The following is a 56533-nucleotide window of genomic DNA, read 5'->3' on the forward strand; positions in this document are numbered from 1 at the left end:
TGCAAAGCGCAGAAAGCCATGGCTTTCTTGGCGCATTGTTCTGCACCGACCGAACCGACAGGTGAGACCGTTGCTGGGCGTGCCCCACCGGGGCACAGCAACCGAGCCGACAGGCGAGACCCCTCTCTCGCGTTTTAATCAGAACCTCTTGGAAAAATCTGTGATTTTTCCAAGAGGTTTGAGCGTGGCGAAAAGCTTTTTCGACACGCTCAAATGTGTCATTTTACGGCAGTCCCTTGTGCTTTTTGAAGGCTTCAAGGCCGTTTACCCCCTACATCTTGCGCAAAAGTATGAATATATTGTGAACATTTCGTGATTTGGTTGCAATTCCCAGACAAGCGTGCTACAATGTAACCAAATTGTAACACTTGTTATGAAAGTGTCATTTCTTTGGCGAAGGGAGCGAAGCAGATGCGGAGAAGTATATGGAAAAGTCTTCTTACCTTTGTGTTGGTTCTGGCTCTTACTGTGGGAACGGTAGCGGCGCTCAGCATGGCGACTGCGGCAAAGGCGGAAACCGCTCCCGCCCGGTATTCCCAGCAGGTACGGGAAACACAGATGCCCCCGGCAAAGGAATTGTCCGCGGCGCTTCCTGAGGAAGCATCCTCTCCTGTTTCCGGTATGGCCGCTTTTGCGCTGGTTCTTGTGATTTCCGGTCTGGGCTTTTCGCTGTTTTTGGTTTCTTTGCGGAAGGGGCGTTCTGCCGCGGCGCATTCGGGGCGCCGTTACAGCCCCAGGGCTGATATGACGTTTTCAGATCCGGTTTCTACAAAACGAGTGTGATTTTTTGTGATCATTTGAATCGGGCTGGCTGAATGAGCCGGTCCGTTTTTTATTTCCGGGAAGGGGCTTCAAGCTGGGGAACTTCTTCCAAAAGCAACAGAGGCCAGGCTGGAAATCTTCCCTGGAAAAAATTTCCGATGAAAGGGAAAAGAAGCGGTTTTTCCTGTGTTCATGGGGCGTTTCAGGGGGTGGAATTTTTCACAGATCCCGGTACTTCGAGAAATTCACAGAAAATAACTTGAAATTTTCCCTTTTTCAAGGTATCATGGAACAGGAAAGAATTTTGTAGAATGCTCACCCCCTGAGAAATAGGAGGATCTTTGATGATGATTGTGAAAAAAAGAAATATGGTTCGATTTTTTTCTATATTGCTTGCCCTTATGCTTCTGGTCTCCGCCTTGCCGCTGCCTGCCTTTGCGGCGGACACATTGATTTATCAGGTGGGAGACCGGGCCTTTTTGGGGCTGAACCGGTTGACCGGCGCTTTGGAAAACGCGGTAAACATTACGGGAGAGCTGGTCATTCCGTCCTCTATTCAGGGTGTGCCAGTAACCTCTATCGCTGACGGCACCTTTTACGGCAGTGATAAAATGACCTCTGTTACGGTACCTTCTTCCGTTCAGTCTATCGGAGACAGAGCTTTCGGCGCCTGCACCTCCCTGCGTTCCGTAAAGCTGGGGGAAGGCCTCACCCGTTTGGGAAAAGATGCCTTCCGCTATTGCTATGCCCTGACAGATGTTTCTCTGCCGTCCACATTGCTTTCTATTGAAAGCTATACCTTTTCTTCCTGCCTGGCCCTGCGGTCCATCACGGTTCCCTCCGGAGTGACCAGCCTGGGAAGCTACAGCTTCTCCGAATGTAAGAATTTGTCGTCTATCACACTGCCTGATAATATCACCACGATCGGTGATTATGCTTTCGCCGGTTGCGCCGCGCTGAGCAGCATTACTCTTCCGTCCCGTCTGCACGCTCTTTCCACCGCTCTTTTTAATGGCTGTTCCTCTCTTTCCAATGTGGAGCTTTCCGGCGCGGTGGAATACGTGGGAAAATCCGCCTTTGGCGGCTGTACTTCTTTAGAGCGTCTGGTTTTGCCGGAGGGTGTGGAGAAAATTTATGAAGGCGCATTCGACGGCTGTAAAAACCTGAAGGCCATTTCCGTGCCTGATTCGGTCAATGGCATTGCCTTTGACTCCTTTGACGACTGCGAAAATCTGACCTTTTACGTGAACGCGGGCTCCTATGCCCAGGTATTTGCTTCCGCCAATAAGATCCCCTTTGTGCTGGGAGCCATGGAAAATCCAGCTCCGCCCGATGGGCCGGGAGAATATCCGCCCACGCCTTTCCGGGACGTGCAGAACCATTGGGCCAAGGCCTATATTGAGTGGGCCTATGCCAAAGGCTATTTTGCCGGAACCAGCACTACCACCTTTTCACCGGACGCCCCCGTGAACCGGGGCATGCTGGTTTCTCTGCTGTACCGGATCGAGGGCAGCCCCGCCGTAGGCAGCTCCAGCTTTACCGATGTACCGGCAAAGGCGTATTATGCCAATGCCGTGGCCTGGGGAGAAAGCGCGAAGGTGGTCAGCGGAGTGGGGGATGGAAAATTCGCTCCTTCTACAAATATCACCAGAGAGCAGTTGGCCGCCATGCTGTACCGCTATGCTCAGCATAAAGGCTACGATACCTCTGCCCAGGGGGATCTCAGCCAGTTTAAGGATGTTGACCGGATCAGCAATTTTGCCGGAACCGCCATGAACTGGGTAGTAGGCAGCGGGATTATGAGCGGAAAGGGAAACGCCACACTGGATCCCAGGGGCAAGGCCACCCGTGCGGAGGCTGCCGTCATGCTCCAAAAATTTGAAAGCCTGTATCAGAAATAATTTTTCCGTAAAAGTACGCCTTCGTTTTTTGAGAGGCTTGAGCGTGTCAAAATGGCTTTTTGGCACGCTCTTATTTTTTCCTAAAATCATGGATTTTTCCACTAGGCTGAGATGAAAGAGAGAAATTTCTCTTGGTCTCAGCTGTCACTTTTCTGTTCGGCAATGACAGGAGGAAGGCGGGCGGATTATAGTTTAGCGTATCAGTTGTTAGTTGTAAGATGTTAGTTGTTAGATGAGAGCCTCCTCACTGTCATTCTGAGCCGTAGGCGGAGAATCTCGTCCTTCATTCCCTGAATAGAAGAACGAGATTCTTCACTTCGTTCAGAATGACAGATGGGAAGTGAGCACCTCGCTGTCGGTCGGGTCGGGAACCAGTCTCCTGCACCAAACAGCTTCACGAGCAGGTGCAGCGTTACGCTGCAAATTCCAATTTATCTGCTTACTAATGGTCGGGTCAGAAAGCAATTCCCCGCACCAAGCAGCTTCACGAGTGCCAGCGGTGCAACCGCTCGTACTTTTCCTCCTTTTACTTTTATGACAGGAGAGCTTATCGACAGTTTGAAGCCTTCCTTTTTCTCGAAAGCTTATTTTATTTTCAAAAAAAGATTGACAAAATCAGTGAAATTCCGTATATTTATCTCATTGCGTTTGCATCTGAAAAACGGCCTGCCTCGGGAGGTGAGCAGGTTATAAAAGCGGTCTGGCTTTGCTGCCGTGGTCGTCCTTTTTCCGTCCTGAGGCGGAAACGGGAAAGACGCTATTTTATCCTTTGCGGGAGGCAGTCAGCAGAAATTACGGCCGGACCGGGTTATTTGTGTGCAGCAGGAGCTCAGCTTCCATACGAAGACTGCGTTTTCCTGCCGGAAAAGGTTATCTTTTCTCAAAGAATAATTGAAGACACGCAAAGCTGATTTCGGCGCGCACGCGCCACCGCAAAGGAGATGCATGAAGATGAAGGATACGATCATTTCTTTGAAGGACATCGCTGTCTCGTATGATGGCGAGCAGGTGCTGAAAAACTTTAACCTGGATATTCGGGATGGAGAATTCGTCACGCTGCTCGGCCCCTCCGGGTGCGGAAAAACTACCGTACTGCGAACGATCGGAGGCTTTATCACACCGGACACAGGCGAGGTCTTTTTTAGTGGGAAAAATATTACGGCCCTGCCGCCTTATAAGCGGGAGGTCAATACGATCTTCCAGAAATACGCTTTGTTCCCGCATTTGAACGTGTACGATAATATTGCCTTTGGTATGCGGCTGAAGAAGAAAAGCGAGCGGGAAGTAAAGGAAACCGTCCACAAAATGCTCACCATGGTAAACCTAAACGGCTATGCTCACAGAGGGGTAGGCCAGCTTTCCGGAGGGCAGCAGCAGCGGGTGGCCATTGCCCGGGCCTTGGCCAACGAGCCCAAGATCCTGCTGCTGGACGAACCGCTGGGGGCTCTGGACCTGAAGCTGCGCAAGGATATGCAGGTAGAGCTGAAAAAGATCCAGCAGCAAACGGGGATCACCTTCATTTTCGTCACCCACGATCAGGAAGAGGCCCTTTCCATGTCCGATACAGTGGTGGTGATGGACGGCGGCGTGATCCAGCAGATCGGCACACCCATCGATATCTATAACGAGCCGAAAAACGCCTTTGTGGCGGATTTTATCGGAGAATCCAATATTTTGGACGGCGTGATGCTGGAGGACTACCGGGTAAGGTTCGCCGGGCATGAATTTGCCTGTCTGGATCATGGCTTCGGCACCAAAACGCCGGTAGATGTGGTGATTCGCCCGGAGGATATCGATGTGGTGGAGGCTGCCTCCACCCATATTACCGGCGAAGTGACCGCCGTTACCTTTAAGGGCGTTCATTACGAGATCATTGTGGACGTGGCGGGTTTCAAATGGATGATCCAGTCTACAGACTGCCGCCAGGTGGGGGACAAGATCGGCCTGTCCCTGACGCCTGATGATATCCATGTTATGGCAAAATCGGAATATTCCGGCACCTTTGGCGATTATAGCACCTTCAGCGATGAGATGGAGGAGGATATCACTGCCTCTGAGGAAGCCGCCAGCGAGGAGGGAGAGGAATGAAGCGCTCCGGTTCCAAGCTCCTTTCCGCCCCTTACACCATCTGGATCACGATTTTTATTGTGATCCCCATGCTGCTGGTGGTTTGGTTTGCTTTCACTGACAAGTCTGGAAACTTTACACTGGAAAATATTCTCAGTGTGGGCCAGTACTCCAATGTATTTCTGCGCTCGATCTGGCTGGGGGCCGTGGCAACGGCGATCTCCTTGCTGCTGGGCTATCCGCTGGCCTACGGTATCGCCAAAATGAGCGAAAAGCGGCAAAGCGTTATGGTGATGCTGGTCATGCTTCCCATGTGGATGAATTTCCTGCTTCGCACCTATGCCTGGATGAGTCTCTTGGAGGATAACGGGCTGATAAATGCTCTGTTTACCAGCTTGGGTCTGCCCCGGCTTCACATGATAAACACTGCGGGCGCGGTGGTGCTGGGAATGGTCTATAACTATATCCCGTATATGATCCTGCCGCTGTACTCCGTTCTCACCAAGATCGACCCCAGTGTGATCGAGGCGGCCCAGGACCTGGGAGCCAGCGATAAAAAGGTATTTCTCAAGGTGATCGTCCCCATGAGCATGCCCGGGGTGATCTCCGGCGTGACCATGGTGTTCGTGCCGGCGGTCAGCACCTTTATCATTTCCAAAATGCTGGGCGGCGGGGCAAATCTTTTGATCGGCGACCTGATCGATATGCAGTTCCTGGGAAGCGCGTATAATCCCAATTTGGGCTCCGCCATTTCCCTGGTGCTGATGGTGATCATTTTGATCTGCATGGGCATTATGGATCAGTTTGACGATGGAGAATCCGCAGGGGGAGGTGTCATGCTGTGAAAAAAGCGATCACAAGGCTCTATACCTTTCTGATCTTTCTGTTCCTGTACGCGCCCATTCTGGTGCTGATGGTTTTTTCCTTCAATGATACCGAAACCTCCAGCCGCACGGTGTGGAGCGGTTTTTCCCTGCGCTGGTATCAAAAGCTGTTTGAGGATCGCTTGATTTTAGAGGCCCTCCGGAACACGCTGATCATCGCGGTGATCGCGGCGGCTGCTGCCACCGTTCTCGGCACAGTGGCGGCAGTAGGTATCAATTCCATGAAAAAGCTGCCCCGGCGGGTGATGATGAACATTACGAATTTCCCCATGGTGAATCCGGAGATCGTTACCGGCGTTTCCTTGATGCTGCTGTTTGTTTTTGCGGTGGGGCTGTTTGGCGGCAGGTCTCTGGGTATGGCTTCTCTGATCGCCGCCCATATCACCTTCTGCCTGCCCTATGTGATCCTTTCCGTGCTGCCGAAGCTGCGGCAGATGAACCCGAATTTGTATGAAGCGGCTCAAGACCTGGGCTGTCCGCCGGTGCGGGCCTTTTTCAAGGTGGTGCTGCCGGAGATTGCCCCCGGCATCGTTACCGGTATGATCATGGCCTTTACCCTGTCCATCGATGATTTTGTCATCAGCTATTTTACCAGCGGCACCACCCAGACGCTGCCAATTTACATTTACTCCATGACCAGAAAGCGGGTCAGCCCGGAAATCAACGCCCTGTCCACCGTGCTGTTTGCGGTGGTGATGGTGCTGCTCATCGTGGTCAATGTCCGGCAGTCAAAGGACAAAGGTGTGCCCGCGGCGGAGAAGGAGGAAAGCTTATGAAGCAGTTTTTTTCCTGTTTTTTTTCCCTGCTCCTGCTGCTGTACTGCGGCTTTGCTGCCTCTGCGGAGGAGCTTGATACCGATGTGATTTTGAATGTCTATAACTGGGGCGAGTATATCGCCAACGGCACGGACGGCTCCCTGGACGTAAACGCCGAATTCACCCGGCGCACGGGGATCCGAGTGAACTACACCACCTTTGACAGCAATGAATCCCTGTATTCCAAGCTGGCAGGCGGCGGGGCGGATTACGATGTGATCTTCCCTTCGGAATATATGGTCTCCAAGCTCATTCAGGAGGATAGGCTGGCGGAGCTGGATTTTGAGAATATTCCGAATTTTCAGTATATCGATGAGCAGTTTCGGGACCCCGCCTACGATCCCGGCAGCCGGCATTCCGTGCCCTATACCTGGGGCGTGGTGGGGATATTTTATAACAGGGACTATGTGGAAAAGGAAGTAACCGGCTGGGATATCCTGTGGGATACGGATTACGCGGGAAAGATCCTGATGTTTGATAACCCCCGGGACGCCTTTGCCATTGCCCAATTCCGGCTGGAGCAGTCTGTCAACAGCACCGATCCGGAGGAATGGGAGGCGGCCGCGGCGCTGCTGAAGGAACAGAAGCCTCTGGTACAGGGCTATTATATGGATCAGATTTTTGACAAAATGGAAAGCGGAGAAGCCTGGATCGCCCCGTATTATGCGGGAGACGCCGCCATTCTGGTGGATAACAGCGACAGCATCGATTTTGTTGTGCCGAAGGAGGGCACAAACTTCTTTGTGGACGCCGCCTGTGTTCCCGTTACCTCCAGCCACAAGCGGGAGGCGGAGGAATACATCAATTTCCTTTGTGATCCGGAAATTGCCGGGGCCAATATGGACTATGTAGGGTATTCCACCCCGGAAACCGCCGCCAAGGAATACATTGACCCGGAGATGGTAAACAGCCTCGTTCATTACCCCGACAGTGAGATCCTGAAAAACACGGAAGCGTTTGTCAATTTACCGGAAAACATCAGTAAGCTGGCGGACACCCTTTGGGCGGAAGTAAAAATGGGCGGCCCCGGAGAAGCGATTGTGCTGGTGCTGATCATTTTGGGCTTTTTAGCGGTATATCTTGCTATCATTTTCTATAAGCGGAGAAAGCGGAAGCGGGAACTGACTTGATTCCCCTGAAAAGCTTATTTGCTTTACACGCCTTGGAAGCAGCCGTTGCAAAACGTCAAATTTGCAACGGCTGCGCTGCACAGCAGCGCCGAAAGCGATAGCTTTCGGGCATAATGAGCAATGATGAATTAGCAATTATAAGGGCGAGGACAAAATAGTAGATTATAGTTTAGCATCTACTCTTGGCGCCCCTGAAAGGGGAGCGGTCACGGCGAAGCCGTGACCGAGGGGTTCTTGCCGGAAAGTTGGTAAAACGTAGGTTTTATATGATTTTCCAGCGAGCTGGAACCCTTCCACCACGCAAAGCATGGTCCCCCTCCCCTTTCAGGGGAGGCAAGGGGTTAGTGCTATTCGTTAGTCAGTTAAATTCCAATTTATCAAACCAATCTTTTGCCCTTAATTGCTCATTTCTCATTGCTCATTCCTCATTTTTGTTGGGCGGCGCACTGCTTTTACAGAGCCTATGAAGCGAACAGCTTTCCGTACAAGGCAAATTTTTTGATTTTTCACAAAGAAATTTTGCAAAACCCCTTTACTTTTCCTGTACGTATGCTATAATGCGCAAAGCCTGAAAACATTTTGTGAAAGCAAAATGGGCGGGGCTTCTTTGAAAATGGAGAAGATATGGAATTTTTGTCCGGAAGGCGGTGCTTTCGGATAGAAAAGCAATATTTGCGATTTTCAAAGAAGCCCTTATTTTATGATTCCTTTTGTGAAAAAGGAGGGGTTTTATGTTTCAGTTGAAATGGCTTTGGGCGAGAATGAAGGGCTTTCGGAAGCGCTACATTTTCGCGCTTTGCTCCACCGTGCTGCTTTCCATGCTGTCCCTGGGAAATTCGGTGATCACGGCAAGCATCATGGATCTGGTGTTTGATCCCTTGCAGGCCACCGGGGTGGTGACGGAGGAAATCAAATCCCAGCTTGTGGTGCTGGTGGCGGTGCTGATCGGATTTACACTGTTCCGAACCGGCTTTGGCTATTTCTCGGTGATGACCTATGAGGGCTGTTCCCAAAAGCTGATCTACGGACTTCGCCGGGATCTGTACAAAAACATGCAGGAGCAAGATCAGGCCTTTTACAGCCGGAACCGCACCGGTGACCTGATGACCCGTCTTACCGGCGATATGGACATGATCCGCTTTATGGTGGCTTGGGTCATTCGCCAGCTGATCGACTGCGCCTTTATGTTCCTCACTGCTTCTATCGTATTCCTTGTTACGGATTGGCTGTTTGCTTTGAGCATGCTGGCGGTAACGCCGATCATCTTTGGCTTGACCTACCTTTTCTCCAAGCGGGTGCACCCCTTGTATGTGGAGCTGCGGGAAAAGCTTTCCCGGCTGAACACCGCCGCCCAGGAGAATATTTCCGGAAACCGGGTAGTGAAGGCCTTTGCCCGGGAGGATTATGAGATCCGGCGCTTTGATGAGAAAAACCGGGAGTATAAGGAGGCCAACAAAAACGCTTCCCTGATGTGGCTGAAATTCAGCCCTTATATCGACACGCTGTCTCAGTCCCTTTCCATTGCCGTGCTGCTGGTGGGCGGCGGCTTTCTTATCAGCGGGCGCATTACCATCGGCACTTTTACACTATTTAACGCCCTGACCTGGACGCTGACAAATCCCATGCGAATGCTGGGAATGCACTTAAACGATCTGCAAAGGTTTTTTGCCAGCGCCGGAAAGATCATTGAGCTGTACTATGCGAAATCCACCATTGCCAGTCGTCAGGACGCCGTAAAGCCGAAGGAAAGGGTGAAGGGAGAGATCTGCTTCCGAAACGCGGGGCTGACTCTCCATGGAACCCAGGTGCTGCGGAATATTGACCTTTCCATCAAGCCCGGCGAAACCGTGGCCATCATGGGCCCCACCGGCGCGGGGAAAACTTCCCTCATTAGCCTGATCCCCCGGTTTTCTGATGTTTCCGAGGGAGAGGTCACGCTGGACGGCGTGCCGGTGAACCGGTATGATCTTCGCAGCCTTCGCTCCTCCATCGGTATCGCCACCCAGGAGGTATTCCTGTTCTCCGATACGGTGGACGGAAATATTGCCTATGGTAATACAAAGCTTTCGGAGGAAGAGGTAAAGCGGTACGCGAAAATGGCGGATGTGGACTTTGCCGAAAAGCTGCCGGAGGGCTTTGATACGGTGATCGGCGAGCGTGGCACCGGGCTTTCCGGCGGCCAGAAGCAGCGTATCGCTTTAGCGCGGGCCTTGGCAGTGCGGCCTTCTGTGCTGATTTTGGACGATACCACCAGCGCGGTGGACCTGGAAACGGAAAAGTATATTCAGGAGCAGCTGGCAAGCCTGGATTTCCCCTGTACGAAGGTTATAGTGGCCCAGCGGATCTCCACCACCAAACGGGCGGATAAAGTAGTGGTCATTGAAAACGGCGCCATTACCGAAATCGGCACTCATGCGGAGCTTTCTCAGAAGCCCGGCTACTATCGGGAGGTATTCCTGCTGCAAAACGGCAGCAGTGAAGAAGAAGCAGGGCTCGAAACAGGAAAGGGGGAATAACAGATGGCGAGAAACAGATTTGATGTGGATGAAAACCTCGAAACTCCGTTTAATATCAAGCACCTTCTGCGGGCGGGCTCCTACATTGGCCGCCACAAGAAGAAAATGATCCTGGCTCTGCTGTATTCTGCTATTTCCGCCGCCGCGGCGCTGTTAGGCCCGCTGCTCATTCAGCGGAGCATCAATGTGTCCGTTCCCAATCGGGATTACGGCGAGCTGGTGCTGCTGGCCTTCGTAATGCTCGGCGCGATTCTGGTTTCCGTCCTGTTTTCCAGGGTGCGCTCCAAATACATGATCGAGGTGGGGCAGGAGATCATTTACGATATCCGCAAGGATCTCTTTGAGCACCTGCAAAAGCTGCCCTTCCAGTTCTATGACGACAGGCCTCACGGCAAGATTCTGACCAGGGTGATAAACTATATCAACAGCGTATCAGACGCGCTTTCCAACGGCATTATCAATTTTGTGCTGGAGATCTTCAACCTGATCCTGATCGCCGTGTTCATGCTGCTGTGTGATGTTAGACTGTCGCTGGTGGTCATGGCTGGCGTTCCGCTGCTGGCGGTGGTGGTATTCCTGGTAAAGCCCGCCCAGCGCCGGGCCTGGCAGGACAATTCCAATAAGAATTCCAACCTGAACGCCTACCTCCATGAGAGCCTGGACGGCATGAAGATCACCCAGGCCTTTATCCGGGAAGAGGAAAACGCCGAAATTTATGACCGCTTGAATCAGAACTGCAAGCGCACCTGGATGAAGGCGCAGTATACCTCCAACTTGATCTGGCTTTCCGTGGACAACATCTCTACCTGGGTGGTGGGGGCCATGTACCTTACCGGGCTGATGATGCTGGGGCCCCAGGTGCAGATCGGTACGCTGATCGCCCTGGCCTCTTACGCCTGGCGGTTCTGGCAGCCGATTTTGAACCTTTCCAACCTTTACAATACCTTCATCAATGCCGTGGCCTATCTGGAGCGCATCTTTGAAATGATGGACGAACCCGTTACGGTAGACGACGCGCCCGATGCCGTGGAGCTGCCGCCTATCAGCGGTGCGGTAAAGTTTGACGATGTGACCTTCTCCTACGACGGTTCCATCAATGTGCTGGAGCATTTTGACCTGGAGGTGGCTCCCGGGGAATCCATTGCCCTGGTAGGCCCCACCGGCGCGGGAAAGACCACCGTGGTCAACCTGCTTTCCCGGTTTTACAATATCAACGAGGGCAAAGTACTGCTGGACGACCACGATATCGCGGGGGCAACACTGCATTCCCTGCGCTCCCAAATGGGCATCATGCTGCAGGACAGCTTCATCTTTTCCGGCACCATTATGGATAATATCCGCTATGGCAGGCTGGACGCTACAGACGAGGAGGTCATTGCCGCCGCCAAAACGGTGTGTGCCCATGAGTTTATTAGCCAGATGGAGGACGGCTACTACACCCAGGTAAACGAACGGGGTTCCCGGCTTTCCCAGGGCCAGAAGCAGCTGGTGGCCTTTGCGCGTACCCTGCTTTCCGACCCGCGCATTTTGGTGCTGGACGAAGCCACCTCTTCCATCGACGCAAAAACCGAGCGGCTTTTGCAGGAAGGCCTGCAGGCCCTGCTGAAAGGGCGCACCTCCTTTATCATCGCCCACCGGCTTTCCACCATTAAAAACTGCGACCGCATTCTCTATATTTCCGATAAGGGCATCGCGGAAATGGGAAGCCATGAAAAGCTTTTAGAGCAGAAGGGGAAATACTACCAGCTCTATACCGCCCAGGTAGAGGACTGACAGGAACTCGGTTTTTGAAAATTAATTCTCTGCTATGAAAACGCTCCCTGAACCAAAATTTGGTTCAGGGAGCGTTGGTGTTTCAATCAAAATAAATTGTAGTTTTACACACAGTTCCCTCCTGTCATTCTGAGGAACGAAGTGACGAAGAATCTCGTCCTTTATTGTCTGAGTAAAGAACTGAAGAACGAGATTCTTCACTTCGTTCAGAATGACAAAAGGAAGGCCAGCGGGTAACCGTAAAATTGTAGTTTGGCACACACTCTTGGCTTTCTCGCCTGTCGGCTCGGGTGCAATGCGCCAAGAAAGCTATAGCTTTCTGCGCTTTGCACCCGAGCCGACAGGCGAGAAAGGCAAGTGGTTAGTGCTATTCGTTAGTCAGTTAAATTCCACTTTATCGAACAGTTCCCCACTGTCATTCTGAGGAGCGCAGAAAGCGATAGCTTTCCTGACGAAAAATCTTGCTCTTTGCCCTTAATTCCTCATTGCCAATTCCCAATTCAGGCCTGCTACTGAAACTCCGTCATATTGGGCCAGTAGCGCATGGGCATGTTGCCCCGGCGGAGCTTGGGGTTTAGGCGCCCCTCAATGGCGATGGTTTTGTAAAAGCGCTTCCACAGGGCCCGGTACTTTTCCTCCTCCTCGTCCGGCGGGGGCAGGTCGATGCTGTCCGCCTGAAAAAATTCCCGGCTTCCGTTTTTGCGGTAGAGAAAGCCCAGCTTGTGGGTTTTGTCATAGATCACCAGGTTCTCTCCGGAGAATCTGTCGCAGAAATGAGAGGCAATGATAGGCAGCACGTTGTTATTGGGGGTGATCTCCGCCGCCAGAAATTCTCCCAGGTCGGAAAAGCGCAGGAATTCCACGTGATAGTGAGCTTCATTTTTCAAATACAGCAGCGCCTTGTTCATGGCGTGTACGTGATCGTTGGCGGCAAGCTTTGTGACCTTCGGGCCATGCTTGTAGCCCAGCAGCAGAAAGCGGAGCATGGTCAGCTCCTTTTCCTCCATGCAGGTCAGAAAAGCTCTGCGAAGTATGTGGTAGGCCTCCGGGGAGACCTTTTTCGGAATAGACCGTTCCACCCGGCTTGCCAGCTCCGGCACGGTATCGATGGCCTTGATAGGAAACAGGGTCTCCTGAGGCTCGTCCAGAGGTTGAATTCCCTGGGGAAGCCGCTTGTCCTGAAAGCATTCTGCCACACAGCAGAGAAAGCCGGGAAAGGTGCCGTCGTAGCGGTATACTAAATTTGACCTGTCAGACATTTTACATGATCCTCCTTGCTGGGTGAAAACAACGACAACTGCTCCGGCGGCGCCAAATCCCTCTGGGAAAAGCCCCGTTCACTGACGGCCCCGGCAATAACCGCCGGGTTGTCGGTGGGCAAGGGAGAAATGCTTTTGCCGTTGCAGACAATGAAGTATTTTGCCCGCTTCAGCACCACGCCCAGCTTTTTCAGGGCGTCGAAATCCAACTTGGCATAGCGCCGGGCGGAGCGGATCCGCTGGGCGCTTTTTACCCCAATGCCCGGCACCCGCAGCAGCATTTCATAGGGGGCGCGGTTGATCTCCATGGGGAAATGCTCCATATGATTTACCGCCCAGTTGCATTTGGGGTCCAGCAGGGGGTTGAAGTCGGGGTGCGCATCGTCCAGAATTTCTCCGGCCTGAAAGCCGTAAAAGCGCAGCAGCCAGTCTGCCTGGTAAAGCCGGTGCTCCCGCAGCAGAGGCGGAGGCGTGTCTCTGGCCGGAAGGTTCCGGTCGTTGACCATGGGCATATAGGCGGAGAAAAACACCCGCTTCAGGCTGTACTTCTTATACAGCCCCTCTGTAAGGGAAAGGATCTGCCGGTCTGTTTCCGGGGAGGCCCCGATGATCATTTGGGTGGATTGGCCCGCCGGTACAAATTTGGGGGCCGCCCGGTATTTTACCAGGTCGGTGGTATTTTCCCGAATGCCGTCCCGGATCTGCCCCATGGGGGCCAGAATTTTTTCCTTGCTTTTCTGCGGCGCCAGCAGGGAAAGGCTTTTCTGGGAGGGCAGCTCAATATTTACGCTCATGCGGTCGGCGTAAAAGCCCAGCTGCTCCGTGAGCCGGGGGTTTGCGCCGGGAATGGCCTTCACGTGTACATAGCCCCAGAAATTTTCCTCCTCCCGCAGCTTTTTCAAGGCTGTAAGCATCAGCTCGCAGGTATGATCCGGGTTTTTCACCACCGCCGAGCTGAGAAACAGCCCCTCGATGTAGTTCCGGCGGTAAAACTGAATGGTCAGGCTTACCAGTTCTTCCGGGGTAAAGGTGGCGCGGGGCCCATCGAGGGAATGGCGGTTGACGCAGTAGGCGCAGTCATAGGCACAGTCGTTGCTCATCAGCACCTTCAAAAGGGAAATGCACCTGCCGTCTGCGGCAAAGCTGTGGCAGATCCCGGCCTTTACCGCGTTTCCCAGCTTTCCCGGCTGGCCGGGCCGGTCTACCCCGCTGGAGGTGCAGGCCACGTCATATTTGGCGGCGTCTGTTAAAATTTCCAGCTTTTCCAGTAATTCCATGGTTTCGTTCCTCTTTCCGGTGTGGTGCAAGCAAAGGCTCAATCCGGGCAATAGGCGACGGCGTCCGCCTGAAACAGCAGAGCGCCCTCTCTTCCACCGCCGGGAGCGGCAAATTCCGTCTGGATTGATTTTCGGACAGGGTAATTTCCGTGAAACCGCTCCCGGATCACCCGCTCCATCACAGGGATATTCCACACGTCCCGGAACAGGCAGTCCATTTGAACCACGCTTTCCAGAGTCAGCCCGAAAAGCCTCAGGCGCTGTTCCATTTGGTCAAAGGCGCCGTTTATCTGTTCCTCAATGGTTCCTCCCATGTTGCCGACGCAATACCCTAAAAAGCAGAAATTCCCCGCTTTGATAATGCCGGAATGGGCCCATTCCTCATTGTGCTCTTTTCTGATGATCTCACTCATGTCTGTGACCTCCTTTGGTAGAACGCTTTTTCTCTTTGTCAGGGCGGATCGTCATCGCCCGGGAAACGCTTCCTTTGCCGAAGCGCTCCCGCAGGGAATCCACTGTGGTTTCCAGCCGCTCCAGCCGCTCGTTTCCGCCTGTGCTGTCAAAAAGACTGGTCTGTGCTTCCTGGGCGCTGAGGAGCTTTCCGGCCCGAATTCCCAAAAGCCGCACGGCCCAGCGCTTGTTTTCCCGGCGGTACAGGGCGAGAGCGGCCCGATAAAGGGAAGCGGAATCGCATACGGCGGGCTCGATGCGGCACTGCCGCTGGAATTCTTCAAAATCCTTGCTCTTTACGGTGATCTGTACCTCCCCGGCCTTTACGCCGTGAGCCCGAAGCCTTGAGGCCACCGTTTCCGCCAAGGAGAGAAAGGTTTCCCTGATCTCCTCTTCTGTAGAAATGTCATGGGGCAGGGTAACGCTGTTTCCGATGGACTTTGCAGGCTCTCCGCCGTCCGCGGGGCAAACCGGCGTTTGATCCAGCCCGTTGGCGTAGATCCACAGAGTTTCGCCGATCCTTCCCAGCATGCTCCGCATGGCGGAAAGCTCCATGCGGGCGATATCCCCTATGGTGCGAATGCCAAATTTCTTCAGGGTCTTTTCCGTGTGCGGGCCTACAAACAGCAGCGTCTCGCAAGGCAGCTTCCAAATGACGGATTCCATTTTGTCCCTGCCGAACACCGTAACGGCGTCCGGTTTTTTGTAATCGCTGCCCAGCTTGGCGAACACCTTGTTGAAGGAGACCCCGATGGAAACGGTAAGCCCCAGCTCCATTTTGATCCGCCGCCGAAGCTGCTGGGCGATCTCTTCTCCATCGCCGAACAGCCGCTCGCTGCCGTATACGTCCAGCCAGCATTCGTCCAGGCTGAAGCTTTCCACCAGGTCGGTGTACTCGCAGTAGATCTCCTTCGCCAGCCGGGAAAAATGGGAATAGCGCTCGTGGTGGGGCGGCACTAACCGCAGCTCCGGGCATTTTCTTTTCGCCTGCCAGATGGGCTCCGCCGTTTTTACACCGCACTGCTTTGCCAGCATGTTTTTTGCCAGAATGATCCCGTGCCTGCTTTCCCGGTCCCCGGCCACAGCCATGGGTACATTCCGGTACTGGGGCGCGTACAGAGTTTCCACGGAGGCGTAGAAATTATTCATATCCACATGCAGAATGCCGTTTTTCACAAGCCATACCTCCTGTAAACTCAAACATGCGTTCGCAACCCACACTTCTATTATAGAACGTGCGTTCGGAATGTCAAGAGGGAATTTTTGAAAAATAAAATTTTTCAGGCAGCGGGCGGAGGCGTGTTTTCGGTTCGGGAGCAAGAAGAGCGGTAAGCGGACTAGTTGTTAGTCGTTAGAGAAAGACAAGCCCCCTTTTTGTCATTCTGAGGAACAAAGTGACAAAGAATCTCGCCCTTGATCCCGGAAAAGGGCAAAGGACGAGATTCTTCACTTCGTTCAGAATGACAAAAGGAAAGAAAGTGGCTTGCTGCTAAATTATAGTTTAGCACTTACCCTGGCTTTCTGCTATTCGTTAGCCCTGCAAATTCCACTTTAGCGGACTCTTCCTTTGTCCTTAATTGCTCATTGCTAATTGCCCACTGCACTTTGCCCTTTCTAAACCACCCACGACTAGCGCCCTTCCAGCAGCTTTTCCATACAGGCCGTCAGGGTTTTTTCGCTGAGCGCGCCCAGGTAGGCGTCCACTACCATGCCCTCAGTGTCGATAAATACCGTGGCGGGAATGGAATAAGCGCCATAGGCTGTGGCGGCGTCTTGCTTTGTGTCAAAATAGACCGGAAAGGTGTAGCTGTTGTCCGCCATGAATTCCTTTACCACCTCTTCCGTGTCCCGGCCATCGGTCATATTCACCATCAGGAAGGTTATGTCCTCTCCGTAGGACTCGTAAATCTTTTGAAAGGCGGGCAGCTCCGATTTACACGGCCCGCACCAGGTGGCCCAGAAATTGATCACGATGGGTTTTCCGAAAAAGTTGGACAGCGATACGCTTTTTCCCTCGGGATCCAAAACCGTGAAGTCCGGCGCCGGGATCTTTTCGGGAGTGGAGCCTTCTGCGGAAGAGGAAGCCGGGGAGGACGCCTCTGAAGAGGCTCCGCCTGCAAAGCTTTGATCCGCTGTGTATCGCTCCGCCAGGCGGGGATAGAGAAATGCCGCGGCTGCCAGCAGAAGCACCAGCGCCGCCGCCAAAAAAATGGTCGTTTTTTTCTTCATGATACGATCCTTTCTTCTATTGGGGGGTGATCCCGGTTTTCAGTTCTCAGGAAAAAACAGCCAGCAGAGCATTCAGCCAGCCGAAGGCCATGGCAATGCCGATGAGGATCAGAAATCCACCGCACAGCAGGTTGACTACCCGCCCGTGCTTTTTGATAAATTGAAACGCGGTATTCAGCTTTTCCAGTAAAACGGCAGAAAGTAAAAACGGCAAGCCCAGCCCCAGGGAATACACCACCAGCAGCAGGGCACCCTTCGCCGCACCGCCGCTGGTAGAAGCCAACATCAGGGCCGAACCGAGGAAGGCCCCCACGCAGGGGGTAAGGCTTACGGAATAGATCACACCGAACAGAAAGGCGGAAAACACGCTTTTGATCTCCCTGCCGGAGCGCATGCCCTGAAAAAAGGGCAGCGGCAGGATCTCCAAGTAACTCAGTCCAAACAAAATTACGATGCAGCCGCAAACAATATTCACCGCTGTTTGATACTCCTTCAGAAAAGCTCCCAGTGTTCCGGCAAAGAGACCCAGCGCGGAGAAAACGATGGTAAACCCCAGAACAAAGGCCAGGGCACGGGGCAGTGTCCGGCGTTTTTCTCCTGTGCCGCCCGCAAAGTAGGAAAGGTACAGGGGCAATAGGGGCAGCATACAAGGCGATAGAAAGGAGATGACTCCTTCCAGAAAAGTGATAAGATACTGCATAAAAAGCTTCCTTTCGGTGGTTTCCAGAGAGGCTTCTTTCAGTATAAGGGAATATAGCCATATGGGTCAAGCCCTGTAGGCAAAGTTAAAACGTTTTTCTTTACTTTTTGAAGAGACAGTTTTACAATGAGAGAAAAAGGAGGGAAAGCCTGTGGAGATGAGGCCCATTGGCTGGGTGAAAAGCGATTTTCAAAGCAAATTCGGGATCCCCCGGCAAAGCGGACTGGTGGAGGAGCTTCAGGCCCGGGTGTTTTTTTCTCCGGAATACCGGATCAAAGAAGCCTTTCGGGGATTAGAGGGATTTTCTCACATTTGGCTTTTATGGGAATTTTCCCAAAGCGTGCGGGAAAGCTGGTCGCCCACGGTGCGTCCGCCCCGGCTGGGCGGCAATAAGCGCCTGGGCGTGTTTGCCACCCGGTCTCCCTTTCGGCCCAATCCCCTTGGCCTTTCCTGCGTGAAGCTGGAAAAGGTGGAGCTGGAAGGGGCCGAAGGCCCGATCCTGCATATTCGCGGGGCAGATCTGCTGGACGGTACGCCCGTTTTCGACGTGAAGCCCTACCTGCCCTATGCGGACTGCCGCCCCGAAGCGTCTGGCGGTTTCGCGCCGGACACCCCGGAAAACCGGCTTACGGTAGAGCTGCCGCCGGAGCTTGCGGAAAAAGTGCCCGCCGAAAAGCTCCCCGCGCTTTTCGGCGTACTGGCGGGAGATCCACGCCCCTCCTATCAAAACGACCCCCAGCGGGTTTACGGCATGGCCTTTGCCGGGCTGGAAGTGAAATTCCGGGTGGAAAACGCCACACTGTTTGTTTTGGACGTTCAGAAATAGAGAAAATAAGAGAAACCTCACAGGCTTCTGTGTGTTTCATAAAAAATTCTGAGAAAGGTTGTGGGAAAGATGAATTGGAAAAAGCAGGCACGTCAAAAAAAGAGGCGGCCTGCGGCCTGAGAAAAGCCGCGGCCTGCCGGAAGGAGAATTTATGGAACCGATCGTCATTCGAGAGTACGACCCTTCTCTGGAAAAGCTTTGGGTAGACCAATTTGTCCGCTACGCAAGGGAGGATCTGGGAGATACGCTGCCGGAGGAGATCCTGCGGGAAAAAATTGCCCGGGGCGTGATTTTGCGAAACCAGGAAGCCGGCATTTCCTCCATTGCCCTTGTACTGGTGGGGGACGCGGTGGCGGGCTTCGCTTTCTATCAGGTAGATTCCCCGGAGAGCGACTGGTGTAAGCGGCCCGGCTGGGGACTGATCCGGGAGTTCTGTGTGCTGCCGGAATTTCGCCGCCAGGGCTGCGGCACGGCGCTGGCACAGTATGTGGAACAAAAGCTGTTTGAAAAAACAGACCGCTTATATCTTACCGCCCACGACGAAGCCGCGATCTGTTTTTGGACCGCCTGCGGATACCGTGATACGGGAGAGGATTTTACAAACGGCCATCGCCTGATGGAAAAAGAGAAATAGGAATTTCCGAAAGTTCAAAAGATGGGTCACTCTTGGAGTGCCCCATCTTCTATTTTGAGAACAGTTCCCAGAAATTTCGTAGGGGAAATGGAAAAGCGCTCGTAAATATGAAGCAGCGCTTCTGTGGTCACTTCGGAGGAAACGACTCCCTGTTCCACCTGCTTGTAGCACTCCACACTGATCTCCAGGATCTCCGCCATGGATTCCTCGGAAAGCCGATAGTAGCTTCGCAGTGTCGCCACGTTACCACAAAAATTTTTCAAAGCCTGAGATGCTTCTTTGCTTTTCATAAATAGAAAACTGCTCCTTATAGCGAATTTCCTCTATTATACAACCGGCAGGCAGCTTATGGTATGCCGGATTCCCGGTTTTGCAAAAAATTTTCCGTGCGGAAAAAGGGGCATTTTGCAGAACTATGGAGAAGAAAGGAGAGAAAAGGGGCTGCTGTAAAATAATGCGTTCTGCAGCGGCCCCTGATCTCAGACGCTTTTCTTAGATGCTGGACAGTGGCATGCAATGAGGAATTAGCAATGATAGGCGAAAACAAAGAAATAAATGATAGTTTATGGAACAGTTCCCCCTTGTCATCCTGAGGAGCATAGTGACGAAGGATCTCGTCCTTAATTTCTAGGGGAAGGTCAAAGGGCGAGATTCTTCACTTCGTTCAGAATGACAGGTGGAGAGCGAATGGATAACCGCTAAATTCCAATTCATCGAGTTCTCTCCCTGCCCATAAATTTCTCATTGCTCATTACTAATTCTCCGCCGCTCTGCCGCGGTTTCTTACTTTTTGTGTTTTTCGGTTGTACGGGGAATGCTTTTATGCTATACTAAACGTCAGATGCTGAATACTAAAAAAACAGGATTGTTTAGAGTATCTTCCGGGAGGATAGGAGTATGGCAAGCGGCTATTATCAGCCTTGCGCGGAGTTGGACAGGTGCAATGAGCTGATCGAAACATATTTTTTGAAAAAACGGTATCGGGAATGCTTTGAGGGTCATCTTCCCCTGGCGGAACAGGGATATCCTCTGGCGGAATGCCAGGTGGGATATTTTTATTACGAGGGTCTCGGGGTGGAAAAGGATCTCGAAAAAGCCTTCTATTGGACAGAACGCGCGGCAGAGCACGGAGACTGGGACGCTCAGTGCAATCTGGCCGAATTTTATGAAGATGGTATCGGCACGGAGAAAAACCTGGAAAAGGCGAAGGAATGGTACCGAAAGGCCGCAGAGCAGGGCCATGATATGGCGCTGGCGAAGTGTAAAGAGCTGGGAATTACACTGTAATTGCCGGCGGGAAGGCGGAGTGGACAACCTATGGGGGAGCAAAGCTTAAAAACAAGACTCACGGCTTATACAGGGGAATTTATGGCGGCGCTGCTGCTGATCCAGCCCCTTTTGGACGTGCTGTCTTATTTTATGCAGGAGCACGGCTCCACTGTGGTGACTACCGCCCTGCGCACGGCGCTTCTTCTTGTGGTGAGCTTTTACGGCTTTGTCATTTCCAACAGAAAGCAGCTGTATGCCGCCTGTTATGCTTTGATCGGGGGCTTTTGGCTTTTGCATATGCTGAACTGTTTCCGCACAGGCTATCTTCAGCCAGTGGGAGACGCGGCGGAATATTTGAAGCTGGTACAGTTCCCTTTGTGGACGCTTTCTTTCGTCACCTTTTTTCGGGAAAAAGAGGGGCTGGACGCCCGGGCGCTGGGGATCCTCACAGCGAATTTTGCCATCATTCTGCTGGTGATCGGCCTTTCCTACGTGACCGGTTTTCCCGTATACACCTATGATTTCCCGGAGCGTGAGATCCAGATCGGTGTTCTGGGCTGGTTCGGCGTGGCAAATGCCCAAAGCGCGATCCTCAGCCTGCTGGTGCCCGCTGTGCTGCTATGGGGGCTTCGCACGGAAAAGCTGTGGGTGTTCTGCCTGTGCGGCGTATCGGGGTTCGGCCTGCTGTATTTTACCGGGACCCGCCTGACCTTTTACACGGCGGTGCTGGCAGCTTCCGCGTTCCTTGTTTTGATTTTCCTGTGCAGAAGACCCTGGGTGTTCGCTTTGCCCCTTTTGACGGCGCTGATTTTGCTGCTGGCGTTCCGGGGCGCTTCTCCCATGGAGGCGCGGCAGAAGGTTTCCGGCACCTCTTTTTCCGTATATCAGGAAAAGATCGACGCCGTCATGGGAGAGGATAAGGATTTCGTTTACAAAAAGGGTGAGGAAATTCCTCCGGCGGTTTTGGAAAAGATAGAAACAGTGTACCGGGAGATCTACGGAAAGCAGGGCGTTTACAAGGAGGTTCTGCTGGAGGACCTGCTGGATCGGTTTGGGCTGCCGAAGGTTTTGGAGAAATTTGAGTATACGATCAGTGCGAAAACCTTGAACAACAGCCGTATCAGAAAGCTGAAGGCCATGGAGCTGGTGTGGGAGGAGCAGGACTTTCTTACCCACCTTTTGGGCATGGAATACGAAAAAGCCCAGATCGGCGGGCACAATTACGACCCGGAAAACGATTTTCCCGCCTTGCTTTACAATACGGGATATTTGGGCTCTGCTCTCTATCTTTGTTTTGTGCTGGGGCTTCTTTTCTATGGGCTGCGGGAATTTCTGCGCAGGTTCCCTTCTCTGCTCACCCCGGAATTTGCCACCGCCGCTATGATGCTGGTGCTGGCGCTGGGAAGCGCGCAGCTTTCCGGGCAGGTCCTGCGCAAGCCCAATGTTACCGTATATGCTTCTCTGGCGGCTGCCATGCTGTATGTGCAGGCCCGGGAAGCGCCTTCTCAGACCCGATTGCGGCCCGGCTATAAACGGAACCCCGCGGTGTATTTGAAAAAGATAGGATAAACCGGATCGCCCCTGTCTGGAGCTTCTGAGGAAAAACATGCCGGAGTTTCCGGCCAAGGAGCATGGAGAAAAGAGATATGATAAAATCGCTGCGAACTGCCATTGAAAACAAAATGTCCGCCGTGGTGCTGGCGCTGCTTGTGATCCAGCCGGTAATGGACGTGCTCTCTTATTTCCTGGGGGAAATGGGGAGCAACGCCCTTTCTACCGCTTTGCGCTTCCTGTTGCTGGCAGCGGTGGCGTTTCTGGGTTTCTTTGTCAGCAGCAAAAAGAAGATCTACTTTTTATTTTACGGAGCGGTAGCCCTGTTCTGGATCGCCCATATGCTGAACTGCCGCCGGATCGGCTACCAGTCCTTTGTGGCGGATATGGCGAATTTTCTGCGTATTTTGAATTTCCCCATCTTTACCCTTTCCTTCGTCACCTTTTTTCAAAAGGGAAAGGAGATCCAGAAAAGCATTTATCTGGGCTTTGCCGTCAATCTGGGAGAGGTCCTGCTGTTTACGGCCCTTCCCTGGGTTTTGGGCCGCCCGGTTTACACCTACGGCGTTTTGCAGGTTGGGGTGCTGGGCTGGTTCAGCGTTCCCAGCGCTCAGAGTGCCATTATTGTTTTACTGGTTCCCCTGGCGCTTTTATGGGCGTACCGCACCGGGAAATATCCCGTGTTTTTGGGGGTCATGCTTCTCAGCTTTGGCCTGATGTTCGTCACGGGAACAAAGCTCACCTTCTATTCCATTTTCATCATCGCGGGGGCCTTTGGGTTCCTGTTTGCCCTGAATTTGAAAAAGAAATCGCTGAAATATGCTGCTCCTTTACTGCTTCTTCTGGTGCTGGTGTTCCTGTTCCGCCATCACTCGCCCATGGCCCTGCGGGAGCAGATGTCCGCCTATGCCCGGAATAATTACGGCGCTCTGGTGGCGGAAAGCCTGGAAAACAGCGGCGCGGACGCGGAACTGATCCGAACGATCCAGAACGGCTTTGACGCGGCAAATACCTCAGAGGAGAAGCTGGAGCAGATCCGCCGAAGCCTGATCGGCGTGTATACGGATAAAGAGGTGTACGGCGTTTTCCTGAAAAACCTCCACGATCGTTTTGGCGTGTACAATGTGATGGCGGCCTATGGGTACACCACAGAGCCCTCTATTTTGTCGGATTCCCGTATGCGAAAGTCCATTTTTGCCAAGTTGGTGTGGGAGGAAAAGGATTTCGCTACCCGGCTTTTGGGCTTTGAATACAGCGATATGCTGATGGGCGGGGAAATTTACGACCTGGAAAATGATTTCCCGGCAGTGTACTATTTTTGTGGCTATTTGGGCTTTGGCCTGTACCTGCTGTTTTTTGCCTACCTGGCCTTTATTATCCTGAGGGCCTTTTTCCGGGATATCGCTGCCTGTATTGCGGAGCGAAAGGGAAAGCCCGGAAACCCCGTGCTCAAGGGGGCGGGCTCCTTCTGGCAGGGAGTGCAGCGTTTCCTTACTATAGAAATGGGAGCGGTGGGCATGACCTTTTTACTTGCCATTATCGCCGCCCAGATCTCCGGCAATGTACTCCGCCGCCCCAATGTGACGGTGTATTTTGCCGCCGCCTCAGCCTGTGTGTACCATCTTACGGTGGATCTGCGGCGAAAGGAAGAGCCCCACGACCTAATCGGGGGGTTCTAGATACTAGATGCTAGACGCTGGATTGCACCGGAAAACCGAGCAGCGCTCGGTTTTCCGGTGCAATGCTACATGATGGGGAATTAGCAATTAGTAATTAGCAATGAATGGCAAGTCTCCCTCTTTCCGTCATCCTGTTCTTTCTCTGTCATCCTGCTTTTTTCTGTCATCCTGAGCAAAAGCAAAGCAAGCTTTGCTAACGCGAAGGATCTCGTCCTTCAGCTCTTTACTCAGGAATTGAGGTTGAGATATTCACCAAGAAAGCAGGGCGAGCCCCGCTTTTTGCTTAGTAAGACAGCAGAGGCTGCCTTTTTCTCTGACCTTACTAATTGCTCATTCCTAATTTCTAATTTCTTAATTGCCCTCGCGCCTTTTCTAACAACTAACAACTAAAGACCGAGATCCTTCGCTTCGCTCAGGATGACAAAGAGAGGGCCTTTTCTCTTTCTAAACAACTAACGACTAATAACTAACAACTAAAAGCCCAGAGCCTGTAATTCAGTACAGGCTCCGGGCTTTTAGAGAGTATATGAGTGATGAAAAAAGAGTTGTACGCAATTTGGTTTCACTTAGGCTACAAAGAAGCCGTTCTGGAAGGGAGAGAGCCCGCCCTTTACTACAGCATAGTTTGCCATGTAACCGGCGCTGCCGTTTAAGAAGCGATCAAACCGGGAGGGCTGTGCTTTGCGGGTGCTTTTCTCATTACGCTTGTTCAGGGTTTTAGAGGTGTAATTGGTTTTCATAAAGAAAGTCTCCTTTTCGATGAAGTTTTGTTTTTTGAAGTAATTTCCTGTTTAGGCTACAAAGAAGCCGTTCTGGAAGGGAGAGAGCCCACCCTTTACTACAGCGTAGTTTGCCATGTAATCGGCGCTGCCGTTTAAGAAGCGATCAAAACGGGAAGGCTTGTGAGCAGCTTTCTGACTGCCCGTGGTCTTGTGAATAGTTCTGGAGGTGTAAGTGTTGTTTGTGTTTTTCATGAAAACTACTCCTTTGCTGTAAGATACGCCTGTCATACTGTTTGATAGGCGGTTTGCTTTTTGCTATGGCTCTATTATATGCCGTGTTTATAAATTTGTCAAGCGTTTTTATAAAGATTTTTGAAAAAATTTTTGGAAGTTCATAAATCTATAAAATTCCAGGAAATTAGCGGGATTCAGCGAGGCGGATCATATGAAAAGGAGGGCGATAGATAAAAAAATTTAGAAAAAGCTTTAGAAAAAACAAAAAAAGGAAGAGGAAATCACCTCTTCCTTTATAAATATATTTAGAGCCTTGCGTTCTACTGAAACAGAACGCAGGATATGGTGCTTGGGAGCGCTCCTTCCGGAAAATGTGCCTTATTCCGCGTTTAAGTCCTTTACGCTGTCCCGAATCACCAGCTCAGCGGGAAGCTCGTATTTCAGCAGGGTAGAAGAAAAGCCCGACCGCCGCAGCTTACGAAGATCCTGAAGAAGCAGAATGCAGGTGCGGCCCATCAGCTGGCTGGAATTTTTTACGGTAGTCAGCCTGGGAGAAACCATTTTGGAAATGGGGTTATTGTCAAAGCCTGTTACAGAAATGTCTTCCGGTACGCGGTATCCCAGCTGCCGTAAAGCGTTTACGGTACGCATGGCCTGCCGGTCGTTTTCGCATACCAAGGCGGTGGGCAGGTGCTCCGCCTGGGAAAAAGCCTGCACCAGCTTCTGATGATCGTACAGATCGTCGTCTACTCCGGCCCGGAAGAAAAATTCCCGGTGCTCTTCCAGATCCAGCTCGGCAAGAGAGCAGCGAAAGCACTGGCGGCGGTCCTTTTGCCAGCCGAATTCCCAGCCGCTGGAAATATAGCCGATCTCCTTGTGGCCACAGCTTTTCAGATAGCTTACAATATTGTACATGCTTTGGCGGTTATCGACCCGAACACTGTTGACAGGCAGCGCGGGATCGTAAACATCGATGAACACCGCGGGCACTTCTATTTCCTGGATCTCCCGCAAAATCTCTTCGGTGATCCGATGGGTCTGTACCACCGCGCCCACAATGCTCCCGCTGCGCCGGAACAACTCCGCCGGGCTTGTGCCGTTTTGGCACTTCATGTGAAATACCACCAAATTCAAATGATTGTCCCTGGCCTCCGCCTCGGCGCCCTCCAGAATACCGGGGAAAAAGGAAAAATCGTCCTCCTCATCATCGCAGTCCAAATAAGAAAGAAAGGCGATGGATTTGCAGCCGCTTTCGGCAGAAGCGATGGCAGGAGCTTCCCCCTCCCGGCAGGATTCGCACATCATGCTTTCACAGTCCAGCTCCCGTATCTTTTTCAGCAAAGACTGGCGCAGAGAATCGCTGATCCCGGGCTTGTTATTCAGCACCAATGAAATGGTGGCGGGCGATACACCCAGCTTTTTCGCAAGATCCTTGGCTTTCACAGGCAACACCTCAAAAATACGCAAAGACTGTTTTATAAAGTTTATAAACTTATTATATCAGATTCCCCGAAAAATGCAAGAGGCGATTTTGCGCAAGGAAGGGAGAGAGCTTTGCGCAGGCCTCCGCCCGGTAAAAGGGAGGCTTCTCCTCCAGTTCTCCAAGGATCTCCCGAAGCCGCCGGGCGGTTTCCTGATCCGCGATAAAGGGCTGTATCTCCTTTTTGGGCATATCCCGGACGGCGGTCAGAAGGGGAGACACTAAAAAATAGCTGTACCGGCAGAATTCCGGCGCATAGAAGGTGTGCAGGCGGTTGGGATTGATCACCGCCAGCTCGCCGGCCTTGATTGGAATCTTCAGGGTATCCGATACGGCGATCCCGCTGCCCTCCGTGCAGAAAAGCAGCTCCGTGGCCTCGTGCCAGTGCAAAAAAGCGCTTTCTTCATTGTGCTCCAGCACGGCTGAGGAAAAAAAGACGGGAAGCTCGGAATCGTCGTAAACGTCCGCGTCATATTCATAGAAATTCATCAAAGCACCTCCTTGTGCAAAATCGGACAAGCTTTCTGCAAGACTCTTGCTTTACTTCACAGGAATATCCAAGGTAAAATGAAGCCAGAGAGGAGTGAAAAAATATGTTCCAATTTCCAATCGGCGTCTTGCTGGATTCCTTCCGTACCGACCCGGAAACCGCCATGAAGTGAGCCTCCCGGCTGGGGCTGAAGGGAATACAGGTGTATGCCACATGGGGTGAAATGGCCCCCGAAAACATGACTTCCGCTCGCAGAAAGGAATTTCTTTCCATGGCGGATTCCTACGGCCTGAAGATCTCCGCCCTGTGCGGCGACCTGGGGCACGGCTTTTTTAATCCGGAAACGAATCCGGAGGCTATTGAACGCTCCAAAAGAATTTTGGAGCTGGCAAAGGAGCTAGGCTCCAATGCCGGAACAATCCTCTGATTTTTCCGGCTGCATTGCCCGAATGCGGGAACTTTCCCGGGGGAAGGACACCATTACCGGGCATTGGGAGATCGCGGGAATCTTATCGGAGCAGGCTCTTCCCACCTATCCATTGGGCTTTCCGGAAGAATTTTGCCGGGAGTTTTCCCGGCAGATCGGGCGGGGGCTGCTGTGTAACCGGCCCTATTCCGGCACTCAGGTGCTTTGCGATTATGGCGAGCGCCATTTGCAAAGCGGAGACCTGATCCTTTACACCTCCGCAGACAGCGTGTGCCAGCTTGCCGCCTATGAAGAGCTGGTTCCGGTGGAACAGCTTTATGAATACTGCGAGATCGCCAGAAGCATGCTAAAGGTGGGCAGGGTGATCGCCCGTCCCTTCCGCGGGAAAGCCCCCGCGTTTGAGCGCACCTCGGCCCGCCGGGATTTTTCTCTTTCTCCCCCCGGTACGACCATGCTGGACGTTTTGCGGGAAAACGGTCTGGAAACCATTGCCGTTGGAAAAATCGAGGATATTTTTGCCAGGCGCTCTGTCAGCCGGGCCATTCACACAGAAGATAACAGAGACGGCATGGAACGAACTACGGCCGTTGCCCAGGAGGAATTTCAGGGCCTCTGCTTTGTAAACCTGGTGGATTTCGATATGAAATACGGCCACCGCAACGATATCGAGGGCTACGCCCGGGCCCTTTCCGAATTGGACCGGTGGCTGGGAAGCTTTCTTCCTCTTCTGGAACGGGAAGATCTGCTTCTCCTTACCGCCGACCATGGCTGCGACCCCTCCTTTCCCGGCACGGATCACACCCGGGAATACACGCCTATGCTGGCGTGGGGTTCCTCCGTGAAACACAGCAGGAATTTGAGAACCCGCGCGGGCTTTTCAGATATCGGGAAAACGGTTTTAGAGTATTTCGGTTTGCCGAACACGCTGCCCGGAAGCTCTTTCTGGCGGGAGATCAGTCTTTCGTAATTTTGAAAAAAACGTTGACAAATCTTTTGGGGAATACTACAATAAAGGGCGAAAAATGAAAGAAGGGGTGCAAAAGATTGTCTTTGCGGAGCAAAGCCAATCTTCTTGGAGTTTGCGAAGCAAACTCCTCAAAGGAGAATGGTTTTGTCTTTGCGGAGCAAAGCCAATCTTCTTGGAGTTTGCGAAGCAAACTCCTCAAAGGAGAATGGTTTTGTCTTTGCGGAGCAAAGCCGATCTTCCTGGAGTTTGCGAAGCAAACTCCTCAAAGGAGAATGGTTTTGTCTTTGCAATGTGTGGACGATCTTCCCGGAAAGTTGATTTATTTCCTTTCCGGGTGCTGAGAGGAGCTTCGAGCTTAAACCCTTTGCCCGACAGGGCAGGAACCTGATGCGGATAATACCGACGTAGGGAGCATTTCATGATAGGCTGGGCGAGAAGCCCGAACTGGGTTTTGCGTGTCTGCCGCAAAGCGGCTTGTGAATGCGTTCTATGTCATTTGGGAGAAATTCTCAAGTGGCATTTTTTCATTTTTCAACATACTTTGTCCGAAGAAAGGAAAAATGAAAATGAAGCAAAAAACGAAAAATCTGGTGTTGGGCGGCGTTTTGGTTGCTCTGGGAACGGTGTTTTCCTTTATCAAGGTGTTCGAGCTGCCCCAGGGCGGATCCATTACCCTTTGTTCCATGCTGCCGGTGATGCTGTTTGCTTATCTGTGCGGCACAAAATGGGGCTTGGCGGCGGGGCTTACCCACAGCGTTTTGCAGATTTTATTTGGGCTGAACGCCTTAAAGGGTATTACAGCCGGAGCGGTGGTGGGCTCCATTCTGTTGGATTATATCTTGGCCTTTACCGTACTGGGGCTTGCCGGCGTTTTGAGAAACAAAATAAAGCACGATGGCCTTTCGTTTACGTTGGGCTGCCTGATCGCCGGGCTGCTTCGGTATTTATGCTCCTTCCTGTCTGGTTGGATCCTGTGGGGCGAATTCGCCGACGCGAATTTTTCTCCCATGCTGGCAGGCATGAGCGGCAACACCCTGGCCTGTTTCTATTCTCTCGTTTATAACGGCAGCTATATGCTGCCCGAAATTGTCATCACCTGCATTGTCGCATTCGTTATTATGCAGACCGCAGGCCCGCAGCTGAAAAAGCTGGCGGGAGACACGGCGCAAGCATAGCCTTCAAAGCTTGTACGCCTTATTCTGTTGGGAGAAGCGCTCAGAATAAGGCGGCGGGTTTCGGGAAAACTAAGGCTGTAAAACATGGTTTTACAAATCTCATCAAACGAGGTGCCTTAGTATGAACAGATTGGAATGTCAGGTCACGTCCTGCCAGCACTACTGCGATAACCTTTGCTGCCTCCCCGGCATTCAGGTGGACGGCCCCGCCGCTCGGGAAAGCAGCCAGACCTGCTGCGATTCCTATGAGGAGCGCAGACAGGGCTCCGGTCAGAACTCCACCGACCATGTTCCCAGTGTGGACAGCTCCATCGATTGCAGCGCCGAGCACTGCGCCTACAACAAAAATTGTAAGTGCGAAGCGGAATGCGTTTGTGTGGGCTGCTGCTGCGGGGACGTGTGCTCCAAGGGCGGTACCGAATGCTGTACCTTCCAGCCTGAATAAGCAGACGATTCGGGCAAAGCCCTGCTCCCCCTGCGGGAAGCAGGGCTGCTTTTTGCTCTTTTCTCAAAGGGAAACTTGTGTTATACTGACTGCGAAAAAGTTAGAACTTGTACCAATGGAATAAAATGTACAGCTTTCCGGCAGATTTTATCGGGAACTGCGTTTTGTTCCCCGGTAAAGTCCGTTCAAAAATCTGCACGTGTATCCTATCGGTACAAGTTCTAAGAAAGAGAGAAGAGATCACATGATAAAGCTTTTGGCCTTTGATTTGGACGGCACCACCATTACAGAGCACAAATATCTTTCTCCGGGCAACAGGAAAGCGCTGCTGGCGGCGGAGGAGGAGGGTGTTATTCTGGTTCCGGCTACCGGGCGCATGAAAAGTTTTCTGCCGGAGGAGATCACGGCCCTGCCCGGGGTGCGGTACGCTATTACCTCCAACGGCGCAGCGGTTTACGACCTTTTGGAGGATCGGGCGGTGCATGAAAGCCTGATCCCCAACGAAAAGGCCCGTCAGGTTCAGGAAATTTTGGAGGAGTACGATATTTTTATCGAATACTACCAAAACGGCGGCGCCATCACAAAAACAGGCTATCCGGAGATGATGAGAACACATTTTGGACTGCCGGAATCCAAATGGCACTTTGTGAATGGCAAGGGATACTCCTTTACAGATAATTTCAGGGAAATGTTGAAGGAAACCGGACTGTGTCCGGAAAAAATAAACCTTCCCTATTTGAAGGGCGGCCTGCGGGAGGAGCTGTGGGAGCGGCTGGAGGGCCTGGGCGGCCTGCGGCTGACCTCCTCGATCCCCGATAACATAGAGGTAAACGCGGAAAACGCCCACAAGGGCGCGGCGGTGCTGGCCCTGGCGGCTCAGCTGGGCGTTTCCCGGGAAGAGATCCTGACCATCGGGGACAACGGCAACGATGTGACCATGCTGAAAGCCGCCGGCTGTTCCGTGGCGGTGGAAGACGCCTCCCCGGAAGCCCTGGCCGCCGCGAAATACATCACCGCCGCCCATGACCGGGACGGGCTGGCAAAAGCGATCGAAAGGCATATACTGCTCAGAGGTTAACTGCGAGAGAAGAGCCCCCAGGATATGCTTCTCCGAGTTTTGCCACCGCCTGCGGGAGAACGCGCTGGAAAATAAGTGCAAGGGAAAGCGGTAAAACGGTGCGGATCCCCTCTTGTGAAAAAAGGCGTAAAAATCTTTTTCCCCCACTTGACAAGGGGCTGATACCTTTTTATAATATGTTATAACATTATGATATTATGACTTTAGAAAGGCGGAGAGGCAAATGGAATTCTATCCCGGGTTTCCCATTTCAGCAGTGACAGAGCCTATGGGGTTTCATTATGGGGAAGGGGCCTATGGGCCGGAGCCTGAGCTGCGGAGGCTGGACGCCATCAGAGCTTCTCTTTTGGAGCCTCGGTGCCAGGGGCCGGAGAACGTGTACTGCATTGCTATGGACGTGGGGCTTTCCGAGGACCGCTCCGATCTGCTTGCCCGAAATCTGCTGTACGGGGCGGTGACCTACGCCAAGGGCAGCCTCGGCAGAGAGCCCGTCCGGTCTCAGGGCCATATTCATGCCGTTTCCCCCTCCTGTGGGGCCTCCACCTGCGAGGTGTATGAGATCTGGGACGGTGAGGCCTGCATTTACATGCAGGAAAGCGGCGGGGACGATGCGGGGAACTGCTATGCCGTGACCGGAAGGCCGGGAGATGTGATCATCGTTCCGCCGGACTGGGTGCACGCCACCGTAAACCTGGACCCCAAAAGGAGCATGACCTTCGGCGCCTGGTGCGTGCGGGATTACGGCTTTGTCTACGATGAGGTGCGCCGCCACGGCGGGATCGCTTATTTCCCGCTGCTGTCAGAGCGGGACGGCATTGTCTGGGAGCCCAACCAAAGCTATTCCAGCGCCCGCCTGACCGTAAAGCCCGCCCGAGCCTATGAGGACTTTGGCCTGCGCCCTGGCGTGCCGATCTATCAGCAATACCGGGATGACCCGGCGCTTTTTGAGTTTGTCACCCAGCCCCGGAAATTTTCACAGCTTTGGGAGAACTACAGGCCGTAAGGGCAGATTTGAATTTGGAATGAGGAATTAAGGGCAAGAGCTTAGTTCGACAAATTGGAATTTAGCGAACTAACAAATAGCAGAAACTCCTTGCCTTTCTCGCCTGTCAGCTCGGTTGCTGTGCCCCGGTGGGGCACGCCCAGCAACGACCGAGTTGACAAACGAGAACGGGTCAGAACGGTTGCTGTGCCCCACCGGGGCACAGCAACCCTTTCAGGGGAGCCAAGGGTATGCGCTAAACTATAATTTACCGAACGTTGCTTGCAACGCTTGTGCTCCTGCTCTTAATTCCTCATTGCTCATTGTATCTGCCACCCTTGCCCTTTTCTAAAAAACAACTAAATTTTGAAAGGAAGCGAATGGGCTTTATGAATTACTGCAAAAATCCCGTTTATCACAGCAAAACGGAAACCACTCAGGCCTGGGCCGGGTATCCGGCCATTCTGGAGGCTTTGTCCCGGAAGGTGACCGTGTGTTTGGAGGAAAAGGGCTCCTGCCTTTTGGCGGTGGACACCTACCCCGGAGTGGACGAGGCGGAGCTTTTGGAGGCCCTTTCCACTCTTCAGCCCGCGCTGTTTCTGGATATGAGGGAGGCCCTTTGCCCGAAGGAGGAGTTTGCGAAACGGATCGCGCCGTTTTTGACGGACGACCGGGTGTTTGGGCGTATGTATTTCGGCACGCTGCGGGATTTTCAGGTGGAGGAAAAGCTGGAGGCCCTAAGGCGGCAGGCGAAGGAGGCCTCCGGCCTGGTGCTCGTATTCGGCTTTGGCGCAGGGTCTCTTTTGGAGCCGGATCTGCTCCTGTATGCAGATGTTTCCCGCTGGGAGCTTCAGCTGCGGTACCGCCGGGGCATGACCAACTACTATACGGATAATCCCAAAGAGGATAACCTGAAAAAGAACAAACAGGGCTATTTCTTTGAATGGAGGATCGGCGATAAGCAGAAGCGCCAGGTATTTGACCGCTTTGATTTTTATCTCGATACAAACAAAAAGGGCGAGCCCGCCATGGCGGCGGGGGACTGCTATCGACGAGCCCTTGCGGAGATCACCCAAAGGCCCTTCCGCACCGTGCCGTATTTTGACCCCGGCGTGTGGGGCGGCCAGTGGATGAAGAAGGTCTGCGGATTGGATCCGGAGGAAAAAAACTATGCCTGGTCCTTTGACGGCGTGCCGGAGGAAAACAGCCTGTATCTGGAAATTGGCGGCGTTTTGCTGGAAACCCCTGCCATGAACCTGGTGCTGTACCGCCCGGTAGAGCTTCTGGGGCCTCAGGTATACGCCCGGTTCGGCGCGGAATTCCCCATCCGCTTTGATTTTCTCGATACCATGGGCGGGCAGAACCTGAGCTTGCAGGTACACCCGCTGACCGATTACATTCACAACCAGTTCGGCATGAACTATACCCAGGACGAAAGTTACTATATTCTGGACGCGGAGGAGGGGGCCGAGGTCTATCTGGGTCTGAAGGAGGGTATTTGCCCCCGGGAAATGATAAACGACCTGAAAATTGCCCAAACCGGGGAAAAGCCCTTTGACGCCGGCCGATACATCAACCGGTTCCCCGCCAAAAAGCACGACCATTTTTTGATTCCCGCCGGAACGGTGCATTGCTCCGGAAGTGGCTGCATGGTGCTGGAAATCAGCGCCACCCCCTACATTTTCACCATGAAGCTGTGGGATTGGGGCCGCCTGGGGCTGGACGGCAGGCCCCGCCCCATTCATATCGAGCACGGGGAAAAGGTGATCCAGTGGGACAGACAGACCCGGTGGGTGGAGGAAAACCTGGTCAGCCCCACCTATACCATACGGGAAACAGAGGATTATAAGGAAGAGCACACCGGGCTGCACGAGCTGGAGTTCATTGAGACCCGGCGGTATGAGATCAAAACCGCCTGTCCCTTAGATACCTGCAATAACGTGAATATGCTGAACCTCGTGGAGGGTGAGGCCGCTGTGATTGAAAGCCCCGTGGGCGCCTTTGAGCCCTTTGAAATACACTATGCGGAAACCTTTATCCTTCCGGCGGCGGCAGGGAAATATACTATTCGTCCCATAGAGGGACAGCCGGTGAAGGTGATCCGCGCCTATGTGAGAACGCCGAAGGGAGACTGAGAATGAAAAGCCTGGATTACGGAAAGGGCGCGCCGCCCTTATACATGCAGATCTATCAGGATCTGAAGGAAAAGATCGCAGGAAAGGAATACGAATACGGGCAAACGCTTCCCACAGAGGCGGAGCTGCAGGAGCATTACGGCGTAAGCCGCATTACGATCCGGCAGGCTTTTTCCTCTCTGGAGCAGGAGGGGCTGGTGGTGCGCACCCGGGGAAAGGGAACCATTGTGGCCCGGCAGCAGGTCATTGAAGAGCTGTTGACCAGCATCAAAAGCTTTACCGAGGAAATGCGGGAGCGCAATATGGCGCCGGGAACGAAATTTGCCCAGTGCAGTCAGACAGAGGCCGACGAAGAGCTGGCAGAGCTCTTTTCCTGTAAAGTGGGAGACCCTTTGTATCATATCCGCCGGGTCAGGACCGCCAACGACCGGGTGATCGTTCTCTTTGACACCTACCTTTCCGGCAAAGCGGAGCTGCCGCTGGAGGACAGCCGGTATTACGGCTCTCTGTATCAGCTGCTGGAGGATTGCGGTATGCACCTGCCGGTGGGGATCGAGGAGCGGTTCGAGGCCATTGTGGCGGACGAAGAGCTGGCGGCCGCCTTAGCGCTGAAGCCGGGAGCCCCTATCATGCGGCGTACCAGGATCGCCTTTGATAATGATCTGAACGTACAGGAATACACTCGCTCCTTTTACGACGCTTCCCGGTATGCCTACGTGGTTTACGCAGGCGTTACGGATAAACCGGGGGGAGCGGCCGATCAATAGCTCTTGCGAAACGACCCGGCCCTGCCGGGAATTTATAGCCACACACCAACTCTTTGGAGGAGAAATCTATGAGTTTGCAATTTGACAAAGCTACAAAGGAACTGTTCCGGATCGAAAAGCCCTTCGCCATTACCATGTGGGAATTTTCCTGGATCGAGCGGCGATGGCCCGGCGCAGGGTATGAGGACTGGGATCAGGCTTTAACAGAGCTGACCGACCGGGGCTATGACGCCGTGCGTATTGACGCGTTCCCCCATCTGATGGCCTGGGACGCCCACAGGGAGTGGACGCTGAAGCCCGTATGGAATTTGCAGACCTGGGGAAGCCAGTCTGTAAATAAGATCACCCTGCACGATGATTTTCGGGATTTTCTGAAAGCCTGCCGCCGCCACAAGGTACGGGTAGGGCTTTCCACCTGGTTCCGGGAGGATCTGGACAACACCAGAATGAGCATTCTCACGCCGAAGGACCATGCCGATATCTGGATCAAGACCCTGGATTATATCAAAGCGTGGGGTGAGCTGGACAATATTCTCTATGTGGATCTCTGCAACGAATGGCCCCTGAGCGCCTGGGCCCCCTTCTTTACAAAATATTGCGGCGACCGGCCGGGGCGCTCCACGGAGGCCCTTGCCATTGAGTGGATGCGGGGAGCCACCGCGGAGCTCAGAAAGGCGTATCCTGGGATCCCCCTGACCTTCTCCTCCTGCGGGCACATTACCGATCTCGATCTGGATGTAAGCTGTCTTGATTTCCTTGAGCCTCATATCTGGATGGCCCAGGCCAGCGAGTTTTATGAGAAGGTGGGGTATGATTACGGCCGGTTTGACGATACCGGCTATACCAATCTTGCCCTAAACGGAGAGCGGATCTATCGGGAGTCCAAGGAGCACTACGACCGCTGCCTGGTGGAGGAGATAGAGCGCGCGGCGGAGTGGTCCCGGCGTTCCGGCAAGCCGCTGGTCACCACGGAATGCTGGTCTATCGTGGACTATAAGGATTGGCCTCTGCTGAACTGGAACTGGATATTGGATCTGAATGAGCTGGGAGTAAAAACCGCCGCCGCCACAGGACGCTGGGCCGGTATGGGCACCAGCAATTTCTGCGGCCCGCAGTTTGTAGGCATGTGGCGGGAAAAGGATTGGCACAGCGAGTTGACCGGCGTGATCCGCAATTCTGAATGGAAGTAAGAGAAACGAGAATGGAAATAAAAAAGAGCACGGAACGGTATGACCTGCAAACAGGACGCTTGGAAGGGGAAAACGCCTCTTTTTCTCAGAAAAAGCTTTTCCAGCTGGAAGGTGTTTTTGACGATGAGACGGCTTTCCGGGCAATGGACGGACAGCAGCTGGTGTATGAGGTCAGCTCTCATGCCGCTGTAAAGGAGGGGACTCCGGGCGGGCTGTTTTTCGGCACCAGCACCATTCATCCCGGGAAAGTAGGAAACGAATACTTTATGACAAAGGGCCATTTCCACCAAAAACGGGAAGCGGCGGAATATTATTGGGGCATTTCCGGCGAGGGGCTCCTTCTTCTGATGGACGAAAACCGAAGCTGTACTGCGGAAAAGGTGGAGCAGGGTTCCCTGCATTACATCGGCGGGTACATTGCCCACCGGCTGGTCAACACTGGAAACGAAGACATGGTGGTGGGGGCCTGCTGGCCCTCTGACGCCGGGCACGATTACGGCTCTATTGAAACGGCGGGCTTTTCGGTCAGGGTACTTTGTGAAAACGGGAAAGTCGTTTTCCAGGAAAGCAAGTAGCTTTCCGGAAAGGAGCGGTTATGAATACCATTTCCATTGATTTGGGAGGCACCCGGGTAAAGCTTGGGGTGGTGTCTGAAGGCCGGGTGGTGGAATCCGCAAGGCTTGCTTCCAACTCCCAAAACGGATTCCAGCCTTTGATGCCGGAGCTGGAAAGGATCTGCAAGGCCTGGCAGGAGCAGTATGAAATTTCCAGGATGGGGATCGCCTTTCCCAGCCTGGTGGATGTGGATAAGAAGCAGGTGCTGGGCCACAACAATAAATTCGCGGACTGTGTGGGCTTTGATTTAGAGGGCTGGGTGAAAGCCTCCTTCAGCCTGCCCATGGTGCTGGAAAACGACGCCAATGCCGCAGCCCTGGGAGAACTGGGCTATGGCGCCGCCCGGGATACGGAGAATTTCGTATTGATGATCCTGGGCACCGGCATTGGCACCGCGGCCGTGATGGACGGAAGGCTGCTTCGGGGAAAGCATTACCAGGCGGGCGTTCTCTTCGGGCATATTCCCTTACAGCGGAACGGCCGCCCCTGCGAGGGCTGCCCTGGCGTGGGCTGTGCCGAGGCCCAGGCAAGCACCTGGGCGCTGAAGCATATGGTAGCCGAGGCCGCGCTGGAAAGTCCCTTAAAGCGGGAGCCCACCATGAATTTTGAGGTGCTTCAGCGCCATTACCGCGCGGGGGACAGGCTGGCAAAGGAAATTTTTGAGGAATGCTGTGAGTATTGGAGCAGCTGCCTGATCGCCCTGATCCACGCCTATGACCCGGAGGTGGCGGTACTCAGCGGCGGCGTGCTGAATTGGGGGCCGGAGCTGACGGAGCGCATCATTCAAACAGTGGAACAGCGTGTCTGGACGCCCTGGGGGAAGCTTCGCTTCCGTACCGCGGAAGCTCCGGAACGATCTGTGCTGCTGGGACTGCATTATCTCAATGAAAAACAGGCGGAAAAGGAGAAAAAAGCTTTATGAAACACAAGGAAGCAAAAGAATATTTGGGCTGTCAGCTGTGGGTGGAGCCCACCGACAGCCCGGAACGGGTGGACAGCCTGGTAAAAGAGGCGGCGGAAAGCGGCCTGGGGTGGCTGCGCATTTTTCTGACTGTGGCCCTGGATCGAGGCTCAGCCCGGCAAATGGGATTTCACAGTGTTCGATCTGGTATTTGACGCCTGCGAAAAATATGGGATCAAGGTAAAAGCCACATTGACGGCGAACTCCGGCCCCTGGCATATCGGCACGCCCTCGCTGCTTCATTCCCATACCGGGTTCCTGGACGAAAGCCAGTGGCCTGCCATGGCGCGCTATGTGGAACAATGTGTCACCAGGTACAAGGATCATCCAGCCTTGGGGCAGTGGATTCTGTGGAATGAGCCCTCCGCCGGAAAAGAGCGGGGAAGAGAGCACAGCGACCAGGCCCGCCGTCACTGGCAGGCCTGGCTGAAGGAAGCGTACCGGGGAGAGATCGGCGCTTTGAACACCCGCTGGCGTACAGGGTATCAAAGCTTTTCCGAGGCGCAGTTCCCCCACGAGATCATTCACCCGGCTCAAACCGGCAACAGCTGGGCTTCCTACCGCCCAGTGATGGACTATGACCGTTTTGCCATGAAATGGCTGGAATGGGAATTACAGCAGATCCAGGATCTGGTGCGGAAGTACGACGCCAAAACGCCTACCTGCATCAATCCCACGCCCCTGTTGGAAAATCAGGCCAATTCCGGCCTGGATCAGGAGGAGCTGGCCAAAATTGCAGATGTGGTAGGCGCAAGCTATCACCCTGCCTGGCATTTTACCTTCTGTGACCGTGAGCTGTTCCCGGCGCTGATGTCCCTGGGTGTAAAGAAAACGGCTTCTCACCCCAGCGTGCGCAGGGTAGAGGTCACCGAGGTGCAGTGCGGGAACACCCTGAGCTCGTCTACACGCCCCTCCGATGTGGGGCCCGCGGAGCTGGCGCGGTTCTGCCTTTCCGGCATTTTCGCCGGGGCGGAATCCGTTACCGGCTGGTTCTTGAACCAGCGCACCTATGACTGCGAGGCCGGAGATTGGGGCCTGCTGGACAACAACGACCGGCAGACAGGCCGCAGCAGAATGATGAAAAAGGTGCGGGACGTCATGGAAACGGTGGATCGCGTTACGGGGGGGCTATACGCCCCTGGAAAGCGATGTGCTGGTAGCCTTTGACCAGGATTCTCAAATCGTAGAGGTGCCCGACAGTGAACGCGGATCCGACGTAAAGGGCCGCCGGGTGCATGATGGAGCCTATGGCGGAGCCATGCTCACTGCCCGGCTGATGCAGAGCGGTGTAAACGCCTCTCAATGCAGGCTTACGGATATTCCCTGTGAAAAAAGTGCCGGAAAAACCCTGCTTTTATCCCATCTGGTAGCCTGGCCTCCGGAAAACGCCCAAAAGGTGCTGGCCTTTGCGGAAAACGGCGGCGCGGTGGTGCTGGACGCCACCACCGGGCGAAAAACGCCGGACGCCGCCATGTACTGCCCCTGGCCCGGCGGTCTGGCAGGGGCCATCGGCATGACGGCCTCTGACCTGGAAACCGACTATAACGGCTACGAGCTTTCCCTGTTTGGCGAGCCTGCGGGCAAGTGGCTGTTGACCCGGATCGTTCCCGCCTTCGCACCGGACGCGCCCTGGGCCGCCTGGGACAATATCTGTTTCCAAAAGGACGGCGCACCCCTTGTGTGGGAGCGGCCCTTCGGAGCCGGAAGGTTTGTGCTGGTAAACGGTATGATGGGCCCCTCCGCCATCTATGAGCAGGAAAACCAGCTGGGGCTGAAGTACGTTTTGAGCAGATTGACCGCCGGTTCCCTTTTGCCGGTTCGTCCCGCCGCCTTTGAGCAGGGAGCCCGTGCCCTGCCTCTCGTCTGCGAAACGGGAAGCCTGACCGCGGTTTTGGCAAATTCCGGAGCCTGGCGGCAGGGCAGAACATTACAGCTCATCGCCCCGGCCGGGGAATATACCGACCTTTGGACAGGAGCAGCCGTGCGGGTACCCGATACCGGGCGCGTTTCCCTTCCGGCGGAGGACGGCGTGGTTTTGCTGTGGAAGAAGAACGGCCGTTAGTCATCAGAGGCTGGTTGTTATCGTCAAAAGGAGCAGGGCGTAAGGGCAGGAAGCGTGCTCTTACGCCTCTTTTCTTGACGGGGGAACAGCTTCATGGTAAGATAGAGCTTAAGTTGAAAATTGCCGAAGAAAAATTTTGCAGCTTCCCCTCCGGAGCCGGGGGGAATATCTGACCGTTTGACAAAGGAGCCTGGCTGTTCTATGGAAAAAGAAGTCATTTTGTTAAAGCAGGGAGAAATTGCCCTGAAGGGCTTGAATCGCAGGGCTTTTGAGGAACTGCTGCTGAAAAATATCCGCCGCAGGCTGAAGAGCGCCGGGGATTTTAACGTTTCCGCGCTACAGTCCACCGTGTACGTGGAACCGAAGAACGAAGAGGCCGATCTGGATCTGGCGGAGGAGCGCTGCGCGAAGGTGTTCGGCGTGGTGGGCTGTACCAGGGCCGGGGCGGCGGAAAAGGAGCTGTCAAAGATTTGTGAGAAGGCGGCGGATTATCTGAAGGACACGCTGGAGGCGGCCTCCACCTTCAAGGTGGAGTGCAAGCGCAGCGATAAGAAATTTCCTTACAAATCCCCGGAAATTTCCACCGAGGTGGGGGGATATCTTTTGGAAAGGTTTCCTCATCTGCGGGTGGACGTGCACCATCCGGACGTCACCGTGCGGGTGGAGGTACGGGAGGCCTGCGCCTTTGTTCACACCGATCCCAAACCCGGGGCGGGCGGCATTCCGGTGGGCTCCGGGGGAAAGGCCGCGATCCTCATCAGCGGCGGGCTGGACAGCCCCGTGGCGGCCTGGCAGATGGCAAAGCGGGGGGTGGAGCTTACCGCCATTCACTTCGCGAGCCCCCCTTATACCAGCGAGCTGGCCCACGAGAAGGTGGTGCGCCTGCTTCGGAAGGTCAGCGAATACGCCGGGCGCGTGAAGCTGATCACCGTAAATTTCACAAAGCTGCAGGAGGCCATTCGGGATCACTGCCGGGAGGATCTGAACACCGTGATCCTCCGGCGCTTTATGCTTCGGGCGGCGGAGCACGTGGCCCGGGAGGAGGGCTGCGCCGCCCTGATCACCGGAGAAAGCCTGGGCCAGGTGGCGAGCCAGACGCTGCAGGCCATCTCCTGTACCGACGCCGCGGTCTCCATGCCGGTGTTCCGCCCCTTGATCGGTGCGGATAAAACCGATATCGTAAAGCTTGCCTACCAGATCGATACCTATGCGATCTCCATTGAGCCCTATGAGGATTGCTGTACCATTTTCACCCCCAAGCACCCCCGCACCAGGCCGATTCTCCATTTTGTGGAGGAGGCGGAACAGGCCATTGACGGGGAAGCTCTGCTTCAGGAAGCGCTGGAGCAGGTGGAAACCATGATGATCCAGGCGGAATAGGGGGCGGGCTTTATCAAACAGGAGGCAGTCATGAAGAGCTCAGAAAGAAAGAAAACGGCCTTATGGGTTTTTCTCGTTTGGTTCTTTTCCTTTTTGTGCTATACGCCCATGCTTTTGGATCAGCTTGGAGCACCGGTCCCCGCCGCGCTTTTTTCTTTGAAATATGGCTTTCTTCTCGTTCCGGCGCTGGTGACGCTTTTGTTTTCTGCCGGAAAACCGGGCGGCCTGGCCCGTTTTGCCCGGGGGTTTCGGAGGATCACCCGGAAGGAGGCTGTTTTCTGCGGATGTGCCGCCTTGGCAGGTATTTCATTTACCTCCCTTTGCTCTCTTGTGAAGCAGATCGATTTTTTCGGAAGCGCCTATTCTTCCCTGTTATCGATGGCGGGAAGCTGTGTGTATCTGTTTGTGACGGCGCTGCTGGAAGAATTTGCGTGGCGGGGCTGGCTTTTTCAGCATATCCTGGCGGTGGGTGGCAGGCCGGCGGCCCTGTTCTTCACGGGAGCCGCCTGGGCGGTTTGGCACCTTCCCATGTGGCTGATCCGGAATTCCCTGGGCCTTCGTGAGGTCGCTCCCCTTTTTCTCTGGGCGATGCTTCTTTCCGTGGTGCTGGGGCTGTTTTATGAAGCCTTCGGCAATTTGATTTCCGCCGCTCTTTTGCATATGCTTTTCAATACCTGCTTTTTGGCATTGTGCTTTTCCTGTCTTTTGAAAAATGGCGCGGGAAAACACAAAACTAAAGGCAACCCCGCACAAAGACCGGCCAGAGGCCTTTGTACACAATTTGCTTGCAGATTTTCCGTCATAGCGCACAGCTTTCGCTTGTCAATCAAGAGATTGACTGCACTCAATCTATGCACTCTGACGAAAAATCTGACTACACAACTTGCGCACAATCTTTGTTCGGTGTTGCCTAAAAATAATCCCAATTCGGAGGTTCCCTATGAAAAATGAAATCGGTTGGCAGAACAGCGCTGTCTTTTATCAAATCTATCCCATGGGCTTCTGCGGCGCGCCTTTTGCGAACGATGGCGCGGCGGAAAACAGGATCCTGAAGGTCAGGGAGTGGGTGCCTCACCTGCAAAAGCTGGGGATCGGCGCGGTGTATTTTTCCCCAGTGTTTGAGTCCGATACCCACGGCTATGACACCAGGGATTACAGCAAAATAGACTGCCGCCTGGGAACGAACGAGGCGTTCGGAGAGGTGGCAAAGGCCCTGCATTCCGCCGGGATCCGGGTGGTGCTGGACGGTGTGTTCAACCATGTGGGCCGGGGCTTTTGGGCTTTTCAGGACGTGCTGAAAAACCGGGAAAGCTCTCCCTACCGGGACTGGTTTTACATCAATTTCGGCGGCAATAACGGCTACAACGACGGCCTCTGGTACGAGGGCTGGGAGGGCCATTTCGAGCTGGTGAAGCTGAATCTCCAGAACCCCGCCGTGGTCGATCACATTTTAAGCTGTGTGGGGGGCTGGATCGAGGAATTCGGCATCGATGGTCTCCGGCTGGACGTGGCCTATCTGCTGGACGAGGTCTTCCTTCGGCGGCTTCATTCCTTCTGTAAGGAGAAGGACCCCGCCTTCTTCCTTTTGGGAGAGATGATCCACGGAGATTATAACCGGGTCATGAACCCGGAAATGCTGGACAGCGTCACGAATTACGAATGCTATAAGGGCCTGTATTCCGCCTTTAATTCCATGAATCTCTTTGAGATCGCCCATTCCCTGGCGCGCCAATTCGGCCCGGAGAACTGGACGCTCTATAAGGAAAAGCACCTGCTCTGCTTTGCCGACAACCACGATGTCACCCGGATCCACAGTATTTTACAGGAGAAAAACCAGCTTTTCCCCCTGTACGCGGTACTGTTCTGCATGCCAGGGATCCCCTGCCTGTATTACGGCAGCGAGTGGGGGGCGGACGGTGAGAAAAAGGACGGAGACCCCGCCCTGCGCCCCTGCTTCGACGCTCCCGTGGAAAATGAGCTTACAGAATTTCTGGGAAGGCTTTCCAGGGCCAAGCGAGAGAGCAAGGCCCTGTGCTATGGAGATTTCAAAAATGAAACGCTGCTCAATAAGCAGTGGGTAATGCGCCGCTCCTGCCCGGAGGAAACGGTGCTGCTGGCGGTAAACGCCGAGGGCGCGGAATTCACCATCGGGTGCCAGCATCACGGCCCCGCCACGGACCTTCTTACCGGAGAGCAAACGGAGTTACAGGGCAATATCACCCTGCCCCCCTATGGGGTAAAGCTGTTCCGGCTGGGATAAAAGAGAAAAGCCGCAGGGAGCGCTTCCTTTCAGAAGCTAGTTCTCCTGCGGCTTTTCTTATAGGGCAGCGGTGAGCAAGGCTGAGTAGTCGGAAGCGGTAAGCGAAAGCCTGCCCTTGCTTGCAAGGGAAGGGGGACCACCGTTAGGTGGTGGAAGGGATAGTCACAAGCAGAAAGTGGGATAAAACCGCCAGTTTTAATCCCCTCAGTCGCGGCTTCGCCGTGACAGCTCCCCTTATAAATAAGTGGAGCCTAAGGACGTTAAACTACAATTTGCCGATTTACTTCTGGTCGGGTCAGAAACCAAACTCCCGCACCAAGCAGCTTCACGAGTGCCTGCGGTGCAACCGCCTTGCCGCCCGCAGACTTATCCTTTTAGAATTTCTAAATATGTGTCAAGGCGCTCCTTTACATACTCTGAAACAAGCAAAACCATATCGCCCGCGTTACCGTCACGATAATAGACATCGAAAGCGTCATAATAACGTTTTCGATCAGCAAACTTCACGTTGATGGCAGGATAACCGTTACGGATCAGCTCCAGATTCAGAAGCAGGCGTCCTGTTCTGCCGTTGCCGTCAATAAAAGGGTGGATTCCTTCAAATTCAAGGTGAAAACGGGCAATGCGCTCAATGGGGTGCATTGCCTTTTTCCTTTTTTCGTTTTCGGCGAGCAGCCCTGTCAAGCTTGGCTCTATCAAATAGGGCTGGACCGGTTCGGTATAGGCTCCGGCAATGGTAACGGGAATTCGCCGGTAAACGCCCTTATCCTCAGGCCTGTCTATCAGCACCAGTGAATGGATAGCCTTGATTTCCGTATCGCGCAGGGCGCCCTTCCCTTGCGCGAGCTCTTCCATATACAGGAATGCATCGCGGTGCCCTACAGCCTCCAGATGGTCTTTCAGAGGCTTGCGGTCTATGGTGATCCCCTCCAGCACCATGGCGGTTTCCTTCAGTGTAAGCGTATTGCCTTCTATGGCGTTGGAGTTATAGGTGAAGTCGATCATAAATTCATCACGTAGCCGCTGTATTTCTCCCGCGGTAAGCGGGCGCATTCCATCGAGCAGAACCTTCTTTTGATCTATTTCTGTCAGGATATCCGAAAATCTGCCGCATTTCCCTTTGTTTGGCAATCTGCGTTTATCAAAGGGCTTTTCTGCGTCTGCGGGGATCAGGTAGGCTTTGCCTTTCCGAATCACGCCGTCAATTTCTCCACCGGCGCAAAGCAAACGGACCCGGCGGGTAGAAACGCCCCATTTTTCGGCTATCTGTGTAACGGTGAAATATTCCATCTTTTTTCCTCCCGGCTTAGGGCTTGTTTGAAAAACCGCAATTACCTTTTTGCATAATGTGGACAAATTTCTGCGTTGGAGATCTTGTAGTCCTCCGCCTTGAAATCGTCTCACCTTGTACAAAAATTCAGCACTTTCTCTATTTTCAAACAAGCCCTAAGAATACAAGCTTTACAGGTAGTATCCTACTACAGAATCGGAATAATTACAACCGGAATTTTGAGTTTTTTAAAGCGATTATTCCGAACGAAAGGCGCTTTGAAGCACTTTTCAGACTATCCTTTTGGCTCCGGCTTTACAAAACCTGCTCAAAAGCGATCCGTTCGCTGCCGTCCTCCACGTAGATCACACCCCGGGGAGAAAAGCCGTTTTTCGCGAGGGCCCTCTGCATGGGAAGATTATCCCGGTGGGTATCGCACCGCAGTACGAAAACGCCCCGTTCCCTTGCCTGGCGCTTCAGCTCCTCAAAGAACAGCCCGGCGGCGTTTTGGCCCTTGGCGCGGGGCGCAATGGAAATGCGGTGAAGAAAGCCGTATTCTTCGGGGTCGGCTTCCCACCGGCCCTGCTCTATGACCTCGTAGGTGGGCTCCCGTCCAAAAGCGATACAGGCCACGCCAAGCACCTCGCCGTCCTGTTCCAATACATAGCCTACCCCGGCTTTCCTGTCCGCTTCCGCGTCCTGGGCACTGGGGTAATCCCCGGTTTGCCACTGATCCACGCCCATGGCGCCCAACGCCGCCCGGGCGGCTTCATACAATTTACCGATAGCGGGCAGGTCGGCTGGGAGTGTCTTCCGAATGTTCATAAGCGATCTCCTTTTCAGGTGGGAGGAAAAAGCTCCTCTCTCCGGGGCAATTTTTAAGTTTCTCCTGATATACTACCAATTTCCTCTTGTTTTTTCAAGCGGGAAACGGTATAATAACCATGATATCGTTACTATTTCAAATTGCGGTCGGCGCAGAGAGTGTTTCCTCGCAGAAAAGCAGGGGCTCGATTGCCTACCGCAGGGAAAAGCATCAGTTTTAATTTCAAGCTGTGGTCGGCGCAGAGAGTGCCTCCTTGCAGAAAAGCGGGGACTCGATTGCCCACCGCAGGGAAAAGCATCAGTTTTAATTTCAAGCTGTGGTCGGCGCAGAGAGTGCCTCCTTGCAGAAAAGCGGGGACTCGATTGCCCACCGCAGGTGTGGCAGCGGAACAGTGGAATATGGGAGCGGACAGGTCTGTACGGCGGAACGCCGTGAACCATGTCAGGCGGGGAACCGAGCAGCATTCAGCGGATGCTTCCGGGCGATGCAGGTCGCCTGTCCGTTCTCATATTCTACCGGGCTTCTGCCATATGTTTTCTTTCGGCATATTTTCAGGGAGGCGGCTGTCTATGTATAAAGTGCTCTACCGAAAATACCGGCCCCGCTTTTTCGCGGACGTGGTGGATCAGCCCCAGGTCACCGTGACCCTGAAAAATGAGCTGACCAGAGGGCGCGTTGCCCATGCCTATCTGTTTACCGGCTCCCGGGGCACGGGGAAAACCACCTGTGCCAAAATTCTGGCCAAGGCCGTAAACTGCCTGAACCCGCAAAACGGAGATCCCTGCGGGGAATGTGAGGTCTGCCGGGGCCTGGAGGACGGCTCCGTTTTGGACGTGGTGGAGATCGATGCCGCCAGCAATAACGGGGTGGACAGCATTCGTTCTCTCATTGAGGAATCCAATTTTACTCCGGCTGCCGCCAGGTACCGGGTGTATATCATCGATGAGGTGCACATGCTTTCCGTGGCGGCCTTTAACGCCCTGCTGAAAACCCTGGAGGAGCCTCCTGCCCATGTGATCTTCATTTTGGCTACCACCGAGGTGCACAAGCTTCTGCCCACGATCCTTTCCCGCTGCCAGCGCTTCGATTTCCGGCGGATCTCCCCGGAGGCCATCGCCGACCGGCTGGAATACGTGGCCGGGGAAGAGGGCGCGGGCCTGGACCGGGAGGCCGCCCTGCTCATTGCCCGGATTGCGGACGGCGCTATGCGGGACGCTCTTTCTCTGTTGGATCAGTGCCTGGGACGGGACAGCCATGTGACTCTGGAAACCGTAAACCGCACTGCGGGCGTAGCGGCAAGGGACTACCTTTCCTCTTTGGCCCAGGCGGTGGCGGAGCGGGATATTTCCGGCGCTTTGGGAATGATCGATGAGCTCTATCGGGAATCCAAGGATATGAGCCGCTTGTGTGAAGAAATGGCAGAATATTTTCGCGGCCTGATGCTGATCAAAACCATGAAGGACGCTTCCCGGCTGGTGGCGGCCTCCGCCGGAGAATGGGAGACCATGAACCGGCAGGCTCTGTCTGTGAGCCTTTCCTCCATTTTGCACGGCCTGGATACCTTTGAAGAGACGTTGAATAAAATGCGCTACAGCAACCAGCGGGCCCAGTTGGAAATGGCCTTTGTGCGGCTGTGCTCTCCTGAGCTGGACACCGCGCCGGAGGCGCTGCTCCGCAGGCTGGAGGCCCTGGAAAGCGGCGCGCCGGTTCTGAGAAGGAAGCAGCCTGTGCCGGAACCCCCGGCGGTGGAGCAGACCCCGCCGAAGGAGAGTAAGCCGAGAGAGCAGGAAGCGCCTGTGCAAGAAAAGCCTATTGTCGAGGAGCCTCCGAAGGAACTGACGGAGCCTTCCGCCGACTTACCGGAGGAGTCTGTACCGGAGCTTCCGGAGGAGACTCCCGCCTTTGAGCAGGCTCCCTTGCCGGCAGAACCGACGGCAGAGTTAGAGCAGGAAAAGCCCGGGAAACCGGCGGCCCCTGAAAAGCAGGTGGCAAAGCCCGCTCCCGCGGTGGATATTCGGGCTCTTTCCGCAGAGGCCCAGCGCTTCCGGGACTGGCCGGAAATTCTGCAGGTGATCAAAAATTCCACCAAAAGCGTGGCCATGGCATTTTCCGGCTCCTCCGCCTATATCAACGGGGACTATATGCTCATCGACGCGCCGGAGATCGCCTTTGAGCTCTTAAAGCGGCCGGAGCAGCGGGAGCGCATGCGGGAGGCCATTCGCCATGTGACCGGCCGAACCTACCGGCTGGGGCCCTATCGGAAGGAAGCAGCGGAGAAGGAAAGCGATCCCCTGGAGGAGCTGGCCCGCCGGGCGGCGGAATCCGGCATTGCCCTTCAGGAAGAAGCGGAAGAGGAGCTGCCTCCCCTTCCGGAGGATTCCATTCCGTTTTAGCAGGAGATAAAAAATAAATCTTGAATGAAAGAAAGGACTGTGAACACCTATGAAAGCAAGATTACCCCAAGGCTACGGCGGAGGCGGCGCCTCCAATCTTCAGCAGCTGGCAAAGCAGGCCCAGAAAATGCAGGAGCAGATCGCGGAGATCACCGCCGAGCTGGAGGAAAAGGAATACTCCGCCACCTCCGGCGGGGACGCGGTGAAGGCCACCGTTACCGGAAAGCTGGAAGTGAGATCGGTGGAGATCAAGCCGGAGGTCATTGACCCGGAGGACGCCGAAATGCTGGGCGATTTGGTGACCGCCGCCGTCAATGAGGCTCTGCGCGCGGCCAATCAGGAAAAAGAGGAAAGAATGTCTGCTGTGTCCGGCGGCATGGGCATTCCCGGTATGTTCTGATGGGAAATTACCATGTTCCCCCGCTGGAGGGGCTTGTGGAAAAATTTGAGAGCCTGCCGGGCATTGGCCACAAAAATGCCCAGCGGCTGGCTTATCACGTGCTGGATATGACAAGGGAAGAGGCGGAAAGCTTTGCCTCCGCCATTGTAGAGGCCCATGAGAAGATCCACTACTGCTCGGTGTGCTGTAATCTCACAGACAGCGAGCTTTGTCCCGTCTGCCGCAACGACCTGCGGGATAAATCGGTGATCTGCGTGGTAGAGGAGCCGAAGGACGTGTTTGCCCTGGAGCGGGCGGGAGAATATAACGCCCAGTACCATGTGCTGCACGGGGCCATTTCCCCCCTGTCCGGCATCGGCCCTGATCAGCTTCGGATCAAGGAGCTGCTTGCCCGCATGAACGGTACGGTGCAGGAGGTCATTATGGCCACCAACCCCACTGTGGAGGGAGAGGCCACTGCCATGTACCTTTCCCGGCTCTTAAAGCCCCTGGGCGTGAAGGTGACCCGCCTCGCCTACGGCATTCCCGTAGGCGGCGATTTGGAATACGCCGATGAAGTGACCCTGCAAAGAGCCATGCAGGGAAGGCAGGAGCTGTAAAAAATGAGCAATCAGGAATGAGCAATGAACGGTTGCGATATGTCCGAATATCTGTGAAAGGTGGTGACTGTTATGGCGGGAAAAGCAAATACAAAGACCATTGCCCAGAATAAGAAGGCCTATCATGACTATTTCGTGGAGGAAAGCTTTGAGGCCGGGATTGAGCTTGTGGGTACAGAGGTGAAATCCCTCCGGCAGGGCAGGGCGAACCTGAAGGACGCCTGGTGCTCTGTGGTAGACGGGGAAATGCTGCTAAACGGCTGCCATATCAGCCCCTATGATTTCGGCAATATCTTTAACCGGGATCCCATGCGGGTGCGCCGGCTGCTTCTGCACAAGCGGGAGATCCTGCGGCTGTACGGTGTTGTCAAGCAGCAGGGCTATTCCCTGATCCCCTTGTCCCTGTATTTTAAGGACAGCAGGGTCAAAGTGCAGGTGGGGTTATGCAAGGGCAAGAAAAACTATGATAAGCGGGAAGATATGGCCAAGCGGGACGCTCAGCGGAACATTGAGCGGGAGTTGAAGGAACGAAACCGGTAAGCGCACTTTTACAGGGACTCAATAAAAGACTGATCAACAAGGAGAATGGGTATGTTTTGCAGAAATTGTGGTGGAGAAATTTATGAAAACGCGGCGGTATGTGTTCATTGCGGCGTGGCGGCAGGCACAGGGGTGAATTTTTGTCCCTGCTGCGGGGCACAGACCATGCCCGGGGCGGCGGTCTGCCTGAACTGCGGAGTGGCGCTTACCCCTATGCCCTATGCGTATCAGGGCCAGCAAAAATCAAAAATTGCCGCCGGGCTGCTGGGAATTTTCCTGGGCTGCTTCGGGGTGCACAATTTTTACCTGGGCTACACGGGAAAGGCCGTGGCTCAGCTTCTGCTGACTCTTCTGAGCTGCGGAGTGCTGGCCGTTGTTTCCGGGATCTGGAGCTTTATCGAAGCGATCATGATCCTTGTGGGCTCCATCAATGTAGACGCCAGGGGGATCCCGCTGGGGAACTGACATCTGTGGAACGAGCGCTGTTAAAGGGGAAAAGCGATGGATATTGAGCGGTTTTGGATAGATGTTTTACAGCAGAACGCTGATGCTCTCAGCGCATATTTTCAAAAAGATGCCGTTGTGAACTGGCATTGCACAAACGAGCGATTTACTGTGGAGGAATTTATCCGCGCTAACTGCGAATATCCTGGAAAATGGGCGGGCGAAATCGAGCGTAAGCATTGCCTTGATGATTTGATCATTACGGTGCTTCGTGTCTATTCAGTGGACAATTCCGCTTCTTTTCATGTCACGTCCTTTATCAAAGTACAAGACGGAAAGATATGTTCTATAGACGAGTATTGGGGCGATGACGGTCCCGCGCCTCAGTGGCGGTTGGAAAAGCATCTTGGCGTGCCGATTCGGTAGGAGAAAGATTACATGAAACAAATCACAACAAAGCAATTTCAGCCCTTGACAGATATGCAACTGGTATGGGATTTTATGGAAGAGGTCTATGAGCATTCCTTTGGAAATGGCGCGCCGGCGCCGTTTTTTGAATATGCCCTTACCTCTTCCTGGATGAACAAGGACTATCTGCACTTGAACAGGCTGTGGCTTGACGGCGCTCAGGTGGTTGGCTTTGTGTTTTATGAAGACCCTGTTACCCATGTCTTTTTCAGCCTTCGCCCGGGGTATGAGGAGCTGGCGGAGGAAATGGTGATCTATGCGGAGCAGGCTATGCCCAGCTTCAGAAACCAGCAGGAGCTGGTGCTGTTCGGCGGGCAGAGCGCTTTTCTAGAGGTTGTCAGAAAAAGAGGCTATGAATTGTCCTGGGAAAACGTAGACCTCATCTGCGATTTCCGGAAAACGGAGCTGCGCTATCCTTTGCCGGAGGGCTTTCATTTTGTGGCTCCTCAAGAATGCGACCCTCTAAAGCTGGCAGTTTGTACCTGGAAGGGCTTCGATCACGAGGACAAGAGAGCTTTTGAAAACTGGCAGGAGGAGATCGGGGCAGAGTGGACCCCGGCCAGATCTTATCACGGTATCTTGAGCTCTACCATAGCGCCTCCCCCGCACGCAACCCATGAATACAATGTGATCATTGCGGACGAACAGGGGGAATACGCCTGCTTTTCCGGTATGTGGTGGGTTCCGAAAAACAAACTGGCCTACATGGAGCCGCTTTGCACGATCCCCAAGTATCGCAGGAAGGGCCTTGCGGCAGCGGCTCTTTCAAAGCACTACGAAACCCTGAAGCCCCTTGGCGCGGAGCTCATGACCGGCGGCGGGGACATGTTTTACAGTAAAATCGGCTATGAGGACGGCATTCACTGGCTGCATTTCAGAAAGGGATTTGCGGTAGAAAGATGAATGAAAAGATTCATAGAAATGTGCCGGTTTGATGAGAGAGGAAGCTGACGCAAATGATTTCGTGTGTTCTTTTCGATTTGGACAATACGCTCCTGCTAAAGGAACCGTCTCTCCCTGAAAAGATTTGGGAAGTGGTTTCCTCTGTTTCTCCTGAGGTGTCACAGGAAACGGTAGAAAAAGCATATGCGGCAAGCGAGCTTTGGATAGGAAAGCAAATTCAAAAAGAAAACGAAACCGGCGTGCGCGCCAGTGACGAGGAATTTTTTGCGGGTGTGCTTTCCTCCTATCGCCGGTTCTTGCCTTTGAACGAGGAGCTGACCGACCGGCTTTTGCCGGTGCTGTACGGAAAATATCCGATGGAGTATCAAGTAACGCCTCATGCGAGGGAGACCTTGCGGTATCTTTCAGAAAAGGGGTATTTTCTGGGGATCGTCAGCAACAACCATTCACAGGTAAGAGAAACATTGTCAACTTTGGAATTGACCGATTATTTTAACAGCGTCATCATTTCCGAAGAGGTAAATCTCTATAAGCCGGATCCGAAAATTTTGGAGCTTGCTTGCCAAAATATCGGCGTCCCCCGCGGGAACAGCATCTATGTAGGCGACCACCCCTTCGATGTTCTGTGCGCCCACCAGGCGCAGATGCCCGCCGTCTGGTTTCCGCCCAATCCGTTTTTTGAACTGCCGGAGGAAATCAGCCCGCCGGAATATGTGATTCACGACCTGGAAGAGTTGTGCGCTGTTTTTTAGTACGGGCTTTTCGAAAATGAAACCTACGATCACCGCTTCAACGGCGTTACAGGCGACGCAGCCGCTTTTTGTAAAGCCATTTCTCCGACAATTTCCACTTGTCAAAGCAATCTAAAGCGGCTATAATAGAAAAGTCCGGTGCTCTTAGCTAATAACTAATTTACTAAAATCTAAATTCGGGGATGTAAAGGTTTCGACGGGGAAGAAGAGCCCTGGTAAGCGAGCCGCAGTGCGGAACTGCGATAAAATCCGCAAACTTTAAAATTAAACGACAACAATACTGTTGCTGTTGCTGCTTAAATAAGCAGCCGTTCTTACCCGGAGCACCGCGGCCGGGATAAGAGCGTCGATGAGCGGTGAACGTGAGCAGGCGCGCCGCCTTTCGCCCTGCCATGACTTAAAAGGCTACCGAAACCCGAAGCTTGCTTTTCAGCGCCGGGCCGGGGGAATCCCAAACGATAAGCTACGCTCGTAGAAAGCCTTGGTAATTCTTTTTCGGACGTGGGTTCGATTCCCACCATCTCCACCACAGAAAAGGCCCACCCGCAAGGGTGGGTTTTTTCTGTGGTGGAGATGGCGAAACAGCAGAGTTACGGTCGAAGGAAATCCGCGAAGCGGATTTCAGGAGCGTCGCGGGGAGAAGGCAGCGGACAGCAGAAGCTCCGCGCGGCGTTTCGGACAAAGTGGGTTCGATTCCCACCATCTCCACCAAACAGTGCAAATCCAAACTCAAAGAGTTTGGATTTTGCTTTTTATGCTCCACCAAATCGGAATAATCCGAACCTATTTGTATTGCCAAATGGGTTTGGATTTTTCCTTTATCGGGAAGAAATAGCAGAATAAGAGGAAATGGCTCTCACCTATAAAGTGGGAGCCGTTTTCTTTTAGCTATTCTTTTTTATGTTGTTCTATTTCATCTCCTTTGGCTTTCTTCCATTCCTCGAGTTGCTTTTGTCCCTCCGGGCTTTCAAAGAAGCGGCGCATATGGGGAAGAATCGTTCTAGCCAGGCTTTCAATTACGCTGTCAGGTACGGTTTCAGGTTTCAGGTGAATGAGCCGTCACCCCCGCCGCAGTGCTGGGAGAAGTGAATTGGTCGATGGTGGCAAGCGCGGCGGCGCTGGCGGGAATTTTGTCTTTGCTGACCAGTGTAGCCGGACTGCCTGAAATAAAAGCTTGAAAACTTTGTTTTCAAGCTTCCTGAAGCTTTGCTGGCTGCGCCAAACCGCAAAACATTCTTGTGTTTTTAGGCTTCTGTAAGGAGGAAGGATATGATAAAAATCAGAAAACAGCTCTGCCCGGAAAGCAAATATTGTCTCAAGTGTTCCTATACTCGGACCCCCAGCCGGATCGTGGTACATAACACGGCCAGCGATGCCCCGGCGTTGAATGAGATCACCTACATGGCAAATAACGGCTATGAGGTGAGCTGCCACTACGCCGTGGACGAAAAGGAGGCCGTGCGGGGCCTGCCGCTGGATCGGAACGCGTGGGGCAGCGGGGACGGTCACGGCGAGGGAAACATGGAGGGGATCCATATTGAGATCTGCTGGTCGAAGTCTGGCGGGGAGCGGTTTGAGAAGGCGGAGCGAAACGCGGCGGAGCTGATCGCCCAGCTGCTGAAACAATACGGCTGGGGCATCGACAAGGTAACAAAGCACCAGGACTATGACGGGAAATACTGCCCCCACAGAACATTAGACCTGGGCTGGCAGCGGTTTTTGAACATGATACAACAGGAAATGGAGGAAGAAGCAGTGACTTACGAGCAGTGGAAGGAATATCAGGAGAAGTACGAAAAGGAGCAGGCGGCAAAACAAACCAGTAAGTGGGCCCAGCCCGCAGTGGCCTACTGCATGGAAAACGGCCTGATGAGCGGGGACAAGGAAGGCACCTTTCGACCCCAGGCGGAGATCACTCGCCAGGAGGTGGCTCAGGTGGCCATGGATCTGCACGAGAAGCTGAAAAAGCGCTGGATCAGTAGAATAGAGCGAAAAAGCGCAAAAAGGGGCAGGCTCAAAGAGCCTGCCCTAAATTTTTGAAAATTTGTGACTTTGTGTGCCTCAAGCGCCGCAGGCTGCGCCCAGCTCTACCGCCTGGCGGTTAAAGCCCAGCATTTCGGCCTTGCGGGCGGGCACGCATTTTTGAATGGCCTGATCCAGCGTTTCTGGGGTGCAGAAGCCAAAGTCTCCCTTGGCGGCGCACACCTCGTGGAACAGCTTTCCCACAAGGATCATATTGGCAAGGCCCTTTAGGCCCTTTCCCTCCGCCCAAGCGGAGGCGGGAACATAGTGGACGGTCACATCGGCGCGCTCCACCTTTTTATCGATGAGGGAGCTGTCAATGAGCACCGTGCCGCCGGGCTCCACCGCATCGATAAATTTATCCAGGGAGGGCAGGTTCATAGCCACCAGCACATTGGGGTTGGTGACCAGTGGAGAGCCAATGGGCTCATCGGAAATACATACGCTGCAATTTGCCGTGCCGCCCCGCATTTCCGGGCCATAGGAGGGCAGCCAGGAAATTTCCTTGTTTTCAATGAGCCCGGCATAGGCGGCCACCTTACCGGCAAACAGCACGCCCTGCCCGCCGAACCCGGCAAAGATCATATTCAGGTTTTTCATGTGTATGACCACGTTCCTTTCTTTGTCAGCTTGTCTGTAAGGCTAAATCACTTTACAACCTTGACGCCTTCCGAGATGTCCTTATATACGCCCAGGGGGTAGTAGGGAACCATGTTTTCGTTCATCCACTGAATGGCCTCCACCGGGGAAAGCCCCCAGTTGGTGGGACAGGTGGAAAGCACTTCTACAATGGAATAGCCCTTGCCGTCCAGCTGGTTCTGGAAAGCCTTTTTGATGGCTTTCCGGGCGATATTCACATTTTTCACATCGCTGACGGTCACACGCTGAGCAAACGCCACGCCGTCCAGGGTGGAAAGCAGCTCGCAGACCCGCACGGGATATCCGGCTGTGTTGGTATCTCTGCCGTAGGGGGTGGTCTGGGTGATCTGCCCCGGCAGAGAGGTGGGGGCCATCTGGCCGCCGGTCATGCCGTAAATGGCATTGTTGATAAAGATCACGGTAATATTTTCCCCTCTGGTGGCGGCGTGTACGGTTTCCGCTGTGCCGATGGCGGCCAGGTCGCCGTCTCCCTGATAGGTAAACACCACGTTCTGGGGCTTTGCCCGCTTGATGCCGGTGGCGACGGCCTGGGCTCTGCCGTGAGGGGCTTCCACCATGTCGCAGGCGAAATAATCATAGCTCATTACGGAGCAGCCCACCGAGGCCACGCCCACGGTGCGGCCCTCTACGCCCAGCTCGTCGATGGCCTGAGCCACCAGTCTATGTACGATGCCATGGGTGCAGCCGGGGCAGTAGTGCAGGGGGGCGTTTGTCAGGGCGTGTGGTTTCTGAAATACGATAGCCATTGTTATCCCTTCCTTTCCGGTTGCTTCAAAAGCTTTTCGATCTCGGCCTGCACGTCCGCCGGGGTGGGGATCATGCCGCCGGTGCGTCCGTAAAAGCTGACGGGGATCTTACAGTCCACACTGAGCCTGACGTCGTCTACCATCTGACCCATGCTCATTTCCACCGTGAGCATCTGCTTGGTGTGGGCAGCGGCCTTCTTGAGCACATCTACCGGGAAGGGCCACAGGGTGATGGGACGAATGAGGCCCACCTTCTGTCCCTGTTCCCGCAGCTTGTTCACAGCGCTTCTGGCCACGCGGGCGGAGGCGCCGTAAGCAACCACGATCAGGTCGGCGTCCTCGGTGAGATATTCCTCGGCCCGCTGCTCGTTCTTTTGGATCATTTCATACCGCTCATACCGCTCCAGCACCAGGCTTTCCAGCTTATCCGGAGTGAGATACAGGGAATTTATCACATTGTGTTCCCTCTTGTTTTCGTGGCCGCAGGCCGCCCAAGGCTTTTCTATGGGCTGCTTCGCGCCCTCCTCCGGCAGCTCTACCGGCTCCATCATCTGGCCCAGCATGCCGTCCGCCAAAATCATGGAGGGCATGCGGTACTTATCCGCCAGGTCGAAAGCGTCGGAAACCAGATCTACCATTTCCTGCACGGTAGAGGGGGCAAACACCAGGATCTGGTAATCGCCGTGGCCGCCTGCCTTGGTGGCCTGCCAGTAATCGGACTGGGAGGGCTGAATGCCGCCCAGGCCCGGGCCGCCCCGCTGCACATTGATGATCAGCGCCGGCAGGTCGGAGCCCGCCATGTAGGAAATACCCTCGCTCTTCAGGCTGATGCCGGGCGAGGAGGAAGAGGTCATGGCGCGGATCCCGGCGGCGGAAGCGCCCAGCACCATATTGATGGCCGCGATCTCAGATTCCGCCTGCAAATAGGTACCGTCTATTTTGGGCATCCGTTTTGCCATGTAGGCCGCAAGCTCCGTCTGGGGCGTGATGGGATAGCCGAAGAAATGGTGGCACCCCGCCCGAATAGCGGCTTCTGCCAGGGCTTCGTTGCCCTTCATCAAAACTTTCATATGCTTCATCCTTTCCGTTGTTCCCGTGTTGCCTGCAGAACTTGTACCGATAGGAACCATGTGCAGATTTTCGAGCGGATTTTACCGGGAGCAAAACGCGGCTCCCGATAAAATCTGCCGGAAAGCTGTACATTTTATTCTATTGGTACAAGTCCTCAGTCCTTTTCTACAGTGATGGCCGTGTCGGGGCACATGGTGGCGCAGGCCGCGCAGCCAACGCATTTTTCGGGGTTCATCAGACGCGCCGGGTGGTATCCCTTGGCGTTCAGCACTTCCTTGCAGAGCGCGATCAGCTTTAAGGGACATGCGTTCACGCACATGGAACAGCCCTTGCAGACTGTTTCATCT

58 protein-coding genes and 2 other RNA genes (1 of these 60 cut by a window edge) are annotated in these 56533 nt (G+C 53.9%); 43 read left to right on the forward strand and 17 right to left on the reverse strand.

The window, feature by feature from the left end; translation table 11 throughout:
- The 9 genes from U8T64_RS09145 to U8T64_RS09185 form a co-directional block, all read left to right on the forward strand.
- The coding region (locus tag U8T64_RS09145; protein ID WP_322183054.1) for a hypothetical protein at positions 1-316 on the forward strand (316 nt) is incomplete at its 5' end.
- 95 nt (positions 317-411) lie between these two features.
- A complete protein-coding gene (locus U8T64_RS09150) occupies positions 412-783 on the forward strand; it encodes a hypothetical protein (protein WP_322183056.1) in 372 nt (123 codons plus the stop codon).
- 323 nt (positions 784-1106) lie between these two features.
- Positions 1107-2663 (forward strand): leucine-rich repeat protein, encoded by a 1557-nt coding sequence (locus tag U8T64_RS09155; RefSeq protein ID WP_322183058.1) that lies wholly within the window; start codon positions 1107-1109, stop codon positions 2661-2663.
- Positions 2664-3614: 951 nt separating this feature from the next.
- A complete protein-coding gene (gene potA / locus U8T64_RS09160; protein ID WP_322183176.1) occupies positions 3615-4751 on the forward strand; it encodes a spermidine/putrescine ABC transporter ATP-binding protein in 1137 nt (378 codons plus the stop codon).
- Positions 4748-5575: an ABC transporter permease gene (locus tag U8T64_RS09165; RefSeq protein ID WP_322183060.1), complete on the forward strand. Its 828-nt coding sequence runs from the start codon at positions 4748-4750 to the stop codon at positions 5573-5575. Before potA ends, U8T64_RS09165 begins: the two co-directional genes overlap by 4 nt.
- Entirely contained in the window at positions 5572-6390 is an 819-nt protein-coding gene (locus tag U8T64_RS09170; RefSeq protein ID WP_322183062.1) for an ABC transporter permease, read from the forward strand. Before U8T64_RS09165 ends, U8T64_RS09170 begins: the two co-directional genes overlap by 4 nt.
- Entirely contained in the window at positions 6387-7559 is a 1173-nt protein-coding gene (locus U8T64_RS09175) for an ABC transporter substrate-binding protein (RefSeq protein WP_322183064.1), read from the forward strand. Before U8T64_RS09170 ends, U8T64_RS09175 begins: the two co-directional genes overlap by 4 nt.
- A 731-nt stretch (positions 7560-8290) precedes the next feature.
- Entirely contained in the window at positions 8291-10075 is a 1785-nt protein-coding gene (locus U8T64_RS09180) for an ABC transporter ATP-binding protein (protein ID WP_322183066.1), read from the forward strand.
- Positions 10076-10078: 3 nt separating this feature from the next.
- Positions 10079-11848 (forward strand): ABC transporter ATP-binding protein, encoded by a 1770-nt coding sequence (locus U8T64_RS09185; RefSeq protein WP_322183068.1) that lies wholly within the window; start codon positions 10079-10081, stop codon positions 11846-11848.
- A 509-nt stretch (positions 11849-12357) separates the two neighbouring features.
- Here U8T64_RS09185 and U8T64_RS09190 read toward each other — a convergent pair.
- The 6 genes from U8T64_RS09190 to U8T64_RS09215 form a co-directional block, all read right to left on the reverse strand.
- Positions 12358-13107: a TIGR03915 family putative DNA repair protein gene (locus U8T64_RS09190; RefSeq protein WP_322183070.1), complete on the reverse strand. Its 750-nt coding sequence runs from the start codon at positions 13105-13107 to the stop codon at positions 12358-12360.
- Positions 13086-14384, reverse strand: a complete 1299-nt coding sequence (locus U8T64_RS09195) for a putative DNA modification/repair radical SAM protein (protein WP_322183072.1) — start codon at positions 14382-14384, stop codon at positions 13086-13088. Before U8T64_RS09195 ends, U8T64_RS09190 begins: the two co-directional genes overlap by 22 nt.
- 38 nt (positions 14385-14422) lie before the next feature.
- A complete protein-coding gene (locus U8T64_RS09200; protein WP_322183074.1) occupies positions 14423-14797 on the reverse strand; it encodes a RidA family protein in 375 nt (124 codons plus the stop codon).
- Entirely contained in the window at positions 14790-16010 is a 1221-nt protein-coding gene (gene dinB / locus U8T64_RS09205) for a DNA polymerase IV (protein WP_322183076.1), read from the reverse strand. The genes U8T64_RS09200 and dinB overlap by 8 nt, the downstream gene beginning before the upstream one ends.
- A 453-nt stretch (positions 16011-16463) precedes the next feature.
- Entirely contained in the window at positions 16464-17063 is a 600-nt protein-coding gene (locus tag U8T64_RS09210) for a TlpA family protein disulfide reductase (protein ID WP_322183078.1), read from the reverse strand.
- 46 nt (positions 17064-17109) lie between these two features.
- Positions 17110-17763, reverse strand: a complete 654-nt coding sequence (locus U8T64_RS09215; protein ID WP_322183080.1) for a cytochrome c biogenesis CcdA family protein — start codon at positions 17761-17763, stop codon at positions 17110-17112.
- A 157-nt stretch (positions 17764-17920) separates the two neighbouring features.
- Between U8T64_RS09215 and tsaA the strand changes: the two genes are divergently transcribed.
- Both tsaA and U8T64_RS09225 read left to right on the forward strand, forming a co-directional pair.
- The gene (tsaA, locus tag U8T64_RS09220) at positions 17921-18589 is read left to right on the forward strand and encodes a tRNA (N6-threonylcarbamoyladenosine(37)-N6)-methyltransferase TrmO (protein ID WP_322183177.1); all 669 of its coding nucleotides are present in this window, start codon (positions 17921-17923) and stop codon (positions 18587-18589) included.
- Positions 18590-18740: 151 nt separating this feature from the next.
- A complete protein-coding gene (locus U8T64_RS09225) occupies positions 18741-19223 on the forward strand; it encodes a GNAT family N-acetyltransferase (RefSeq protein WP_322183082.1) in 483 nt (160 codons plus the stop codon).
- A gap of 26 nt (positions 19224-19249) precedes the next feature.
- On the opposite strand, the gene U8T64_RS09230 is transcribed toward U8T64_RS09225, so the two are convergent.
- Positions 19250-19513 (reverse strand): hypothetical protein, encoded by a 264-nt coding sequence (locus U8T64_RS09230; RefSeq protein WP_322183084.1) that lies wholly within the window; start codon positions 19511-19513, stop codon positions 19250-19252.
- Positions 19514-20120: 607 nt separating this feature from the next.
- Between U8T64_RS09230 and U8T64_RS09235 the strand changes: the two genes are divergently transcribed.
- The 3 genes from U8T64_RS09235 to U8T64_RS09245 all read left to right on the forward strand — a co-directional run bounded on the left by U8T64_RS09235 (position 20121) and on the right by U8T64_RS09245 (position 23722).
- Complete coding sequence (locus U8T64_RS09235; RefSeq protein WP_322183086.1) at positions 20121-20510, forward strand: tetratricopeptide repeat protein; 390 nt, start codon at positions 20121-20123, stop codon at positions 20508-20510.
- A 30-nt stretch (positions 20511-20540) separates the two neighbouring features.
- Positions 20541-22061, forward strand: a complete 1521-nt coding sequence (locus U8T64_RS09240) for an O-antigen ligase family protein (RefSeq protein ID WP_322183087.1) — start codon at positions 20541-20543, stop codon at positions 22059-22061.
- Positions 22062-22138: 77 nt separating this feature from the next.
- Entirely contained in the window at positions 22139-23722 is a 1584-nt protein-coding gene (locus tag U8T64_RS09245; RefSeq protein ID WP_322183089.1) for an O-antigen ligase family protein, read from the forward strand.
- 566 nt (positions 23723-24288) lie between these two features.
- Here U8T64_RS09245 and U8T64_RS09250 read toward each other — a convergent pair.
- From U8T64_RS09250 to U8T64_RS09265, 4 genes are all read right to left on the reverse strand, one after another.
- Positions 24289-24462, reverse strand: a complete 174-nt coding sequence (locus U8T64_RS09250; RefSeq protein ID WP_322183091.1) for a hypothetical protein — start codon at positions 24460-24462, stop codon at positions 24289-24291.
- A 51-nt stretch (positions 24463-24513) separates the two neighbouring features.
- The gene (locus U8T64_RS09255) at positions 24514-24696 is read right to left on the reverse strand and encodes a hypothetical protein (RefSeq protein WP_322183092.1); all 183 of its coding nucleotides are present in this window, start codon (positions 24694-24696) and stop codon (positions 24514-24516) included.
- Between the two features lie 360 nt (positions 24697-25056).
- Complete coding sequence (locus tag U8T64_RS09260) at positions 25057-26121, reverse strand: LacI family DNA-binding transcriptional regulator (RefSeq protein ID WP_322183094.1); 1065 nt, start codon at positions 26119-26121, stop codon at positions 25057-25059.
- Between the two features lie 52 nt (positions 26122-26173).
- The gene (locus U8T64_RS09265) at positions 26174-26647 is read right to left on the reverse strand and encodes an AraC family ligand binding domain-containing protein (RefSeq protein WP_322183096.1); all 474 of its coding nucleotides are present in this window, start codon (positions 26645-26647) and stop codon (positions 26174-26176) included.
- A 182-nt stretch (positions 26648-26829) separates the two neighbouring features.
- Here U8T64_RS09265 and U8T64_RS09270 point away from each other — a divergent pair, with 182 nt between their 5' ends.
- From U8T64_RS09270 to U8T64_RS09355, 18 genes are all read left to right on the forward strand, one after another.
- Complete coding sequence (locus U8T64_RS09270) at positions 26830-27075, forward strand: hypothetical protein (protein ID WP_322183178.1); 246 nt, start codon at positions 26830-26832, stop codon at positions 27073-27075.
- On the forward strand, positions 27056-28042 hold the full coding sequence (locus U8T64_RS09275; RefSeq protein WP_322183098.1) for a phosphopentomutase: 987 nt from the start codon (positions 27056-27058) through the stop codon (positions 28040-28042). Before U8T64_RS09270 ends, U8T64_RS09275 begins: the two co-directional genes overlap by 20 nt.
- Positions 28043-28097: 55 nt before the next feature.
- Positions 28098-28430, forward strand: a complete 333-nt coding sequence (locus U8T64_RS09280) for a hypothetical protein (RefSeq protein ID WP_322183100.1) — start codon at positions 28098-28100, stop codon at positions 28428-28430.
- A 178-nt stretch (positions 28431-28608) separates the two neighbouring features.
- Positions 28609-29217 (forward strand): energy-coupled thiamine transporter ThiT, encoded by a 609-nt coding sequence (locus tag U8T64_RS09285; RefSeq protein ID WP_322183101.1) that lies wholly within the window; start codon positions 28609-28611, stop codon positions 29215-29217.
- A gap of 121 nt (positions 29218-29338) precedes the next feature.
- A complete protein-coding gene (locus tag U8T64_RS09290) occupies positions 29339-29662 on the forward strand; it encodes a DUF1540 domain-containing protein (protein ID WP_322183103.1) in 324 nt (107 codons plus the stop codon).
- Between the two features lie 244 nt (positions 29663-29906).
- On the forward strand, positions 29907-30740 hold the full coding sequence (locus U8T64_RS09295; protein WP_322183105.1) for an HAD family hydrolase: 834 nt from the start codon (positions 29907-29909) through the stop codon (positions 30738-30740).
- 223 nt (positions 30741-30963) lie between these two features.
- On the forward strand, positions 30964-31743 hold the full coding sequence (locus U8T64_RS09300; protein WP_322183107.1) for a glucose-6-phosphate isomerase family protein: 780 nt from the start codon (positions 30964-30966) through the stop codon (positions 31741-31743).
- 359 nt (positions 31744-32102) lie between these two features.
- Positions 32103-33857, forward strand: a complete 1755-nt coding sequence (locus U8T64_RS09305; protein ID WP_322183109.1) for a class I mannose-6-phosphate isomerase — start codon at positions 32103-32105, stop codon at positions 33855-33857.
- A gap of 2 nt (positions 33858-33859) precedes the next feature.
- Positions 33860-34624: a GntR family transcriptional regulator gene (locus U8T64_RS09310; RefSeq protein ID WP_322183111.1), complete on the forward strand. Its 765-nt coding sequence runs from the start codon at positions 33860-33862 to the stop codon at positions 34622-34624.
- A gap of 68 nt (positions 34625-34692) precedes the next feature.
- A complete protein-coding gene (locus U8T64_RS09315; protein ID WP_322183113.1) occupies positions 34693-35814 on the forward strand; it encodes a cellulase-like family protein in 1122 nt (373 codons plus the stop codon).
- A gap of 11 nt (positions 35815-35825) precedes the next feature.
- Complete coding sequence (locus U8T64_RS09320) at positions 35826-36389, forward strand: glucose-6-phosphate isomerase family protein (protein WP_322183115.1); 564 nt, start codon at positions 35826-35828, stop codon at positions 36387-36389.
- 20 nt (positions 36390-36409) lie between these two features.
- Complete coding sequence (locus U8T64_RS09325; protein WP_322183117.1) at positions 36410-37351, forward strand: ROK family protein; 942 nt, start codon at positions 36410-36412, stop codon at positions 37349-37351.
- Complete coding sequence (locus U8T64_RS09330; protein ID WP_322183119.1) at positions 37348-37545, forward strand: hypothetical protein; 198 nt, start codon at positions 37348-37350, stop codon at positions 37543-37545. Before U8T64_RS09325 ends, U8T64_RS09330 begins: the two co-directional genes overlap by 4 nt.
- Positions 37526-38557: a beta-galactosidase gene (locus U8T64_RS09335; RefSeq protein WP_322183121.1), complete on the forward strand. Its 1032-nt coding sequence runs from the start codon at positions 37526-37528 to the stop codon at positions 38555-38557. Before U8T64_RS09330 ends, U8T64_RS09335 begins: the two co-directional genes overlap by 20 nt.
- A complete protein-coding gene (locus U8T64_RS09340; RefSeq protein WP_322183123.1) occupies positions 38541-39452 on the forward strand; it encodes a beta-galactosidase trimerization domain-containing protein in 912 nt (303 codons plus the stop codon). The genes U8T64_RS09335 and U8T64_RS09340 overlap by 17 nt, the downstream gene beginning before the upstream one ends.
- 201 nt (positions 39453-39653) lie before the next feature.
- Complete coding sequence (thiI, locus tag U8T64_RS09345) at positions 39654-40832, forward strand: tRNA uracil 4-sulfurtransferase ThiI (protein WP_322183124.1); 1179 nt, start codon at positions 39654-39656, stop codon at positions 40830-40832.
- Between the two features lie 30 nt (positions 40833-40862).
- Positions 40863-41783, forward strand: a complete 921-nt coding sequence (locus U8T64_RS09350; protein WP_322183125.1) for a CPBP family intramembrane glutamic endopeptidase — start codon at positions 40863-40865, stop codon at positions 41781-41783.
- Positions 41773-43092, forward strand: a complete 1320-nt coding sequence (locus U8T64_RS09355; RefSeq protein ID WP_322183126.1) for an alpha-amylase family glycosyl hydrolase — start codon at positions 41773-41775, stop codon at positions 43090-43092. The genes U8T64_RS09350 and U8T64_RS09355 overlap by 11 nt, the downstream gene beginning before the upstream one ends.
- A gap of 366 nt (positions 43093-43458) precedes the next feature.
- Here U8T64_RS09355 and U8T64_RS09360 read toward each other — a convergent pair whose 3' ends face one another.
- Together U8T64_RS09360 and U8T64_RS09365 are read right to left on the reverse strand one after the other, a co-directional pair.
- Positions 43459-44382, reverse strand: coding sequence for a Fic family protein (locus tag U8T64_RS09360; RefSeq protein ID WP_322183127.1), 924 nt, complete (start codon positions 44380-44382; stop codon positions 43459-43461).
- A gap of 295 nt (positions 44383-44677) precedes the next feature.
- Positions 44678-45187, reverse strand: coding sequence for a GNAT family N-acetyltransferase (locus tag U8T64_RS09365; protein WP_322183128.1), 510 nt, complete (start codon positions 45185-45187; stop codon positions 44678-44680).
- A 407-nt stretch (positions 45188-45594) separates the two neighbouring features.
- Here U8T64_RS09365 and ffs point away from each other — a divergent pair.
- The 11 genes from ffs to U8T64_RS09420 all read left to right on the forward strand — a co-directional run bounded on the left by ffs (position 45595) and on the right by U8T64_RS09420 (position 53727).
- An RNA gene (ffs, locus tag U8T64_RS09370) (signal recognition particle sRNA small type) lies at positions 45595-45692 on the forward strand.
- A 65-nt stretch (positions 45693-45757) separates the two neighbouring features.
- Complete coding sequence (gene dnaX, locus U8T64_RS09375) at positions 45758-47581, forward strand: DNA polymerase III subunit gamma/tau (protein WP_322183130.1); 1824 nt, start codon at positions 45758-45760, stop codon at positions 47579-47581.
- A 49-nt stretch (positions 47582-47630) separates the two neighbouring features.
- A complete protein-coding gene (locus U8T64_RS09380; protein ID WP_322183132.1) occupies positions 47631-47981 on the forward strand; it encodes a YbaB/EbfC family nucleoid-associated protein in 351 nt (116 codons plus the stop codon).
- Entirely contained in the window at positions 47981-48580 is a 600-nt protein-coding gene (recR, locus tag U8T64_RS09385) for a recombination mediator RecR (RefSeq protein ID WP_322183134.1), read from the forward strand. The genes U8T64_RS09380 and recR overlap by 1 nt, the downstream gene beginning before the upstream one ends.
- 72 nt (positions 48581-48652) lie before the next feature.
- On the forward strand, positions 48653-49120 hold the full coding sequence (smpB, locus tag U8T64_RS09390; RefSeq protein ID WP_322183136.1) for an SsrA-binding protein SmpB: 468 nt from the start codon (positions 48653-48655) through the stop codon (positions 49118-49120).
- Between the two features lie 51 nt (positions 49121-49171).
- Entirely contained in the window at positions 49172-49585 is a 414-nt protein-coding gene (locus tag U8T64_RS09395; RefSeq protein ID WP_322183139.1) for a TM2 domain-containing protein, read from the forward strand.
- Between the two features lie 36 nt (positions 49586-49621).
- Complete coding sequence (locus U8T64_RS09400; protein WP_322183141.1) at positions 49622-49990, forward strand: nuclear transport factor 2 family protein; 369 nt, start codon at positions 49622-49624, stop codon at positions 49988-49990.
- Positions 49991-50002: 12 nt separating this feature from the next.
- Positions 50003-50935, forward strand: a complete 933-nt coding sequence (locus U8T64_RS09405) for a GNAT family N-acetyltransferase (protein WP_322183143.1) — start codon at positions 50003-50005, stop codon at positions 50933-50935.
- Positions 50936-50988: 53 nt separating this feature from the next.
- Positions 50989-51687: an HAD family hydrolase gene (locus U8T64_RS09410; protein WP_322183145.1), complete on the forward strand. Its 699-nt coding sequence runs from the start codon at positions 50989-50991 to the stop codon at positions 51685-51687.
- Positions 51688-51865: 178 nt separating this feature from the next.
- Positions 51866-52216, forward strand: a transfer-messenger RNA (tmRNA) gene (gene ssrA / locus U8T64_RS09415).
- A 740-nt stretch (positions 52217-52956) separates the two neighbouring features.
- Positions 52957-53727 (forward strand): N-acetylmuramoyl-L-alanine amidase, encoded by a 771-nt coding sequence (locus U8T64_RS09420; protein ID WP_322183147.1) that lies wholly within the window; start codon positions 52957-52959, stop codon positions 53725-53727.
- A 21-nt stretch (positions 53728-53748) separates the two neighbouring features.
- On the opposite strand, the gene U8T64_RS09425 is transcribed toward U8T64_RS09420, so the two are convergent.
- From U8T64_RS09425 to U8T64_RS09440, 4 genes are all read right to left on the reverse strand, one after another.
- Positions 53749-54309: a 2-oxoacid:ferredoxin oxidoreductase subunit gamma family protein gene (locus tag U8T64_RS09425; protein ID WP_322183149.1), complete on the reverse strand. Its 561-nt coding sequence runs from the start codon at positions 54307-54309 to the stop codon at positions 53749-53751.
- Positions 54310-54356: 47 nt separating this feature from the next.
- A complete protein-coding gene (locus U8T64_RS09430; protein WP_322183151.1) occupies positions 54357-55115 on the reverse strand; it encodes a thiamine pyrophosphate-dependent enzyme in 759 nt (252 codons plus the stop codon).
- Positions 55116-55117: 2 nt separating this feature from the next.
- Positions 55118-56194 carry a 3-methyl-2-oxobutanoate dehydrogenase subunit VorB gene (locus U8T64_RS09435; RefSeq protein ID WP_437126001.1) on the reverse strand — a complete coding sequence of 359 codons (1077 nt, stop codon included), beginning with the start codon at positions 56192-56194 and terminating at the stop codon, positions 55118-55120.
- 146 nt (positions 56195-56340) lie between these two features.
- A protein-coding gene (locus U8T64_RS09440) for a 4Fe-4S binding protein (RefSeq protein ID WP_322183155.1) crosses the window boundary here: on the reverse strand, positions 56341-56533 show its 3' portion. The gene runs 17 nt beyond the window's last position; 193 of the gene's 210 nt are visible here — the last part of the coding sequence; its start codon lies off the right edge, out of view; its stop codon occupies positions 56341-56343.

The sequence above is a fragment of the Neglectibacter caecimuris genome, assembly GCF_034335015.1.
Taxonomy (GTDB): Bacteria; Bacillota; Clostridia; order Oscillospirales; family Acutalibacteraceae; genus Acutalibacter; species Acutalibacter caecimuris_A.

Bases quoted from the DNA above. Each gene is read 5' to 3' on its own strand.
- U8T64_RS09150 (WP_322183056.1), top strand. From the start codon at position 412: ATGCGGAGAAGTATATGGAAAAGTCTTCTTACCTTTGTGTTGGTTCTG.
- U8T64_RS09155 (WP_322183058.1), top strand. From the start codon at position 1,107: ATGATGATTGTGAAAAAAAGAAATATGGTTCGATTTTTTTCTATATTG.
- potA (WP_322183176.1), top strand. From the start codon at position 3,615: ATGAAGGATACGATCATTTCTTTGAAGGACATCGCTGTCTCGTATGAT.
- U8T64_RS09165 (WP_322183060.1), top strand. From the start codon at position 4,748: ATGAAGCGCTCCGGTTCCAAGCTCCTTTCCGCCCCTTACACCATCTGG.
- U8T64_RS09175 (WP_322183064.1), top strand. From the start codon at position 6,387: ATGAAGCAGTTTTTTTCCTGTTTTTTTTCCCTGCTCCTGCTGCTGTAC.
- U8T64_RS09180 (WP_322183066.1), top strand. From the start codon at position 8,291: ATGTTTCAGTTGAAATGGCTTTGGGCGAGAATGAAGGGCTTTCGGAAG.
- U8T64_RS09185 (WP_322183068.1), top strand. From the start codon at position 10,079: ATGGCGAGAAACAGATTTGATGTGGATGAAAACCTCGAAACTCCGTTT.
- U8T64_RS09190 (WP_322183070.1), bottom strand. From the start codon at position 13,107: ATGTCTGACAGGTCAAATTTAGTATACCGCTACGACGGCACCTTTCCC.
- U8T64_RS09195 (WP_322183072.1), bottom strand. From the start codon at position 14,384: ATGGAATTACTGGAAAAGCTGGAAATTTTAACAGACGCCGCCAAATAT.
- U8T64_RS09200 (WP_322183074.1), bottom strand. From the start codon at position 14,797: ATGAGTGAGATCATCAGAAAAGAGCACAATGAGGAATGGGCCCATTCC.
- U8T64_RS09210 (WP_322183078.1), bottom strand. From the start codon at position 17,063: ATGAAGAAAAAAACGACCATTTTTTTGGCGGCGGCGCTGGTGCTTCTG.
- U8T64_RS09215 (WP_322183080.1), bottom strand. From the start codon at position 17,763: ATGCAGTATCTTATCACTTTTCTGGAAGGAGTCATCTCCTTTCTATCG.
- tsaA (WP_322183177.1), top strand. From the start codon at position 17,921: ATGAGGCCCATTGGCTGGGTGAAAAGCGATTTTCAAAGCAAATTCGGG.
- U8T64_RS09225 (WP_322183082.1), top strand. From the start codon at position 18,741: ATGGAACCGATCGTCATTCGAGAGTACGACCCTTCTCTGGAAAAGCTT.
- U8T64_RS09230 (WP_322183084.1), bottom strand. From the start codon at position 19,513: ATGAAAAGCAAAGAAGCATCTCAGGCTTTGAAAAATTTTTGTGGTAAC.
- U8T64_RS09235 (WP_322183086.1), top strand. From the start codon at position 20,121: ATGGCAAGCGGCTATTATCAGCCTTGCGCGGAGTTGGACAGGTGCAAT.
- U8T64_RS09240 (WP_322183087.1), top strand. From the start codon at position 20,541: ATGGGGGAGCAAAGCTTAAAAACAAGACTCACGGCTTATACAGGGGAA.
- U8T64_RS09245 (WP_322183089.1), top strand. From the start codon at position 22,139: ATGATAAAATCGCTGCGAACTGCCATTGAAAACAAAATGTCCGCCGTG.
- U8T64_RS09250 (WP_322183091.1), bottom strand. From the start codon at position 24,462: ATGAAAACCAATTACACCTCTAAAACCCTGAACAAGCGTAATGAGAAA.
- U8T64_RS09255 (WP_322183092.1), bottom strand. From the start codon at position 24,696: ATGAAAAACACAAACAACACTTACACCTCCAGAACTATTCACAAGACC.
- U8T64_RS09265 (WP_322183096.1), bottom strand. From the start codon at position 26,647: ATGAATTTCTATGAATATGACGCGGACGTTTACGACGATTCCGAGCTT.
- U8T64_RS09275 (WP_322183098.1), top strand. From the start codon at position 27,056: ATGCCGGAACAATCCTCTGATTTTTCCGGCTGCATTGCCCGAATGCGG.
- U8T64_RS09280 (WP_322183100.1), top strand. From the start codon at position 28,098: ATGAAAGAAGGGGTGCAAAAGATTGTCTTTGCGGAGCAAAGCCAATCT.
- U8T64_RS09285 (WP_322183101.1), top strand. From the start codon at position 28,609: ATGAAGCAAAAAACGAAAAATCTGGTGTTGGGCGGCGTTTTGGTTGCT.
- U8T64_RS09290 (WP_322183103.1), top strand. From the start codon at position 29,339: ATGAACAGATTGGAATGTCAGGTCACGTCCTGCCAGCACTACTGCGAT.
- U8T64_RS09295 (WP_322183105.1), top strand. From the start codon at position 29,907: ATGATAAAGCTTTTGGCCTTTGATTTGGACGGCACCACCATTACAGAG.
- U8T64_RS09300 (WP_322183107.1), top strand. From the start codon at position 30,964: ATGGAATTCTATCCCGGGTTTCCCATTTCAGCAGTGACAGAGCCTATG.
- U8T64_RS09305 (WP_322183109.1), top strand. From the start codon at position 32,103: ATGGGCTTTATGAATTACTGCAAAAATCCCGTTTATCACAGCAAAACG.
- U8T64_RS09310 (WP_322183111.1), top strand. From the start codon at position 33,860: ATGAAAAGCCTGGATTACGGAAAGGGCGCGCCGCCCTTATACATGCAG.
- U8T64_RS09315 (WP_322183113.1), top strand. From the start codon at position 34,693: ATGAGTTTGCAATTTGACAAAGCTACAAAGGAACTGTTCCGGATCGAA.
- U8T64_RS09320 (WP_322183115.1), top strand. From the start codon at position 35,826: ATGGAAATAAAAAAGAGCACGGAACGGTATGACCTGCAAACAGGACGC.
- U8T64_RS09325 (WP_322183117.1), top strand. From the start codon at position 36,410: ATGAATACCATTTCCATTGATTTGGGAGGCACCCGGGTAAAGCTTGGG.
- U8T64_RS09330 (WP_322183119.1), top strand. From the start codon at position 37,348: ATGAAACACAAGGAAGCAAAAGAATATTTGGGCTGTCAGCTGTGGGTG.
- thiI (WP_322183124.1), top strand. From the start codon at position 39,654: ATGGAAAAAGAAGTCATTTTGTTAAAGCAGGGAGAAATTGCCCTGAAG.
- U8T64_RS09350 (WP_322183125.1), top strand. From the start codon at position 40,863: ATGAAGAGCTCAGAAAGAAAGAAAACGGCCTTATGGGTTTTTCTCGTT.
- U8T64_RS09355 (WP_322183126.1), top strand. From the start codon at position 41,773: ATGAAAAATGAAATCGGTTGGCAGAACAGCGCTGTCTTTTATCAAATC.
- U8T64_RS09360 (WP_322183127.1), bottom strand. From the start codon at position 44,382: ATGGAATATTTCACCGTTACACAGATAGCCGAAAAATGGGGCGTTTCT.
- U8T64_RS09365 (WP_322183128.1), bottom strand. From the start codon at position 45,187: ATGAACATTCGGAAGACACTCCCAGCCGACCTGCCCGCTATCGGTAAA.
- dnaX (WP_322183130.1), top strand. From the start codon at position 45,758: ATGTATAAAGTGCTCTACCGAAAATACCGGCCCCGCTTTTTCGCGGAC.
- U8T64_RS09380 (WP_322183132.1), top strand. From the start codon at position 47,631: ATGAAAGCAAGATTACCCCAAGGCTACGGCGGAGGCGGCGCCTCCAAT.
- recR (WP_322183134.1), top strand. From the start codon at position 47,981: ATGGGAAATTACCATGTTCCCCCGCTGGAGGGGCTTGTGGAAAAATTT.
- smpB (WP_322183136.1), top strand. From the start codon at position 48,653: ATGGCGGGAAAAGCAAATACAAAGACCATTGCCCAGAATAAGAAGGCC.
- U8T64_RS09395 (WP_322183139.1), top strand. From the start codon at position 49,172: ATGTTTTGCAGAAATTGTGGTGGAGAAATTTATGAAAACGCGGCGGTA.
- U8T64_RS09400 (WP_322183141.1), top strand. From the start codon at position 49,622: ATGGATATTGAGCGGTTTTGGATAGATGTTTTACAGCAGAACGCTGAT.
- U8T64_RS09405 (WP_322183143.1), top strand. From the start codon at position 50,003: ATGAAACAAATCACAACAAAGCAATTTCAGCCCTTGACAGATATGCAA.
- U8T64_RS09410 (WP_322183145.1), top strand. From the start codon at position 50,989: ATGATTTCGTGTGTTCTTTTCGATTTGGACAATACGCTCCTGCTAAAG.
- U8T64_RS09420 (WP_322183147.1), top strand. From the start codon at position 52,957: ATGATAAAAATCAGAAAACAGCTCTGCCCGGAAAGCAAATATTGTCTC.
- U8T64_RS09425 (WP_322183149.1), bottom strand. From the start codon at position 54,309: ATGAAAAACCTGAATATGATCTTTGCCGGGTTCGGCGGGCAGGGCGTG.
- U8T64_RS09430 (WP_322183151.1), bottom strand. From the start codon at position 55,115: ATGGCTATCGTATTTCAGAAACCACACGCCCTGACAAACGCCCCCCTG.
- U8T64_RS09435 (WP_437126001.1), bottom strand. From the start codon at position 56,194: ATGAAGCATATGAAAGTTTTGATGAAGGGCAACGAAGCCCTGGCAGAA.